Origin of the sequence: Streptococcus suis, from assembly GCF_024509555.1 — a bacterium.
GTDB classification, from domain to species: Bacteria; Bacillota; Bacilli; order Lactobacillales; family Streptococcaceae; genus Streptococcus; species Streptococcus suis_AD.
The window spans coordinates 1-57,671 of the sequence record NZ_JAMWEL010000011.1; the positions used below are offsets into that span (position 1 = coordinate 1).

The following is a 57,671-nucleotide window of genomic DNA, read 5'->3' on the forward strand; positions in this document are numbered from 1 at the left end:
ATATGAGTCTTTCTAAAATGATAGTTTGAGCACTTTTCATTATAGGTCATATGGGACTTTTTTTCTATACTCAAAAAGGCTCCATAATTTCCATGGTGGATTTACCCACTACAGAAATTATAGAGCCGATATATATGACAACCTTTATTGGAAAACCGGTGACCTTGGTAGGTCCGCAGTTACGAGTGGGAGATACGGCTCCTGACTTTGTCCTCATGGCCAATGACCTGAGCTTGAAAAGCCTGAAAGACTTTGGCAAGCAGACTAAGGTCATCAGTGTTGTGCCTTCTATTGACACAGGGATTTGCGATACCCAAACTCGTCGCTTTAATCAGGAGTTAGCTGACCGTGACAATACGGTTGTCATCACTGTATCAGCTGACCTGCCCTTTGCCCAGAAACGCTGGTGTGGCGCCGTAGGTTTGGAAGATGCCATCACCCTATCTGATTACTATGACCATGCCTTTGGTAAATCCTACGGTGTGCTCATGCGGGAGTGGAATTTGCTGGCGCGTGCGGTCTTTGTCCTCAATGCCGACAATGAAATCACCTATGTAGAATATCTGGACAACGTCAACGAACATCCAGACTATGATGCGGCTTTGGAGGCTGTTAAATAAAAGAATATGACGATGTCTGAATAGGCATCGTTTTTTTTGCCAGCAAAAAACCACCATTTTTGAGGTGGCTTATTTTCGTTTGTATGTTTGTAGGACTTTAGCAGTTGCTAATCGAATAAAGGTCAGATAGAAACCTGTCACACCAGCCATTTCCAGCAAGAGTTTCTGCAACTGCTTCCCTACTGTTATGGTAGACTGAGGATTTGTGCCGACTAGTAGAGGATAATCTTCTTGGAAGGTAAATTGGAACTGATGTGCCAATAGAAGTAGCATGAACAGGATGAGAGCATAGATAGCAACTTGGAGGAGAAGAGCAAGTAAGGTCAAGCTAGTGGCATACTGGCTAGGAGTTAGTCCGTTGATAAAGAGGAGACCACGATGTTTGGAAAGGTCAGTCATGAGGAGCCAAGCTAAGAGACAGCAGATGACGAGAGGTATCATATAGATACTAGCTGGAAGAACTTGTAACAAGTTCAGATAAACATCCTTGGGAGCAGTAGAGTAGTGAAAAGTAAGGGTTTGCTCTAGCACTTTTTTATAGACTGTGATACGTTCTGCCAGTTCGCTGCTCGTAAAATGATTGACTCTATTTCCCTTTGCCTCCCAGTTCTGCAAGGTCTGGTAGAGTTCTAACTCTGTTTCCAATACCTCCTGACTTTTTCCTTGGATATGTTCCTTTTCTAAGTAGGCGGTCGCCAGTTCCAATAGTTTTTTATAATAATCCATGCTTTCCTGGTCTAAGGCTTGGGCTTCCTTATCGTCAGAGTACAAGGCCATTTCAGCTTCTTTTTTGACTTGTATGATACGGGCTCGATCCTCAAATCGCAGGTTTTCGGACTCTAGGACATTCCGATAGGACAGGGCAAGTGGGATAAGGGCGATAGCGGTTATCAGGGATAGAAAAATAGCATTGCGTCTCAGTCGTAGTATGAAAAGGGACAGTAGCTTCATGGTCAGGCCTCCCTATTCAAATAGTTCTTTATAAATCTCTTCGGACTGGTGTTCCTGAAGTGTAATATCCAGAATTTCCACCTGACACGTCATGACTTGGTCTAGGTAGAAATGCAGACTATGAACACTGGTATCTACCTGAATGCTATCATTGACCAAAGTCAATCCATTTACTGGTCTAAGTTTCTGATAAACTGTCTGATTGTCACTAGTCTGAACGGCATATTGTCGCCCAACCTGTTCCAGTTTTCGCTCGATGATTTTTCCTTGTTTGAGAAAGAGCAGTTGGTCGGTTAGCTGGTCCACTTCGTTTAATTGGTGGGAAGACACGATAATGGTTGACCCATTCTTGGCTAGCTTCTGGAGCAATTTTCGGGTCTGGATGTAGCTGGTCGGGTCCAAGCCGTTCAAGGGTTCATCCAAGAGCATAACCTGGGGCTTGTTCATAATACCGATAGCCAGCAGGAGATGTTGCTTCATTCCCAGGGAATAATTTTTGACAGGGATCTTCACATAATCACGGATGCCGATTTCTTCAATGACTTCCTCAATCCGCTCTTTTGGTAAATCTTGGATAGTTTGGACCAATCGCAAATGCTCCAGCCCTGTTAATTCAGGGTAGAGGACACGGTTGTCCTGCAGGTAGGCAAAGGTTCGATAGATAGTTGGATTATCGTGCTTTTTGCCATTTATTGAAATCTCTCCCGAATCAAAGGTTTGCAGGTTAGCAATACAGTCTAGGAGGGTGGTCTTTCCAGCTCCATTTGGTCCAATCAAGGCCCAGATTCCAGGCTCCATTAGTTCTAGGTTTAGCTGGTCTAGTATGTTCTTTTTCCCGTAGGATTTGCACAAATTGTGAATAGATAATCGCATGGTTAGACCTCACTTTTTCTTGTCAGGAGATAGAATTGCAGGCAATAGATGAGCAGGTTACTGATGAGAAGAACCGTAAAGACTTTTGGAATGCTGTAGCCAGTTAATTGATGGTAGATGATAGCGCTTCCGTCTGCCAGATTGCCTGCATTCCAAAGGCTGAATGGATTGAAGATATGGGGATAGAAGTTGGCACTGATAGCTATGCCTAGTGTGACAACCAGTCCAGCCAGTCCATTTTTTAAGACTCTAGCCAAGGTCTGTGCCACTCCCAGCAAAAATAGAAGGTAGAGATAGTGCATGCCACAGGCTAGCAAGATGACCTGGTAAATAGGTTTGATAGCTGTTTGGATCAGGCTGGAATCAATTCTCTTACTAATATAGGTGGTGACGGGATAAATCCAGCTACTATTGCCATTTAGTAAAAAAGCGATGAGCAAATGGCTCAGATAGAGGGTTAGAAAGAGGGCAGTATAGAGTGTTAGGAAGGCTAGGTATTTATTGGTTGTAATTCGGATTCTAGTCAGCCCTAGGGTCTGTAAAAGGCGAATCTGCCGGCTAGTTCCCTGCTGGTCTTTGATGAAAAAATTGGTGAAAGTTAAGAGAAAGAGAGGAAGAGTGATGACCAGGCCTAGCTGTTTTTGACCCTGCCAGATTTCATGACTGGTTCCTTTTAAGGCCTGCTGCCCCAGGCTCTTGACGATTTCTCTATCTGTTGGTGTTTTGGGATTCTCAAAGGCTGTCAGGTAAAGCTCAGTTGGAAAGGCAGAGGGTATCTCCTTTTCTAACAGATACTTGGACATCAAGAAGGTATTTTCGATGGTTTGTGGGGTAAAATCATAGCTTTGGTAGGAAAGGCTGATGTATTGGCCATCCTGCTGATAGTGCTGGATATTTTTCTCATAAAAATAGGTCCAGTCCTCCTTCTTGACCGCCTCAATCTCCTTTTGGAAGTTGGCGATATAGTTTGTAAAGAATGTTTTTTCAGCCTGGTAATCCTCTTCACTGAGAGTTTGAGTCTGATACTGTGTTTCTAAATCTTGTATGATATTTTCAAAATTTTGGATGGTCTGTTCATGGTTCTGGATGACCTTTAACTTGGCCTGGCGATTGTGGTAGCCTGCTAGAAGGGAACTAGCTAGAATCGTCATCAACAAGACCAAGATAGCGACTAAGTTTTTCTTGCTACGGAAAAATAGCTTACCTTCAATTTGAAACATAGATACCTCCAAAAGAGAAGAGATTGTAGAGACAGGAATTAATTTTTATCTAGAGATAGTTCCTGCATAGTAGGCTAAGTAATAACCGTCACTAGTTTTTTGATAATCGGTTAAGCGTAAATAACCAGAGTACTTTACACCATTTCGAAACTCTTCGTAGTATTTGGTTTGAGTTAGATTACTAACTACAAAAAATTTTCTGTTAATGTAATAGGAACGAGGGAGTGCTGCACTCTTAGCGAGGTTTCAGCATTTACAGATAGAGTTGTAGTTGTTACTATTGGGCTAATGATAGATAGTAGCAAGGCTGAACGCAAAACAATATTTTTTATGTTATATTCTCCATTCTTTTGTAGAAAACCTCTTTTATGTATACTATTATATTAATATTTTTGAATGCAGTCAATATAAAATGAAAATTTTAATATAAAAATGAATAAATTCATTTTGAAATAGTGTATAATATTATTAAATAAATTTGGAGTATGTTATGAATAGTATAAGTGGTAGTCGTTTTAAGCAACGAAGAAAAGAACTTGGACTGACTCAGAGTGCCTTAGCCAAGGATATTTGTGAGCAGAGTTTGATTAGTAGAATTGAAAATACAAACCTTTCTCCCTCATCGGAAATTCTTTTCCTATTGTCTAATAGGCTGGGTGTGACCATGAATTATTTTTTTGAGGAATTTGTTCAAGAAAGTAGACATAGTATAGGGAAAATACGAACTATTTTCTCCCAACAATTGCTTCTCAGAAATTATGAAATTGTAGAGCAATTGTATGTGAAAGAGGTGGAAAGCAGGCACTTATTGAATGAGGAAGATAAGGCTTATTTAGATTATATTTTTATCTTGGTTCGATTTTACTTATACAATGAAAGGGATTTTGCGACAAAAGAGTTTGATAGACTAAGTGCCATTATCGCTCCTCATTACTATTTTTATTTAGATTTTTTGAACAGCTACGCCAGTTTTCTAGGTGAAGTTGGTGAAGATGACAAATATATGGAGTTAATCAGCAATGTAAAATCAGAGGTGAATAAGCTTGATTTATCAATCAATTCTGACTTTCAAGCCTATATAAAGATTGGTTACAATTATGCTAGATTTCTTCTAAAACGAAAACAGACGAACTTAGCTTTAGATGAAGTGACAGAACTGATTAACCAATTGAATGCTTATAATAGTAGTTTTTTATTGCCAGATTTACTATGTTTGTTGGGGAATATCAGCAAAGGCTTATTGAGAGAAGATGAAGTTTTAGATCTGTATGAGCAGGCACTAGTTTTATACAAGTTACAAGGAAATAAAAAGTTATATTTGTCATTGAAGAATTTTTTAGTAACAATGGGTAAGGAAATATATTGAAAAATTAGTTATATCAAAAAGGAGGTATGTATGAAACGGATAATTCAATTCGTGTGTCTGTTTCTCGTAATCGCAATGGTAATTTTTCCTGTAAAACGGATTGTAACGAGAACTTCTGATGGATTTGATCCTGGGGTCATCAATATTATGAAAAAATAAATAACTTGAATATCTTTGTCTAATTTGATATACTAAATTCATCAAAAAAAGGAGGGTCTTTTATGGAAAAGACACAGATTATTCAAGACGTTTTGGCCCTCATTCAAGACTTGAATCGGGCCTTCCAAGCAGATAAACGAGGAACAGCTGATGAACAGCGATTGCAACATAATCTGACAGAGATGACACGCATATTGTCGGAGGCCAAGTCGGTCACCAATACAGAACTGATTGCGATTGAGAAATTTTATCGTTCGACTAGTTTTTTGGTTGGACTGGGCGATTTGCGATTGAGTGAAACCAGCAGGCAGGCTTGGCGGGCATTTGACCGATATTACTACGAAACGATCAGAGAAGAACTCAAACTCTATGGCGGCTCTGCTATTGCCCAAGTATAAAAGATGAAGGAGAGGGTGAAAACCCTCTTTTGTGCTATAATAAGTAGTAAGAATACAGTTGTTAGGAAGAGAAAAAGCGAGGTGTGCCATGTCCTACATCCAAGTAAAGAATTCGTCGAAATACTACCAAATGGGGGATGCGACCATTGTGGCCAATGACGGTGTGTCCTTTGAGATTGAACAGGGGGAGCTGGTCATCATTCTTGGTTCATCTGGAGCGGGCAAATCTACTCTGCTCAATATCTTAGGTGGCATGGATAGCAATGACGAGGGGGAGGTTTGGATTGACGGTGTGGATATCGCCAAGCTGTCAAGTCATGAACTGACCAATTATCGTAGAGATGATGTAGGTTTTGTATTTCAATTTTATAACTTGGTTGCCAATCTGACTGCCAAGGAAAATGTGGAATTAGCTGCAGAAATCGTCAAGGATGCCTTGGATGCCGAGGAAGTCCTGGAACAGGTCGGACTCGGTCACCGAATCAATAATTTCCCTGCTCAGCTTTCAGGTGGAGAGCAGCAACGGGTTGCCATTGCCCGTGCCGTTGCCAAAAAGCCTAAAATTTTGCTTTGCGATGAACCAACTGGCGCCCTGGATTATCAAACAGGTAAGCAAGTCTTGCAAATCCTGCAAGATATGTCCCGCAAGCAGGGGGCGACCGTGATTATTGTCACCCACAATAGCTCTCTGGCACCTATTGCAGACAGGGTCATTCGGATGCGGGATGCCCGTGTGCATTCTGTTGAGCTGAATGCAAATCCGCAGGATATAGCTAGTCTAGAATATTAGTGGGTGAAACTATGAAAAAGAAAATCTACTGGAAGGATATGAGGCAATCTTTGCTTTCTTCCAAGGGACGTTTTTTATCCATTTTTAGCCTGATGATGCTAGGAGCACTAGCATTGACAGGTTTGAAAGTAACAGCTCCAAATATGGAAAAAACTGCCCAAAGCTATATCGCTGACCATAGGACAATGGATTTGGCTGTCATTTCAGGTCTGGGAATCAGCCAGACTGACCTGGACGAATTGGCATCCATTAAAGGTGCGACAGTAGAGGCCGGCCATTTTAAGGATGTAGTAGCCAAGAAACATCAGACTGCCATTCGGCTATTTTCAGCGCCAAAATTTATTTCTACCTATAAATTATTAGAAGGTAAACTCCCGAGCAAGAAGGACCAGATAGCACTCTCTCCTTCCCTACAAGCAAGTTACAAATTGGGTGACACCTTTCAGGTGACTGAGCCAGATAAGGATGGGACTGTTTTGACCCAAACTACCTTTACAGTTGTTGGTTTTGTGGCTTCGTCAGAAATTTGGGACAATGAAACCATGGGACTGGCCGCAAGTGGAAATGGACAACTGGCTGGCTATGGGGTGGTGAGCAAGGACAGCTTCCAATCAGAAGTCTACACAATCGCACGGCTTGCTTATGATGATTTGAAAGACCTGCCCTATTATAGCCAGGCCTATCAGGAGGAACTGGACCAACATCAAGAAGACCTAGAAAAGCTATTAGCAAACAACGATGAACAACGCTTGTCTAGTATTCAATCTGAAGGGCAAGCGGAAATTTCCCAAGGAGAAAAAGACATTGCCCAAGCCCAATCTCAGCTTGACCAAGCAGCAGAAGACTTGGCGACTGGTCAGGAACAAGTCGCAAGTGGTCGCAGTGAGTTTGCGCGTGGCAGGGCCAAACTAGTTCAATCGGAAATGGAATTGCGAACCATCCTGGCCCAATTGTTGCAAACCAAATTTCAATTAGAAGAAAGCAAAAAAGAACTGGATAGCCAGAAGGCTAAACTAGACCAAACCAAATCCTTCTTGGACGGAAGTCATACCGAACTACTTCAAAGGGTGCAACAATTGGAGAGCGCAAAACAAGAACTAGATACGCAGAATACCCAACTCAGTCAATCTGCCTCAGAAATATCAACCGGTCGTTCCAATTGGTACCAAGGACAAGAAGCACTCAACCAGCAAATTGCTAGTCAGGTCCAGGCAGGACAGACCTTATCTGACTATTCAGATTTACTGGCTAGACAGGAAGCTTTGGATACTGAAAAAGCTCGTCTAGACCAACTTGAAGCTGACTATGAGCAAGCTCACCAATCCTATATCAATAACTATGACTACTATCAATCCAAGGTTATAGAATATGAAAATAGTTTAGCTGATTATCAAACCTGGAACCAGGAATACCAAACTGGACTAGCTCAGTACCAAGCTGGTTTTGCTCAATATGAGCAAGGATTGGCGGCCTATCATAAGGGAGTATCGGATTATGAATGGGGTGTCAGCCAACTGGAATCTTCTGACTTGACCTTACGTCAAGAAGAACTCCGCTTGGATGAAGCTGACAAGGAATTGACTCAAGCTCAATCCCAATTGTCCGAAAAACAGACAGAAGCCAACCAAGAAATTAGTCAGGCCCAAACAGAGATTGCCCAGGCCAAGTCCGACCTGAGCAAGCTAGAAAAATCACCTTATCAAATTTACACCAGATCCAGCCTACCTGGTGGTGATGGCTACACAACTTATAGCAATGCGACCAAGTCCATCGCAGCAGTAGGCAATGTCTTTCCAGTAGTTCTCTACCTAGTCGCAGCTCTTGTCACCTTTACAACCATGGCTCGTTTTGTCGATGAGGAGCGGACCCAGTCAGGCATTTTCAAGGCCCTTGGCTATACCAATAGGCAAATCATGGCCAAGTTCCTTCTATATGGCCTAGCAGCTGGCCTAGTTGGTACTCTTGTCGGCATCCTTGCGGGAAATCTTGTCCTATCACCTATCATTTCGAGCATTATCACGCAGACGACGGTGATCGGACCTGCCAAGCTCCACTTTTATCCACTTTGGACAGGCCTAGCCCTATTGCTTTCTTTGATTTCCTCCGTTTTGCCTGCCTATTTGGTGGCCCAGAGAGAATTGACCGAGAAACCTGCTCAGTTGCTCCTTCCCAAACCTCCAGCTGCAGGCTCTAGCATTTGGCTAGAAAAATGGCCAGCTATCTGGTCCCGCTTGAGCTTTACCCACAAGGTGACTGCCCGCAATATCTTTCGTTACAAGCTCCGCATGCTCATGACCATCTTCGGTGTGGCAGGCACGGTCGCCCTCCTTTTCGGCGGCTTAGGCATTCGCTCCTCCATTTCAGGAGTAGTCCAACGGCAGTTTGGGGAACTCATTCATTATGATCTGTTGGTGGTGGAAAATAGCAGAGCAGATGAGGAGGACTTAGACAAATTAACAGCCTTTCTCCAGTCGGATCAGGTTGGTCAATCCTTGCCAGTGGCTTTTGAACAGCTCAGTCAAACAGTGGAAACTAGTGGCCAGAGAAAAAATATTTCCATTGGACTGTATATTTCAGACCGTCAGGACTTGGGAAATCTAGTCAGTCTTGAAAATTCTTCTGGCAAAGCTATCCAGCTGAGTGGCAGGGGCATTGTCCTCACGGAAAAACTAGCCCAAATCTACGGTGTCAGTGTCGGGGATAAAATAGGACTTACTCTGGAAGATAAGGAAGTGCAAGTCAGGGTCGCAGCTGTGGCGGATATGTATGCCGGGCACTTCATCTATATGACTAGAGGTTACTACGAGCAAGTGACCGGCAAGCAAAAGACAGCCAATGCCTATCTGGTGCAACTGAAAAATGATAAGACAGGTCATGTTCAGAAACTGGCTAGCCAGCTTTTAGCCATGCCAGCAGTCAAAAGTCTGGTGCAAAATACCTCGCTTATGGCTATGCTCACTACCATTGCAGGTTCACTTCAGACTATTATGACCATTCTGGTCCTTCTGTCAATCTTGCTTGGCTTGGTTATTCTTTACAACCTTACAATTATCAATATGTCTGAGCGGATTCGAGAACTGTCTACTATAAAAGTCTTAGGCTTCCATAATCGGGAGGTGACCATGTATATCTATCGGGAAACCATTGTCTTGTCTATAATCGGAATTGTGGTCGGACTAGTAGGTGGGATATATCTGCACAGGTTGCTCCTTGAAATGATTGGGTCTGATAGCATTCGATTTAATCCCACTGTCGGACTGGAAGTGTATATCATTCCAGTAGTGGCTATTATCGGAATTCTGGCAGCCCTTGGCATCTATGTCAACCACCATCTGAGAAAAGTGGACATGCTGGAAGCCTTGAAGTCGGTTGATTAGGGAGTGGGAAAGACATCCATGATGGCTCCGCCCTCACCCACAGAATAATGAAAACGAACATAAAGCCCTCACTAGGTGTATAATCTTAGTGAGGGCTTTGTGGTTGACGAGTTAATGATGTTAGTCATCGCGGGAAAAACTAACCCACTCTACTGACGAGCACCCCAAAATATGCGATAGGCATGAGTATAAAAATACGACTAAAATTCGGTAGATAAGCTCTCTAATTTTTAGAAGGAGGGAATTATCATGGATGTTCTCTATCAATCTTGTGCAGGTATTGATGTCCATCAAGCCAATATTGTTGTCTGTATCCTACACGGACCACTCACCTCAACTCGTCCAAAGCGTGAGATGGCTACGTTTGATACAACGACTAAAGGCCTACGTGCTTGCCACGATTTTCTCAGTCAATTTCATGTGGAAGCTGTTGGTATGGAAAGCACAGGTGTTTATTGGCGACCTGTCTGGCATGCTCTATGTGATGACTTCAAGTTGATACTCGCTCAACCAGCCCACATGAAGGCTATTCCAGGTCAGAAAACCGACAAGAAGGATGCTCACTGGATAGCCAAATTAACACGGATTGGTCTGCTTCCTCGGAGTTTCGTTCCCGATGAAACCATTCAAGAATTGAGGGAGTTGACCAGACAACGAAAACATTATGTGGAAAGTCGCAATCGAGAAACCAACCGTATCCATAAAATTCTTCAGTCAGGTGGCATCAAGCTAACAACCTATATCGAAGATATTATGGGGCTATCTGGTCGCAATCTCCTTCAGCTACTGGTTGATGGGACGCCTATTACACCTCGTATTGTCCATCAATCAGTTTACACCAGCTTGAAGAAGAAAGTGCCGCAGCTTCTGGAAGCCTTGGATGGCTATTTTTCTGACCATCACCGCTTCATGTTAAAGCAGTCCTTAGAGATTTATGATTTTTATCAGAAGCAGATTGAGTTGTTGGAAGAGCGAATGAATGTCTATCTATCACAATATGAAAACCATGTAGAAATATTGGATTCCATCCCAGGCATTGATGTCATTACAGCTTCTGTTATTATTTCTGAGGTTGGTGTTGACATGAGTCAGTTTCCCACTGCTGGACATTTAGCTTCTTGGGCTGGACTTTGTCCAGGTAATAATGAGAGTGCTGGTAAAAAACGAAGTACTAAGATTCGACACGGAAATTCTTATTTGAAGAAATGTTTATGCCAAGCCGCTTTCGCTGTCAAAAAACAAAAAGGAAGTCCTCTAGCAGACCGATTTTATCAGATTCAAAGTCGGCGTGGTTCACAAAAAGCAACAATTGCACTCGCACATCAATTATTAAAAATAGCTTATATCCTCTTAAAAGAGCAGATAACGTATCCTGAATTTTTAGCACAGAAAAAGACTACTAGGGACGAGCTAGTAGCCTAACATAAAAATTTTTTTCGCTTTGATTATATCATAGGGAGGGAGTTTTTGCATTCTTTTGAGTTTTCGTATAAGAACTCAAGTGGTCTAAAAAGAGTTCGTCTTCCCACCCCCGCACAGTTGATTAGGTTGGATTTGGAGTGTAAAACACGAACAAATCCGCCAATCAACCACTGCGCTGAGATGTTGACACGAACTCTAAGAAGTGGCTTTGGACTTTTTGCCCAGCCTCTAACCCAAGCCAGAAAACACGAAAGCGAGGACGGTCTGTATAGATAACTAATTTGAAATATGAGAAACACAGCTATAAAGCAAAAAAATCCTAGTGTATCTAGGATTTTTTTGCAAATATAAGTCTAGAAATATGCTATAATCATTTCATGAAAAAAATAAGTGAATTAGGACTAACTGGCAGAAAGTTAGTTGGTGAAGGTCTTATTTTAGTTCTTGTTGGACTTGGATTTTTAATTGCTGGCTGGCAATTTCCGGGTTTAATTCTTCGGTTCATTCATGCAGGTCTATTCTTTTTAGCTTTATATGAATTGAGCATGACATTTTTCAGAAAGAAGAAATCGAGTGAAAGTGTCATTGCGCTAGTTGGGAAAGCTGTTCTTTTCGGGATTCTAGCCAGTCTCGATTTAGCTGTTCAAATTCCCCTCTATTTCGCGGCTATTTTTGTTGGGATTTACCAACTTTTTACAGCTCTTATCAATTTCATCACTTTTTACCTATATCGAAAAGATGGGGTACAGCCACGGATTCGCTATTTAATAGATGGAATTTGGTTATCCTTACTAGGTTCAGCTTCCCTATTTGTGTCAGGCACACAGCTGGTTGTTCAAACCATTGTTATCGGAGGTTATCTGATCTTGTATGGACTCACCAATTTACGTGATGGCTTCCTGTTTGAAGAAGCAATCGAGCAACAGAGTCTAAAGCGACATGTCCGCCTAACCTTCCCCTTGTTCCTTGCAGCCCTCGTACCACGGATGACCCTAGAAAAAGTCAATAATTATTTAGCTGACAATAAGGATCAGACGGCTCAATCAGTTTACAATAGTCAAAAAAATATTACAAAAACACCTATTTTAGAAATATTTGTGCATGTAGGTGAAGAGGGTTTTGGAGCTGTTGGACATGTTGATTTGAGTTACAAAGGACAGGTTTATGGTTATGGTTCATACGATGTCCTGTCTGAGCGTTTGGGTGGTGCGATTGGTGATGGAGTCTTGTTCAAAGCAGAGCGCCAAGCCTATGTTGACTTCTGCAATCAAGAAGGAATGACCATGTTGGGTTACCAGTTGAGCTTAAGTCCAGAGCAAGAAGAGGCAATAGAAACTCGATTGGCTGAAATTGATAATCTACTCCTTCCTTGGAATCCAAGTCCTGAAAAAGTATCGAAAACGGCAGATGGACAGCCGATTGAAATGTATGCCTATCGATTGAAAGAGGCAATACATGCGGAATTATTCAAATTTAGAAAGTCTAAATTTAAAACCTATTTCGTCCTATCTACTAATTGCGTTCTTCTGGCTGATTCTGTGATTGGACAGGCTGGAACCGACATACTTGGTATGCGTGGATTTATCGCACCCGGAACCTACCAATCTTACTTGGATCAGGAATATGAGAAGCCACATAGTTTAGTGGTTGCGAAGAATATTTATTATCGTAAAGAAAAATCCTAGTCTCGGCTAGGATTTTTACTATCTTTCGTTCAATAAAATGGGAAGCTTATTGGCATCTTTGTTTCCAATGGAACAAAGATAATGAATTTATCAATCATTGATTGTTTCAAGTAATAGTCGGATAGCTTGTAATACTTTAGTTTGTTTTTCTTGAGGAAGCTGAGTAATCACTTCAAAGACTTCACGAGCTTCTGGACTGGCTTCGGAAATCTGAAAATTAAAGAATTGATCGGGAGTGACGGACAAGGCTTCCATTATTTTTTCTAAGGTTTCAACTTTAATATTGGAAGACTTTTTCTCCACGTTATGGATATAGTTGGTTCCGAGTTCTGCTTTTTCGCTGAGTTGTTCTTGACTTAGCTTTTTTTCTTGGCGAAGATATCGAATACGATTTGTAATATGTTCTTGTAATGGGTATTGTTTCATGAAATTCCTCCGAAAACTACCAATTGAAAACAAACCACCGTTTTTTGTGGTAAATGATAAAAAATCACTTTACAGAGTGATAAGGATATGGTAGTATTATGGATATAGTATATAAAAATTATAGAGAAAAAATTCTCTTTTGTCCATAAAAAGAAAGGATAGGCTATGTTTGGTGCAATTGTTGGGGATGTCATTGGGTCCCGGTTTGAGGGTAGAAATAACAAGTCAAAAGAATTTGACTTATTCCACCCAACTTGTCGATTTACAGATGATAGTGTCATGACAGCTGCAGTTGCGGCTAGTTTCTTGGGTTTGAATGAACCATTTGATGATTTAGAAGAAGCTTTAGTCTTGAATATGAAAGATTTTGGTAAGCTGTATCCTAGAGCTGGTTACGGTCCTCAGTTTAAAAAATGGATTGAGAGCAAGGATTCAGAACCTTACAATAGTTTTGGGAATGGATCTGCCATGCGTGTCTCAGCCTGTGGCCATGTAGGAAAATCATTAGAAGAGACATTAGATTTGGCTGAACGAGTTGCTTTTGTAACCCATAATCATACAGAAGGAATCAAGGGAGCTCAAGCAGTAGCTGGTGCAATCTTTTTGGCTCGTACAGGAAAAAGTAAAGAAGAAATCCGCCAGTTTGTAACTGACAATTTCTACAATCTTGATTTTACGCTGGATGCTATCCGTCCCTCATATCAATTTGATAGTAGTTGTCAAGGAAGTGTTCCTCAAGCCATCGTAGCATTTTTAGAAGCAGAAGATTTTGAAGATGCGATTCGTAATGCAGTGTCTCTTGGTGGAGACAGTGACACCCTGGCTGCTATAGCTGGCAGTATCGCTGAACCATTTTTTGGCATTCCAGAAGAAATAGTCTATCGAACTACTGATTACCTACCTAGTTTAATTATGGAAGTTTCGTATTATTTCGAGCAAGATTATCCAAGTAAAGGTCTTAGATGTTCTCACATGAACGAAGGACAATTTGAAATGGTTAGCCTTTTCCAGTTAATAGATGATTGTGTTGGTAGAATCATTCCTAAAGGTGCACCGGTTGAAATATTAGAAGAATATCCGAATGGTGCAATCAAAGTACAACCTGATGAGCAATTTATTCAGTTAGATTTTTCGTCGTTTGATAAAAATTTAGTGGATAAAGCAAGGAAGAATAAGGAGCATGCCCCATTTGATGTTGTAGTAGAGGGTGTGCAGTACGTTGTTGACAACTCTTTGGATATATTAGGTCAGCTCGGCAATGAGCTAGGAAAAGGACTAGGTGTCGTAGGAAATGAGGCTGGTAAAGTTGTTCAAGGCTCAGCAGATTTCGTAGGTCAGCTCGGCAATGAGCTAGGAAAAGGACTAGGTGTCGTAGGAAATGAGGCTGGTAAAGTTGTTCAAGGTTCAGCAGATTTCGTAGGTCAGATCGGCAATGAGCTAGGAAAAGGACTAGGTGTCGTAGGAAATGAGGCTGGTAAAGTTGTTCAAGGCTCAGCAGATTTCGTAGGTCAAATTGGCGCTGATTTAGGAAAAGGTTGGAATCATTTATGGAAATCGGCAAATAAGACGACTCAAACCAGGGACAAAACAAATCAAAAATCTGCTGAAATGTCTGGTGTAAAAAAAGAACCAGCTAAGAAAATGCATTTTGATTCTATGGAATCATTACAAAGTGTAGTTCATATCGTAAATGAAGCAAATTTATCAATTCTGAATCCAAATCGTATCATTGCTGATAGTCCTCTAAAAGATGTGTTGGCTATGGGGTTAGGAGCAGGCTTAGGCGGTGTTGTTTCTTACGGTGCTTTGTATGCCCTAGGGACTGCAGGTCTTTCAGCAGCAGGAATTACTTCAGGTTTGGCAGCTGCTGGTGCTCTAATTGGTGGTGGTATGGTCGCAGGATTCTTTGTTTTAGCAGCTCCTGTAGCTATCTTAGCGGGTGGAGGTTTAGCGATTGCCAATATTCTCAATCAACAACATCTCCAACAAGAGAAAAAACGCCTTTACAAGGTTGCACTACAAAAACATCAAGCTATCATTGAGGCTTTAAAGACTGAAAATCAGGAAAACAAAGAGCGAATTGACTATTTGACCAGTCTCAATATACTGTTGCAAAAAGCTATCAAAGAACTAAAAGAAGATTTAGGTACGCAAGATGAAACCGAACAAGCAGAGCCGATATAAATATAGCCAAGGCGAAAAGGAAGTATTGAAAGTTCTAAAATACCAGCAACAGGAATTGGTAGGATTGGAAAAACAAAGTCAGGCGGATACTAAACGACTTGATCAGCGAATCTCGACAAGTGAGGAACTTCTGATTTCTCTGGGTTATCAACTTCCAAATAAAGTTACGACTGTAGAAACAAAAACAGCTCAATATATTCCCAAGAAAGAGATTTCCCTGCTTTCTTGGGAGCAATTAGTAGAAAAGGCTAATCAGCAAGTTCAGGACGAAATCATTTTTGAAGATATATTGACTGCTGATGAGATAAATGAAAATCGCGAAGTACTGAAAGCCCTTACTGCTGAATACAAGGCTATCTATAGTCTCGATACATTTGATATTTTGCTTGGTGTGGGCAGTGGGATTCTAGCTTCACTCGTTGATATTCTTTTGATTGGAATGCCTACAAAGTCGGCCGATGCTGGGCCACTTGCCAACTATGTCAGAGATCGATTTAAAGCAGTATTTCCACCAGGAGAAATGGAAAATTTGGAATTTGCTAAAGTTCCGTTTGACGCTCAGGATAATCGAAATACTGAACGTATTGTAAATGGACTATCTCCACAATATCATCGACTCTATTCCTTGGGACATGATCCATTACTGGGATTCATCATTGGAGTCTTGGATATCATGAATGGGCAGATGACTACAATTGATAAATTTGGCAAAATTGTAGTCCAAGATATGCCAAACTACCAAGATCGCAAAGAAGAAAATATCTTTTTTGCAATAGCTAAGCTATTGGTCCATTTTAAATCTGATATCACAACATCAATGGGTTTACCGGCTCCTCTGATGGGGCTATTTAATCTCTTACAGTTTGGAGAAATTGGCAAAGAGGAAGAAACCATTGCTCAAATCGTTCAGGGAATGTATCAAGATGGATATGATTTTATTCACTTTGCTACTATGTCCATTCCAGTGATGTTGATCGAAGTTTTGGTTAGATTAGGCTATGCTTGTCGCCGTTTGTCACAGGGAGCTAGCCTTTCAGATGCTGTTGCTTTTTCTATTAATAGGAAAAAATATCCAAAGTTGGGAACCATACTCTTTACTGCTCATTCAGTCAGTACAGCTGTTAATCTCGGCAAAATCATTATTACCGAAAATCCCCTTACCATAAACTATCCACAATGGTTAGCATTTTTCAAATACTCTTATCAAGAAGTACATTATCAACTGTTTATAGAGCCGGAACAAAAACGTGGATTCTTTGAAGAGCATGACTGCTTACAATACGACCGGTTATATACAGACATTGATACATTGTTTGAAGAGGTTCTTTTAGACTATCAATTGCTAATTTAATATTTTTATAAGTTGGAGGGGATGTTTGATTGGCAGTTTCAAGAGTTATCAATCACTAAACTCAAATCATTCGAAATATCCACATGAAATTTGGAAACAGTGGCAACAGTGCTACTGTTTTTTGCTGAAATCAGAAAAAGGATTTTACACGGGTACCCTAATTTATGGTACAATATTTTTATGATTATTCTAAGTGGAAACAAGATTGAACGCTCTTTTGCGGGCGAAGTTTTATTTAACAATATCAACATTCAGGTCGACGAGCGGGATCGGATTGCCCTTGTCGGAAAAAATGGGGCAGGCAAGTCTACTCTGCTCAAAATCCTTGTCGGAGAAGAAGCAGCGACCAGCGGTGACATTTCAACCAAGCGTGATTTGTCCCTTTCTTACCTGGCACAGGACAGCCGTTTTGAGTCAGAAAATACCATTTACGATGAAATGCTCCATGTCTTTGATAATCTGCGGATGACGGAGAAACGCCTGCGGTCTATGGAAGAGCAAATGGGTAGCTTGTCTGGTAGTGAACTCGACCAGCTCATGAAAACCTACGATAGTCTGTCGGAGGAATTTCGTCTGGCAGGTGGTTTTAGTTATGAGGCAGACATCCGTGCCATTTTGAATGGTTTCAAGTTTGACCAAACCATGTGGGACATGAAGATCTCCGAACTCTCCGGCGGTCAAAATACCCGATTGGCACTGGCAAAGATGCTTCTTGAAAGCCCAGAATTATTGGTGCTGGATGAGCCGACTAACCACCTGGACATTGACACGATTGCTTGGTTAGAAAACTACCTAGTGCATTACAAGGGAGCCTTGATTATCGTCAGCCATGACCGGTATTTCTTGGACAAGGTAGCGACTCTGACACTGGATTTAACCAAGCACTCCTTGGATCGTTATGTGGGCAATTATTCTCAGTTTGTCGAGCTCAAAGAGCAGAAGTTGCAAACGGAATTGCAAAACTATGAAAAGCAACAGAAGGAAATTGCTAAGTTAGAAGACTTTGTTCAGAAAAATATTGTCCGTGCGTCGACCACCAAGCGTGCCCAGGCTAGACGCAAGCAGTTGGAAAAGATGGAGCGACTGGACAAGCCAACAACTGGTCAGAAGTCTGCCAACATGACCTTCCAGTCGGACAAGACTTCTGGCAATATCGTCTTGACAGTGGAAAATGCTGCGGTGGGCTACGATGGAAACATTCTTTCCCAGCCTATTTCCATTGACCAACGAAAGCTAGATGCCATTGCCATTGTCGGACCAAATGGTATCGGAAAAACAACCCTGCTCAAATCCATCATCGGAGCTCTGCCATTTATCAAAGGGGAAGCCAAGCTCGGTGCCAATGTGGAAGTGGGCTACTACGACCAGACCCAGTCTGCCCTAACGCCTTCCAACACAGTCTTGGAGGAGCTCTGGTCAGCCTTTCCGACCACGCCTGAAGTGGAAATCCGCAACCGTCTGGGAGCCTTTCTCTTCTCGGGTGACGATGTCAAAAAGTCCGTTTCCATGCTATCGGGTGGGGAAAAAGCCCGCCTGCTCCTGGCCAAGCTGTCCATGGAAAACAACAACTTCCTCATCCTTGACGAGCCGACCAACCACCTGGACATCGACAGCAAGGAAGTGCTGGAAAATGCCCTCATCGACTTTGACGGCACTCTGCTCTTTGTCAGCCACGACCGCTATTTCATCAACCGCGTCGCCACCAAGGTGCTGGAAATCTCGGAAACTGGCTCCACGCTCTACTTGGGCGACTATGACTATTATTTGGAGAAAAAGGCAGAGCAGGAAGCAGAAGCCCAGCCTGACCAGCTAGAAAGTACTAGCCAATCAGCCGGAGCCATGGACTACCAAGCTCAAAAGGAAAACCAAAAAGAGCAACGCAAACTAGCCCGCCGAATCGAGCAAATCGAGGCAGAAATCGAGACCATCGAAAACCGCCTGAACGAGCTCAACCAAGCCATGCTAGAAACCAACGACATCGGTCAGCTAACCGATTACCAGAAAGAAATCGATCAATTGACTGCCCAACAAGAAAACCTCATGGAAGAATGGGAAGAATTATCTGAGCAGATGGGCTAGGTTGACAGGAAGTTGACAAGAGGCTCAAACCCTTGATAGAACAAGCTTGCAAGCCAGCCTTGCGGAGTTAGCAAGACCACCTTTCGCTAAAAAAGTCCAGAGCAAGCCAGCCTTTCTTGGCAAACATTGACCAACAAGCTAAGATAAAATCAGGACCTGCCAGACAGGTTCCTGAAAGGAGAAAGAAATGAACTTTGGACAGCAAATCAAAGACTTACGAAAAAAGAAAGGTTTGACTCAGGAGCAGTTTGCCCTCAAACTCAATGTGACTAGGCAGGCCGTATCCAACTGGGAAAATGACAAAAACCTACCTGATTTGGAGCTCTTGATTCTCATGTCCTCTGTCTTTTCGATCTCCTTAGATCAACTTATCTTAGGAGGAACTGACATGAACAACATGACAGAAAAACTTGTAAAAGACGGTCGTGAGGGCCGCCGAACCCAGATGCACCTGACCATTACCATTATTGGTAGTTTTCTCATGCTTCTCGGCTTCGTCTGCTTTGTCATCAAGGTAAACTCGGTCGAATATGTCGATGCCAAGGGCATTCTGCATGAAAATTTTTATCTCATTCCAGTCGGCTACTTGCTGGTCTTTACAGGAGCCCTTGCTACGCTCCTATCAGGACTAGCCCTGCACAACTTTAGAAAAGAAAATAAGTAAGATGACCAAACACCAACGTTTTGCCAATAGCGACCAATTTTTCGCCTGTCCACATTGTGGGCAGGCTCTTGGTCTTGACCAGAGCAGTCTTCGCTGCCCCAACCGCCACACTTTTGACATCGCCAAGCAGGGCTATGTCAACCTATCGCCCCATGTCAAGCAGTCCGCCAACTACCACAAGTCTAGCTTTGAAAACCGCCAGGCCTTTTTAGAGGCGGGCTATTACGATCATCTCTACGAGGCTTTGGAGGGAAAAATAGCAGAGCTGGGCTTGCGGTCTGTCTTGGACATCGGCTGTGGAGAGGGCTTTTATTCCCGCAAATTAGCCGAGAAAATGGACTTGGACATTCTTGCTTTTGATATTTCTAAGGATTCCATTCTCTTGGCAGCCAAATCTGACAGGACCAAGTCGGTCAAATGGTTCGTCAGTGACTTGACCAAGTTACCCATTCAAGACAAGACCATTGACGGTATCTTGGACATCTTTTCTCCAGCTAATTATCAGGAGTTTGCCAGAGTGCTGAAAGCTGGTGGGGCTATTCTCAAGCTGGTCCCAGGGCCAAATCATCTCAAGGAGCTCCGCCATTTAGCCAAAGACCAACTCCGCAAGGAATCCTATGATAACCAGGATATTGTGGACCATTTCAAGTCTTACCTGGGACAGGTGGAGCAAGTGCTAGTCAGTCGGACCCTGCCGATTGGTATAGAGCAGGCTCGTATTTTGGCAGACATGACCCCCCTCTTTTTCCAAGTGGACCAGTCCAAGCTGGATTTGAGTCAATTGACGGAGATAACGGTGGAGGGCTTACTTTTGATTGGAAGTATATAAAATAAAACCGCCTCTGGATATCAGAAGCGGTTTTGCTTTATTTCTCATACTCTTCGAAAATCAAAGTCAGACCTTGTTGACTTGATTTGATGAGTGGAAAGCTCCAGCGGAGGTTTCCAGCCTGTCACTTGACAATAATAAAGTGACAGAGTTCTATCTGCGCCATATAGACACGAACTTCGTTCGCTTTATTTCCAAGCACCAAAGGTTCCCCAAACCTTTAGTGCTAGTCTGATTCTGATTTTCATTGAGTATCAAATTCTGCCTTGCTTTTTACATCGCCGTATTCTTCAGCGACTTCTTTGCTGAGGATGTCGGCGTAGCTGGCAAGTTGGATGTCTTGTCCGTATTTTTTACGGAGGGCAGTTGTGACCAGGCGGTAGGCTAGGTTGGCATTGCGGGATAAGATTGGTCCGTGGAAGTAGCTGCCGAAGGTATTTTTGTAGTGCAGGCCTTCGCCACCGTCTTCCTTGTTATTGCCATTACCATAGACAACCTTGCCCAGCGGTTTTTGGTTGTCAGCTAGGAAGGTACGGCCTTGGTGGTTTTCAAAACCGTAGTAGGTTTCATTGAACTCCTCATTGTGAATTTTGATGTCACCGATATAGCGGTTATTGGTCTGGTTGAGGGTGTAGTGACCCATGATTCCTAGACCGTCAATCTTGCGACCGCCAGCTTCGATGTAGTATTGACCGAGCAATTGGAAGCCACCGCAGATGGCCAGCATGACGCCATCGTTTTCGATAAAGTCTGCTAGGCTGTCTTTTTTTGTCGGTAAATCCTTGGCTAGAATAGACTGCTCGTAGTCTTGACCACCACCGAAAAAGGCGATGTCGTAGAAATCCTTGTCAAATTCATCTGTCAGGGAAACGATGTCCACCTGGACACGAGCCCCCAGCTTTTCAGCTACATACTTGAGCATGAGGATATTGCCATTGTCCCCGTAGGTGTTCATCAAATCACCGTAGAGATGGGCGATGTGGAGATCGTAGTGATAGTCTTTTTCAGGACTTTTTAATGAAGTATAGACCATTATTTCATCTCCTTTCCAACGGCTTGGCGTTGAGACAGCAGGTCACGGAATTCTAGCATAGCCGTATAGGTTGCGAGGATATAGGCGTGTTGGCTACTGGACTGCTCAATCAAGGTCATGATGTCTTCTAGTTTAGGCGTTTCAGTAATCTGGTCCTCAGGATAGCCAGTCACACGGAGGCGACGGGCGATTTCAGACGAGCGGACACCACCTGCAAAGACTTGAGGAATGTCCATTTGGGTGATTTGTTCAAAGTCAGCGTCCCAAATCCAGCTGGTATCAATCCCGTCAGCGTAGTTGGCATTGAGAAGAACAGATAGGCTAAAATCGTAAGGAGCCAGTTTCATCATTTCAATGGCCTGAGTAGCACCAACTGGGTTTTTAATGAGGACCAAGGTACAGTCCTTGTCACCCAGTTTAAAGGTTTCTTGGCGACCGAAAACTGCCTTGGACTTGTCAAAACCAGCCTTGATTTTCTCAGGAGATACGCCGAAAAATTCTGCCACGCTGACAGCTGCCAGGGCATTGTAGATATTGTAAAGCCCACCGATGTTGATTTTGTAATCCTGACCGTCAATGGCAAAGGTAGAAGAAGTATTGGTGATTTCTTTTAACTCTGTCAACTTGTAATCCAGCTCAGGTCGGCTAAAGCCACAGTTGTTACAGATATAGCTACCCAAATTAGCGTAGGTATTGAGCTTGTACTGGATAATCTGGTGGCAATGCGGACAGAGAACGCCTTCGGTATTGTAATGGGCCAGACGTGGCTCATGCTCGTCCGTCGCAAAACCGTAGTATTTTACTGGATTGATAACGGAGGTCGAATTGAAAAGCGGGCTGTCACCATTGGCCAGAATAGTTGCCTGCGGAGCTTTTGCAGCCCCGTCCAAAATCATCTGGTAGGTGGTATAAATCTCACCATAACGGTCCATTTGGTCGCGGAAAATATTGGTAAAGACAATCAAGCTAGGCTTGATAAAGTCGGTCACACGGGCCAGACTGGCTTCGTCAATCTCCAAGACGGCAATCTTCTTGCCGTTTTTGTTTTTCTTAGCAGATAAAAAGGTGGCTGTAATCCCTGTAATCATATTGGCACCGCTGGTATTGGTCGTGATTTCTCCAAATGCTTCTTGGAGAATACCGACTGTAAGTGCGGTGGTAAGTGTCTTACCGTTGGTTCCGGTGATAACAACGACTTCATAATCCTTAGCTAAACTATCCAAAATATGTTTATCGAATTTGAGGGCAATTTTCCCTGGCAGTGTGGTTCCTCGGCCCAGTTTGTTGAGGACAAACTGGCTGGTCTTTCCTGCGGCAATCCCTAATAATGTATTTATTTTCATGGGACTATTTTATCACAAAGGTTGTGGATTTTCTAGAATGTAGTATATGGAATCGTGATATATGGCTGAAGTGTCTCTGTAATATTTTTAACAGGAAGGTCATGGATTTCTAAATTATTAAGGAAAAAATATGGTATAATAAGTACATTACGATGTGCGAGTTAGAAAGTATGAAAGATTTATGTTAAACTTAAACCAGTTGCTCGATGCTGGTTACTGGTCAAGTCTGATTGCTAGTCCTTGGGTAGCTATCCTACACTTGATTGACATCAGTATCGTTGTTTATTTAATTTTTAATTTTAGTAAGGCCATTGCCGGAACGAAGATTATGACCCTCATTCGCGGAGTCTTTCTCTTCATTATTGCACAACTTCTTGCTAGTTTATTCGGGTTGCAGACCATTGCTTGGTTGATTAATCAGGTTATCACCTATGGAGTGATTGCTGCAGTTGTGATTTTTGCTCCGGAATTACGGGCTATGCTTGAGAGGTTAGGGAGGACAACTCAGATTTTTACGTCCAATACCTTGTCTAAAGAAGATAAGATTGTAGATGCTTTTATCAAGTCTGTAGCCTATATGTCCCCGAGGAAAATTGGTGCCTTAGTAGCAGTAGAACAAGCCCAAACTCTTCAAGAGTATAGGGCTACTGGAATAAAATTAGATGCGGATATTTCCCATGAACTACTGATTAATATCTTTATTCCAAATACACCTCTACATGATGGCGCCGTCATTATTAAGGAGGATAAGGTAGCTGTTTCTTGTGCCTATCTCCCCTTATCTGAAAGCGCAGGTATTTCAAAAGAATTCGGTACTCGGCATAGGGCAGCGATTGGATTATCAGAAGTATCAGATGCTTTTATCTTTATTGTTTCTGAAGAAACTGGAAACATCTCAGTAGCTTATAATGGAAATTTTAAGCATGATTTGAGTTTGGAGGATTTTGAACTTGAATTAAGAAAAATTTTCAGTTCGGAAAATCAAGAGAAGAGTACATTCTTGAATCGCTTGAGAGGGGGCAAACATGCAAGATAAATTTAAAACTGTAGGACATTTAGCCCTGTCCATCTGTCTCGCACTTTTGCTCTTTTTCTATGCAACTACAACAAATTATAAAACATCAGAAACTGCTGCTCAGAATTCAGAAACAGAAACCTATGTACACACGTTAAACAACGTTCCGATTGATATTGATTATAATAATAGTGAACAGTTTATTTCTGGTTTTTCCTCGACAGTGACAGTTGAATTAAGAGGATCCAATCGAGTACTCTTACAAAGGGAATCTGATGAAGCAACAAGGACTTTTCAGGTTGTTGCTGATTTAACAGAATTGGAAAATGGCACGCATACAGTCAAACTTCAGCTTGTCAATTTACCAGCAGGAGTGACAGCTACCTTGGCTCCAGATGCTATTACGGTTAAAATAGGTAAACGAATGAGCAAGGCTCTACCTGTTGAAGCTAGAGTCTATAGTAATCAGCTGGCAGATGGTTTTAGCCTTTCCAAAGTATCTGTTAATGTAGATACTGTGAAGGTAACTACAGATGAAGAAACAATGGCTAAGATTGATCGAATTGAAGCGGTGGCAATAGATGTAAGTAATCTATCAACAAATTATAGCGGAACAGCTAAATTACAAGCTGTTGATAGTGACGGTAATGTGTTGCCGGTTGTACTTTCACAAACAGAAGCGAATATGCAAATTACATTAACAAAAACGAAATAAGAGGTAAATTTTAAAATGGGTAAATATTTTGGTACGGACGGTGTCCGTGGTGAAGCAAACTTAGAATTGACGCCAGAATTGGCATTTAAACTAGGTCGTTTTGGTGGTTATGTTCTCAGTCAACATGAGACGGATGTACCACGTGTCTTTGTGGCACGTGACACCCGTATCTCAGGTCAGATGTTGGAAGCCGCCTTGGTTGCTGGCCTTTTATCAGCTGGAATTCACGTCTATAAACTAGGTGTCCTTGCAACTCCCGGTGTAGCTCACTTGGTGAAAACAGAAAAAGCTAGCGCTGGTGTAATGATTTCAGCCAGTCATAACCCTGCTCAAGATAATGGGATTAAGTTTTTTGCAGGTGACGGCTTCAAGTTGGATGATGCCTTGGAGGCAGAGATTGAAGCTCTCTTGGATGCTGAAGAAGATATACTTCCTCGTCCATCTGCACAGGGCTTGGGTGATGTGGTCGATTATCCCGAAGGTTTACGTAAATACGAATCCTTCCTTGTATCGACTGGTACCCAATTGGAAGGCATGAAAGTTGCCTTGGATACTGCCAATGGCGCTGCCTCAACCTCTGCTCGTCAAATTTTTGCGGATTTGGGAGCTGATTTGACCGTTATGGCTGAACATCCAGACGGATTGAATATCAATGAAGGCGTTGGTTCAACCCACCCAGAAAAATTGCAGGAATTGGTGAAAGAAACAGGTAGTCAAATTGGACTTGCCTTTGACGGAGACAGTGACCGCCTGATTGCCGTTGATGAAAATGGTGACTTGGTTGACGGCGACCGTATCATGTACATCGTTGGTAAGTATTTGGCAGACAAGGGCTTACTTGCTAAAAATACCATTGTGACAACTGTTATGTCTAACCTTGGTTTCCATAAGGCCTTGGACCGTGAAGGTATTGAAAAAGCAGTGACCGCAGTTGGTGACCGTTATGTGGTTGAGGAGATGCGCAAAGGTGGCTATAATGTTGGAGGGGAGCAGTCAGGACATGTGATTCTGATGGATTATAACACCACAGGCGACGGCCAGTTGACCGCTGTGCAATTGACCAAAATCATGAAAGAAACTGGTAAGAAGTTGTCAGAATTGGCCGCAGAAGTGACCATTTACCCACAAAAATTGGTCAATATTCGTGTGGAAAATAGCATGAAGGACAAGGCAATGGAAGTGACTGCTATTGCAGCTATCATTGAAAAAATGGAAGCAGAAATGGCTGGCAACGGTCGTATCTTGGTTCGCCCAAGTGGTACTGAGCCACTCTTGCGTGTCATGGCAGAAGCACCAACGGATGCTGAAGTCGATTACTATGTGGACACCATTGCCGATGTGGTCCGTGCGGAAATCGGTTTAGATTAAGAAAAAGTAAACAGAGACTGGAAGGATTTCCAGCCTCTTTTGTGAGGAAATTATGAGTATTTTAGAAGTAAAGAATTTAAGTCATGGGTTTGGTGATCGTGCCATTTTTGAGAATGTCTCCTTCCGTCTTTTAAAAGGGGAGCATATTGGCCTTGTTGGTGCCAATGGTGAAGGGAAATCGACCTTCATGTCCATCGTGACAGGTCAATTGCAGCCAGATGAAGGTAAGGTTGAATGGTCACGTTATGTAACGGCAGGTTATTTAGATCAGCATGCTAAATTAGAAAAAGGTCAATCAGTCCGTGATGTCTTGCGGACAGCATTCGATGAACTCTTCAAGACAGAAGCTCGTATCAATGACATTTACATGTCTATGGCAGAAGAGGGTGCCGATATGGATGCCCTTATGGAAGAGGTTGGTGAGCTGCAGGATCGTCTGGAAAGCCGTGATTTCTATACACTTGATGCCAAGATTGACGAAGTAGCGCGTGCGCTTGGTGTTATGGATTATGGCATGGACAAGGACGTGACGGAGTTATCAGGGGGACAACGGACTAAGGTTCTTTTGGCAAAATTGCTCTTGGAAAAGCCTGACATCTTGCTTCTGGATGAGCCGACCAACTACTTGGATGCAGAGCATATCGACTGGCTCAAACGCTACTTACAGAACTATGAAAATGCCTTTGTCTTGATTTCGCACGATATTCCATTCTTGAATGATGTGATAAACATTGTCTACCATGTGGAAAATCAGCTTTTGACTCGTTACACAGGCGACTATTACCAATTCCAAGAAGTCCATGCTATGAAGCGGGCTCAGTTGGAGGCGGCCTACGAACGCCAGCAGAAGGAAATCGCAGACTTGCAGGACTTCGTTAACCGTAACAAGGCCCGCGTTGCGACTCGAAACATGGCCATGTCCCGTCAGAAGAAGTTGGATAAGATGGAGATTATTGAGCTTCAAGCAGAGAAACCAAAGCCGTCATTTGATTTCAAAATGGCTCGAACTCCAAGCCGCTTTATCTTCCAAACGACTGATTTGGAAATTGGTTATGACCGTGTATTGACACGTAAACCGCTCAATCTGACCTTTGAACGCAACCAGAAGATTGCCATTGTTGGTGCCAACGGTATCGGTAAATCTACTCTTCTTAAAAGTTTGCTGGGTATTATTCCACCGCTCGGTGGTTCTGTGGAGCGTGGGGAGTATCTGGAACTAGGCTATTTTGAGCAAGAAGTAGCTGGTGGCAATCGTCAGACTCCGCTTGAAGCCGTTTGGGATGCTTTTCCTGCTCTTAATCAGGCGGAAGTTCGGGCAGCCTTGGCTCGTTGCGGTCTGACTTCCAAACATATCGAAAGCCAGATTCAAGTTCTTTCAGGTGGTGAGCAGGCAAAAGTTCGCTTCTGTTTGCTTATGAACCGTGAAAACAATGTCTTGGTTCTTGACGAGCCGACCAACCACTTGGATGTGGATGCCAAGGATGAACTCAAACGTGCCCTTCAAGCTTATAAGGGCTCAATTCTCATGGTTTGCCACGAGCCTGATTTCTATGAAGGCTGGGTGGACGATGTATGGGACTTTAATGAATTGACATAAGAAGCAAGCTATCGAAAGGTAGCTTTTTCTTTGTGCTTATACTATAATAGAATTAGCATGGTAAAGGAGGTAAAAAATGAAAAGAACAGAACGAGGTCATATTGGCTAGGCCTCAAGCGAGGAAAGAAAAATGACAGATTATGTAAACTACAATCAAGAACGTTGGAATCGGGTTTCAGCTAGACAGGGAAATGCCTATACAGTTCCGCTCAGTCATGAGGAATTTCTTGTTGCCAAAGACAAGCCCTTATCCGTTTCTTTGACGGTTGGAAAGACCGTTCCACTTGACTGGTTTGAAAAAGCCCAAGGTAAGAAATTGCTGGGTTTGGCCTGTGGTGGTGGTCAACAGGGACCAATTTTTGCGGCTCATGGCTATGAGACAACTATTTTGGACTTCTCCAAGGAACAGTTGGACAAGGATATGCTGGTTGCTGAGCGAGAAAATCTGAATTTGCAGACGGTGCAGGCAGATATGACACAGCCTTTTCCTTTTGAAGACGAGACTTTTGACATCATTTTTTGCCCGGTTTCAAATGTTTATATCGAGGATTTGACCAATATGTGGCAGGAGTCTTATCGGGTTTTGAAAAAGGGAGGGTTGCTCATGGTTGGCTACATGAACCCTTGGATTTATGTCTTTGATGCTGATGATGTTTGGGAGCATCCAGACAAAACCTTGGTTCCAAAGTACAGCCTACCTTTTAACGCACGACAATTAGAAGAAGCAGGACAAATCACGATTGATCCAGAATATGGCTATGAATTTAGCCATACCTTAGAAGAACAGATTGCAGGGCAATTACGAGCTGGTTTTGCCATGATTGATTTTTACGAATCCAGAGACAGTCGCAATCGCCTGTCCAAATTTGGTCCAGATTATCTGGCTAATTTGTCTGTAAAATTGTAGAAAACAGCTGCCGAAAGGTGGCTTTTTTTGAAAAAAGCTGTTAAAACATTAAATAAATGATATAATAATTTTGAAAAATAGAAGAAAGGTAGAGATATAATGGGTATTCTAAAAGATGTCAAAGATGTACTGGGAAGAGGGCTGAATAGTGCGATTGATGGAACTATTCACGATCAGTGGAAAGAGATTATTACAGCTGGACCTTTCGATGAACATACGGTTGTAACCCCAGGTGTGTATCAGGCTATGAATAATTGGCGAGGAGAAAATTATAAAGGCAACATAGGTGTCATTACATCTGGCTCTAAAATTTCTATCCCTGAAAATACAGCAGCCTTTATTTTTGATCATGCAGGTATTGAAGAAATCATAACAACCCCAGGAGAGTTTATCTATCAAAATGGAGAATCCTCTATTTTTAGTGGAAGCAAGGATAAAAATGCTGACATCTGGAAGCAAGTGGGCGAAAAGGCAAGCGATTTAATTGGACAGGTTGGTGATCGATTGGCCTTTGGTGGCCAAGCCTCTGCGGATAAGCGTATTGCTTTTGTGAATCTTCGTGAAATTCGTAATATTAAATTTGGAACTAGAGGTGGTATTGTTTACAATGATGCTTATTATGGTACAGATTTAGAGATTTTTGCACGGGGAAATATTTCCTTACAGGTGATTCAGCCTGAAACCTTTATACGTAATTTTCTTCCTCCGAACGTTTCGTATTATTCTTTTTCAGATAAAAAGGTTAAAGAACAAATTTTATCTGAATTCCTTCACTCTTTTGTGGTTGCGGTAACTTCTCTATCTGACCAATTTCGCATTTCCCAGCTACCCACAAAATCAATGGCAATTGCTGAAGCAATTGAAAAAGATGATTACAATGCTGGTACTTGGCTAGAACGATTTGGGCTAAAGATTGTTAAAGTAGCCATTGAAAATATAGAATTTTCACCAGATTCGAAGAAATTGGTACATGATTTTTCTGCCAACAAGATGCATCTTAGAGCCTATGATGATGCCAATCAGCGTAGTGCAGATATTGCAGCTCAACAGAAAATTGCTGACGGCGTGAATCAGCATGGTCTAGGAGATGCGGGAGGTTTACTAGTGGGAATGAATCTAGCACAGCAACTAGGTCAATCTTCCTCCAGTGCTAGTCATCAATCCCAGCTCAATCTTGATGAGCAAATAGAGGCGGTTACAAAATTAAAACAATTGTTTGATATGGGAATTTTATCAGAAGACGAATTTGCAAAAAAGAAAAAAGAAATTTTAGGTTTATAAAGGAGAAAGTCGATGTTTTATCTTGCTAAATTAAAAAGTACACGTAGAAATTACTTGATCGGTACAATTCTAACAGGTTTGACTGTTATTGGAAGTTTGATGAACATTTTTTCACCGCCGGAAACATCAACTTCTGGTCCGATTACTTACCTTATTACAGCAATAATTTTCATCGGATTGACACTCTTTTTATTCAAAAAGTACAAGACTGCTCAGCTATTGTTAACCAAGGCAGAGTCTTATCAAATTATTTTTATGGAAGCAGAGGAGATTGATTTTATAGAATTGGAGCGTTTAACTGGGGAGTCACATACCCGGGTACTTACGATATTAGAAGAGTTACTGAAACGGCAAGCTCTTACAGGGATTGGAATTGATTACCAAGACCGAAAGGTCATCAATAATGTAAAGAAAGAGTCTAGGAACAAAGCGCGTCAGAATAAAGCGGCCACTTCAAAAAGGAACTATAAGAAAGTCAGTAAAGAAGAAAAGGTAGAGGCTACAAGCCAAACAACCTCCAAATGCTCTCAATGTGGTGCAACCAATACAATTGTACTGGGGCAAGAAAATTACTGTGAATACTGCTCTTCGATAATATAGAAAACAGCTGCCGAAAGGTGGCTTTTTCTTATCAGGTCTCTAAGTTTTGTCTGAAAATTATAATGTTTATAAAAAAGCTTGACAAGTTTTTAAAAAGGAGTATAATTAGAATTGTTCTAAAGAAAGTTTAGAATGATTATAATTTAGAGGTAAACAATTATGACTACAAAAGATTATGGAAAAGCTCCATTTGTAACCAATATTGAAACAGCAACGCTTGAAAATACCAACTACCGCACGGCCCTTTGGACTGGGGAACTCTTGCAAGTTACCCTCATGTCTATCCCGGTCGGTGGTGACATCGGTGCAGAAGTCCATAATGAAAACGATCAATTCCTCCGCATTGAGCAAGGTCACGGCCGTGTTATCATGGGTGAATCAGCTGATAAGATTACGCTTGATACGGAAGTTGGACCAGAAGATGCTATTTTAATTCCAAACGGAACCTACCATAATGTCATCAACATCGGTCAAGAAGACCTAAAAATCTACTCTATTTATGGACCAGCCCACCACGCTCATGGGACAGTTCATGAAACCCAAGCCATCGCTATCGCTGCTGAAGAAGCAGAAGAGCATGGACATTAAGATGAACATTTTTCAACTTCAATCGGTCGGCTTATCGGACAAAGATAAGTCGATTTTAACTGACATTAGCTTTACCGTTGCAGCAGGCGAGCGATTGACCTTGGTTGGACCTTCAGGTAGCGGCAAAAGCTCTATCTTAAAACTCTTGGCAGGCCTGACTTCTGCGACCAGTGGGACTATTTTCTTTCAGGGGCGGGACATAGCAGAGCTGGATATGCCGAATTACAGGAGAGAGGTTTCCTATTGTTTTCAACAGCCAGTTCTCTTTGGCCAGACCGTCCAAGATAATCTCCAGTTTCCATTTACCATTCGTCAGCTGGCATTTGACCAGACCAAAGCCCTCAAGGCCCTAGAATCTGTTCATCTAGCACCAGAATTTTTAAGCAAGAAAATCATAGAACTATCTGGTGGAGAAAAGCAGCGAGTTGCCCTCATCCGCAATCTACTCTTCGAGCCCAAAGTCTTACTCTTGGACGAAATCTCTGCAGGCTTGGACGCCGAAACCAAGGCCATTGTCAATAAGCTCTTGGCAGACTACCAAGCCGCAGGAAATACCCTGATTGAAGTCACTCATGACCAGTCAGAGATTGATGCAGCCCAAAAAATTCTGAGAATAGAAGGAGGTCGGGTCCAAGTATGAACGTTTCAGTAGATAACCTGTCCCTAGCCCTTGTGTTCGGGCTGGTCTTGGTGGCAATTAGCATCAGCCAAAAGGAAAAACTGGGCTTGACCAAGGATATTTTCATGGCCGTTGTCAGAACTGTCCTTCAGCTGATTTTTGTCGGCTACATTCTCAAGTTTATCTTCCAAGCCTCCAATGTCTTTCTCAGCTTGGCAATGGTTTTGATTATTCTCTACAATGCCAGTGTCCAAGCCAACAAACGCAATCCCAATAGCAAGAAATCCCTGCTTCATCCCTTTCTAGCCCTGCTTGCTTCGACTGGTTTGACTCTGACAATCCTGATTTTATCAGGGGCAATTCAGTTTATTCCTTCGCAGGTCATTCCCATTTCAGGGATGTTGGCTAGTAATGCTATGACGGCCATCGGCCTGTCCTATCGGGCTATGTACAAGTCTTTCACAGACAACCGCCAACAAGTCTTGGAAAAATTAAGTCTGGGAGCAACTGTCAAATTGGCTTCACAGGATATTTTGCGAGAGGCTATCAAAACAGGTATGCAGCCCACCATTGACTCAGCCAAGACAGTCGGTCTGGTCAGCCTACCTGGAATGATGTCTGGTCTGATTTTTGCAGGAGTAGATCCGGTCCATGCCATTCGTTATCAGATTATGGTCATGTTCATGTTGCTGTCTGCGACCAGTCTGGCTTCTGTGATTGCCTCCTACGCTGCCTACAAAACTTATTTTACCGACAAGGCCCAGTTGGAGTTTGAATAAGAATACCTTGTAAACTGCATGTGGAGTGACCACATGTAGTTTTTATATCTTAGAACGGTACTCACAAGTGAAGTGCTTTAATATATGAAGTAGTTTTTTGAGGGAATAATGACTGTATGTTGAAAAAACTCTCAGCCCATACTCGTTTTTTATTCTATTGACCAACGTTCGTTTTTCTGCTAATATGGAAAAATGTTTGTTTGGAGGGAATTGTTTGAAAAATATAATTTCTATTTGGAAAAAGATGAGTTTAATTCGGAAAATCAGTATTGGGGTCTTTTTAGGATTAGTCTTGGGATTGAGTGTGCCTCAGTTTACGATGATTTCTCTCTTAGGAAGTCTCTTTGTTGGAGCTTTAAAAGCTATTGCCCCACTTTTGGTATTGACACTGGTTGCCCACGCCCTGTCTCAGGCACCAGAAGGTCAGAAAAATAATATTCGGACTATTCTCTTCCTATACTTAATTGGTACTTTTGCAGCAGCAAGCGTTGCGGTTATTGCCAGTTATCTGTTTCCATTAACATTGGTTCTTACCGAGGCAGCTGCGACAGAAATTTCGCCACCACAGGGGATTTCAGAAGTATTTCAAGACTTATTATTGAACATTGTTGACAATCCAATCAGTGCGCTAGCAAACGCTAACTATATTGGAGTATTATCTTGGGCAGCTATTTTTGGTCTTGCCTTTCGGAACGCTAGTCAACACACCAAGGATTTATTGCAATCAACAGCAGAAGTGACTTCTAAAGTCGTCAGTTGGATTATTGGACTAGCACCTTTCGGTATCTTGGGCTTAGTTTTTGATACAATTGCAAATAATGGATTGGCAGCACTAAAAAACTACGGTCTGCTGCTATTGGTGCTGGTAGGTTGTATGATTTTTGTAGCACTTGTTGTTAATCCCTTGATTGCCTTTCTTGTTATGAAGAAAAATCCGTACCCTCTCATATTAGAATGTCTTCGCGTTAGCGGTGTAACAGCATTTTTCACAAGAAGTTCGGCTGCCAATATTCCAGTCAATATGCAGCTGGCTAAACGATTAGGAGTTGACTCAGATACTTATTCCGTATCCATTCCCTTGGGTGCGACAGTGAACATGGCAGGAGCCGCCATTACCATCAATATTTTGACAATGGCTGCGGTAAATACACTTGGTATCACAGTTGATTTCAGTTCGGCCCTTCTTTTATCTGTTGTCGCATCTCTATCAGCTGCAGGTGCATCAGGTGTAGCAGGAGGCTCGCTTCTCCTCATTCCAGTAGCATGTAGCCTATTTGGTATTCCAAATGAAATCGCCATGCAGGTTGTTGGAGTAGGATTTGTAGTCGGAGTGATTCAAGATTCTTGTGAAACAGCCCTCAACTCATCAACCGATGTCTTGTTTACAGTTGTAGCAGAACGATCTGCTTGGAAAAAATAAAAAGAAGTTGGGAGACCAACTTTTTTTCTTCGCTTTACTTCTGAAATCTCTTTCATTTTATGATAAAATAGACTTACTTTGATACTGAAAAGGAGAACATATGACAGTAGATTTTAGAGCAGAGTTTGACAAACGCAAAGATGAGTTTCTAGCGGACCTCTTTGACCTTCTCCGCATCAATTCTGAGCGTGACGACAGCCAGGCAGATGCCCAGCACCCATTTGGGCCAGGACCAGTACGTGCCTTGGACAAGTTTCTAGAAATTGCTCAGCGTGATGGCTATCCGACTAAAAATGTTGATAACTACGCAGGTCACTTTGAATTTGGCGAGGGTGACGAAGTCCTTGGTATTTTCGGTCACTTGGACGTGGTGCCAGCAGGTAGCGGTTGGAACACCGACCCATACGAGCCGCAAATCATCGACGGTAAGCTCTTTGCCCGCGGATCCTCTGACGACAAAGGACCGACCATGGCTTGCTACTACGGCTTGAAAATCATCAAGGAGTTGGGCCTTCCGACCTCTAAAAAAGTCCGCTTCATCGTCGGTACTGATGAGGAGTCAGGCTGGGCGGACATGGATTACTACTTTGAGCACGTCGGCCTACCATTGCCAGACTTCGGTTTCTCGCCTGATGCTGAGTTCCCGATTATCAACGGAGAAAAGGGCAATATCACAGCTTATCTTCATTTTGCGGGGGAAAATAGCGGAGCTGCTAAACTGCATTCCTTCACAGGCGGTTTGCGTGAGAATATGGTGCCTGAGTCTGCGACAGCTATCATTTCTGGCGACCTAGTAGACCTGGACAGCAAGTTGGCAGATTTCACAGCAGCCTATGGTCTAAAAGCTGACGCGAAAACCCTTGAAAACGGTCAAGTTCAAGTCACCGTCATCGGAAAATCAGCCCACGGTTCAACCCCAGAAGAAGGTGTCAACGGAGCAACCTATTTGGCAAAATTCCTCAGCCAATTCGCCTTTGAGGGAGCTGCCAAAACCTATCTTGACTTGACAGGACAAGTCCTTCTGGAAGACCACGATGCCCAAAAACTCGGCGTAGCCATCTACGATGAGCAGATGGGTGCCCTTTCTATGAACGCAGGTGTCTTTAAGTTTGAAGAAACTTCATCTAACAACACCATTGCCCTCAACTTCCGTTATCCAAAAAATACCAACCCAGAAACCATTAAGGCTGGTTTGGAAAAACTTGGCGTGGAAGCTGTCAGCTTATCTGAACATGGTCATACCCCACATTATTGCCCAATCGATGACCCAATGGTCGCAACCCTTCTGTCTGTTTATGAAAAACATACAGGTTTGAAAGGCCACGAACAAGTAATCGGTGGTGGTACATTCGGCCGCTTGCTCAAACGTGGTGTAGCTTACGGAGCGATGTTCCCAGGCGATGTCAATACCATGCACCAAGCCAACGAATTTATCGAAGTTGAGCAACTCTACCGTGCCGCTGCTATTTACGCAGAAGCTATCTACGAACTCATTAAGTAATACATGAAGACGGGTACGCCCGTCTTTTTTAGGAGGAATTATGGAACTGAAAGAACTTTGTTTTTCAGACATGGAGATGGTTAAAGAATTATTTTTATCTGTTTTCAGCCAAGAACCTTGGAATGATGATTGGTCAGATGAGGAACAATTAGATTGCTACATAGGCGATTTACTGGGACACTCAAGAGCACTCTGTTTTGGCTTGTTTGACCAGGAAAAATTGATAGGTCTGTCACTTGGTTACATTCGCTATTGGTATGAGGGAACAGAGTATCGAATTGAAGAGTTCTGCATTTCCCGTGATTACCAAGGACAAGGACACGGTGTTAGATTATTAGCTGATATTGAGAAGCAGTTAGCTGATAGAAAAATTGTTCATATTCTTCTGCAAACCGAACGCAACCTTCCGGCCTATTCTTTCTACAAAAAATGCGGTTTCCGAGCCTTAGAAGAAGATGTGACCATGGTCAAGAAAGTAGGACATCATGGAACTTGCTGAGATTCGTCAAGCCATCATTGAGGATGTTGCGAACCGAGACTTTACGAACAAGGGAATAGCTCCCCTTTTCCAAGCCCCTTCAACCGCAAAAATTCTTATTATTGGACAGGCACCTGGCTTGAAAACCCAGGAAAAAGGGCGTTTATTTGACGACGCCAGTGGTGATAACCTCCGTCAATGGTTGGGCGTGGATCGACAGACTTTTTATAAATCGGGTCATTTTGCTATTCTTCCTATGGATTTCTATTATCCAGGAAAGGGGAGGTCTGGGGATTTGCCGCCTCGCAAGGATTTTGCGCCCAAATGGCACCCACTTATTCTGGACCAACTGCCAGAGCTTGAGCTGACCATATTGGTAGGCAATTATGCTCAAGAATATTATTTAGAAAAATCCCAAAGGAACCTGACGGAGAGAGTGAAGCATGCAGATGATTACCTTCCCACCTATTTTCCTTTGCCCCATCCGTCACCTAGAAACAATATCTGGCAGGCAAAGAATCCCTGGTTTCAAGCGGAAATCATTCCAAACTTACAAAATATACTTATGCAAATACTTGAAAAATAAGGTAAAAATGATACAATAATATAAAGAAACTGTTTCTACCTTCAGAGGAGGTGCCGTATGAAAAAGTATCTGTTCTATTTATTAGGTTTCTTGCTTTTATTGTTCAGTCTAGGTCAGGCTAGTCTGGTAGGAGCTGAGGGAATTCCGGCCCGTCCAATTGATACGACGGTGGTTGATGAAACCCAGCTTCTTTCCAGTGAAACAATTGCCAACATTGACCAGCTCAATCAGACCTGGGCAGCTAGCGAGCAACAACTGCAGGTTGGGGTCTATGTGACCGAAAGTCTTTCTACTGATATTGAAAGTCTAGCCAACGCAACCTTCCGTGACTGGCAGGTTGGCTTTGCAGGAACGGACAACGGTATTCTCTTGGTGATTACCATAGCCGACAGGGAATTTCGGATAGAAACCTCTGACAATGCTGCAACGGTGTTGACAGATGTGGAAGCCAAGGATATTCTGGAAAATGCTAGGGAGTTTTTCCGTCAGGAAGATTATGATGGAGGGGTAACCTATATTGTCCAATCCATCGGAGATCGCTTCTACGGGACTAGTCTAGGTCAGGAACAGCTGGCTGCCATGGAAGAAAGGACCAGTGCGGAAAGTGATAGTTTTGTATTGTTTTTAATTCTAATACTAATCTTTATAATTTTTGGAATTATTGATAAGGCTAGCCGTGGTCGAGGCGGTGGTCCAGGTAATCTGCTCTGGATGTTGGTAGATGACTACCATCATTACCACAACAATCATTCTTCCCATTCTTCATCATCCTATAGTGGAGGTGGATGGTCTGGAGGCGGTGGAGGAGGCGGTGGAGCCTCATCTGGTTGGTAAGAAAAGAAAGGAAAGTATATGAAAAAGAAATGGTTAGCCATACTAATTCCAGTTTTCGCTCTGCTATTTTTAGGAATGGGAGTAGTCGGTCAATACAATGGGCTGGTCGATAGCCATGCAGAAGTGGAAAATGCCCAGGCCAATGTGGACACCCAGCTCCAACGGCGCTATGATCTGATACCGAATGTCGTGGCAGCAGTCAAGGGAGCCATGGAGCATGAGGAAGAGATTTTTACTGCCATAGCGGATGCGCGTGCGAAAATTGGCTCCAGCCAAGTGGGAACCAGCGACTACAATCAGGCACAAAGTCAGCTGGATTCGGCAGTGTCTCGCTTGCTGATGGTGACAGAAAATTATCCGCAATTAACAGCCAATCAACAGGTATCTGACCTCATTACCGAGCTAGAGGGGACTGAAAATCGGATTTTGGTTGCCCGCAAGGATTATAATGCGGTGGCAACGGCCTACAATAAAAAAATCAAACGATTTCCGACATCTATCTATGCCAACCTGTTTGGCTATGAAAAAGTCGACCTGTTCCAAGCTAGTACAGATGCGGCGACAACCGTGCCAAGTGTGGATTTACAAGATGAAGAATAAAGAACTCGGCTAACTGAGCCGAGTTCTTTATTTTATGGATTGATCCAAACTCCAGAAACGTAGTCTTCTGACAGAGTGGTCTGGCTGATAATTTTTTGACTCTTCATATCATAGATAAGGAGTTGATTTGCCAAAATAATCATTAAGCGCTTATCATCGATTTGACGGATATGGTCAATGTAGTGAGGACGGGGATTTAAGTCCTTCAAAGTATGGTAGGAATGCTCGCCAGTTTGGGTATTGTAAATAGTAAAGGAAAGTGGGCTAAACATACCATTTTGATGTTCGATGAGGAGAAGCTTCTGGTCTTTGAGAGCATGGAGTGTGCTTGGTGAGGGGTGTTCTAAAGTTATTGACGAAAATGTTCTTGTTTTTGTATCAAAGGTTAGGAGTTCGGATGACTGTTCAATGTTCTCATACTCACTTGTTTTTTTTCCTAAATTTGGGAGATAGATGGTTCCATTGAGCAAAAGCCCTTCTCCAGTTGCTATGGTATTGTCATACTTGAATACCTCTTGTTTTGAAAAATCTTTCTTATCAAATACAATCAAGACATTTTCTTCGGGTCCTTCTTGGGTAAAATCTTTCACAAAGCCAGTTAAATAGACTGACGTTTGGTCTGTCATGACTGGAGCATTTGGAATGAAGTCATCGTTTAATACGTGGGTTTGAACTGTTTCAAATTGCTTATCAAATTGCGCCAAAGTATGAAAGGGCCCTGCTGTATAAAAGTCTTGTCCATCTGTTCCACTGATATAGCTACTATACTGACTCGGCTTTCGCAAGACAGTGCCAGTATTGAAATCGATGGATATCAGATTGTCGTTAATGAATTTTTGCTGATCGTTGGCAAAGACTAGATACCGATTGTCTATGACATAATTTTCACCAGAGCCAAAATAGCCTTCTGAATTCATTTTTTGGGTATGTAGCAGCTCTGGTTCTTGACCATTTAGCTGAAAGGTTTCGACCTTACCGGGATAAACCAAGTAAAAATCAGCATTCTCAGTTAAGCTTATTTTGTTGTGCTGGTAGGCGTAGAGTTTCCAACTGATAAAGGGAAAAACAAGGCAGGATAGAAGTGCAATACAGATGATGATTTTTTTCATGGGAAGACCTCCTTTAACTATTTAGTATAGCATATTTGGTAAATCTATACAATAAATAATATATCAATGGATTAAATTTTGGTGATTTCTATATACCGAAGCTGAAGATTGAATGGACGGCTTGACTACAAAATGGTTCTGCTCTATATTGGCGGCCTAGGTCTATATTTTCTTGATTGTCATTATATGAGTTTGGCTACATGGATATATTATTGAACAGTATAGATTTTTGAATAAATCTACATCTACTATACGTTCTGCCATCTGTAACCGTGATTACTTCTTTTTATTCTGATAATAGAAAATAGATAATCGGTCATCAACCAATTATATGCTATAATAGTTGGTATGAAAAAACGACCGACATCCGCCTATATCCACATTCCATTTTGCACCCAGATTTGTTACTACTGTGACTTTTCCAAGGTCTTTATCAAGAATCAGCCAGTTGACGAGTATTTGGAAGCCCTCATGGAAGAGGTCAAGTTTTACGACCTGCCAACCCTCCGCACACTTTATATCGGAGGCGGAACACCATCGGCTCTTTCGGCAGACCAGCTAGATTATCTCCTGACCAATCTAGAGGACTTGCTGGACTTGTCACAGCTGGAAGAATTCACTATTGAGGCCAATCCAGGTGACTTGACGGCGGATAAGATTGCGGTTCTGAAAAAATCAAAGTGCAATCGAGTGTCGCTTGGCGTTCAGACCTTTGACGACCGTATGTTGAAAAAAATCGGTCGCAGTCACAACCAAGCCCAGATTTATGAAACCATTGCAGCTCTCAAGGAAGCAGGTTTTCACAACATTTCCATTGACCTGATTTATGCCCTACCTGGTCAGACTATGGAGCAGGTGGTCGATAATGTCGCCAAGGCCTTGGAGCTGGACATTCCCCACATGAGCCTATATAGCTTGATTTTGGAGAACCACACGGTCTTCATGAACCGCCAGCGTCGTGGCAACCTCCATCTACCCAACGAAGATGTGGAGTCCGATATGTTCGACTACATCCTGCAAGAGTTGGAGAAAAACGGCTTTGAGCACTACGAGATTTCCAACTTCACCAAGCCTGGCTTTGAAAGTCGCCATAATCTCATGTACTGGGACAACTCGGAATACTATGGTCTAGGAGCTGGAGCTTCAGGCTACATCGACGGCATGCGTTATCGCAACCGCGGCCCCATCCAGCACTACCTCAAGTCCATCCGCGAAAAAGGCCATTCTCGCTTACACGAAGAATTCCTCAGCAAGACCGAGCAAATGGAAGAAGAGATGTTTTTAGGGCTACGGAAGAAAACTGGCGTGTCCATCGAGCGATTTGAGGAGAAGTTTGGTATTTCTTTTGAAGACCGCTATGGTCAGGTGGTCAGAGACTTGAAAAATGAAGGTCTCTTGCAAGAAGAAGACCGTTGGCTTCGGATGACTAAAAAGGGATTGTTTCTGGGCGATACAGTTGCTGAACGATTTATTATTACAGATTAGAAAAGAGCAAAAAAGATGGGCTTAACCTACCAAGAAAACTTCACCATTCCTTTTGATATGGTGGATGTCAAACAAGAAATCAAACTGCCTGACTTTATTTCCTACTGTCTTGGTGTGTCAGGTCGGCAGTCGGAAGAACTGGGTCGCAGTGACCTCTATGTTTTTCAGGAATTTGGCTTGATTTGGGTCGTGACAGACTATGAGCTGACTATTCAACGCCTGCCCAAGTACAATGAAACCATTACCATTAAGACAGAAGCGGTTGTCTATAACAAGTTTTTCTGCCATCGGATGTTCTACATCTACGATGCAGCAGGCAATCTTTTGTTGGATATTCTCTGCTATTTTGTCCTGATTGATTTTGAAACTCGCAAGGTGGCGCCTGTGCCAGAAGATTTGATTGCTCCATATCAGTCTGAGCAGGTCAAGAAATTGCCTCGGGCTCCCAAGTATCAGCTCTTGGAAAATCCGTCTGTTCAAGAATTTCCTGTTCGCTATTTTGATTTGGATATGAATGGGCATGTCAATAATGGCAAGTACCTGGAATGGATGTATGAAGCACTGGGCTATGATTTTCTGCTCTGCCATGTCCCTAAAAAAATCCAACTCAAGTATCTTAAGGAGGTAGAGGCAACTAGCTTAGTGAGTTCGCGTATGTTGGCAGAAGCTGGTATCAGTCAGCATGAGATTGTGGTTGACGGGCATATCCATGCTCAAGCTGTCATAGAATGGAGGGAAAGTCATGTCGCAGGATAAGTGGTTGGAATGGGCCGTACGTTTACAAGCCTTGGCTCAGACAGGTTTAGCCTATGGAAAAGATGTTTATGACATAGAACGTTTCGAAGAAATCAGACAGATTGCGGCGGAAATGTTGGTAGAGCCGTCTGGACAGCCCTTGGAAGTGGTGAATGACCTGTTTTGCAATGAGTCAGGCTATCAGACACCCAAGCTGGATACCCGCGCAGCTATTTTCCAAGAGGATAAAATCCTACTGGTCCAGGAAAACGATGGGCTCTGGTCCTTACCAGGTGGTTGGTGCGATGTGGATCAATCTGTCAAGAACAATGTAGTCAAGGAAGTAAAGGAAGAAGCGGGGCTGGATGTGGAGGCTCAACGTGTAGTGGCTATTTTGGACAAGCACAAGAACAATCCTGCCAAGTCAGCTCACCGCGTGACCAAGGTCTTCATTTTATGTCGTCTCCTTGGCGGGGAGTTTCAGCCCAATTCGGAAACAGTCGCCAGTGGCTTTTTCAGTCTAGATGACTTGCCTCCGCTCTCGCTTGGGAAAAATACTCCTGAGCAGTTAGCACTTTGCTTGGAAGCCAGTCGATCTGAGCATTGGGAAACACGATTTGATTAAGGAGAAAGTATGACCTATCAAGGCTATTTGATTGATTTAGATGGAACGATCTATGAAGGGAAAAAGCGGATTCCTGCTGGTGAACGGTTTATTCATGGCTTGCAAGAACGTCAGATTCCCTATTTATTCGTGACCAACAATACCACCCGCCGTCCTGAGATGGTGCAGGCTATGTTGGCGGAGAATTTTAATATCGAAACACCGCTTGAAACCATCTATACGGCCAGTCTGGCTACTGTGGACTACATGAATGACTTAGGTCGGGAAAAGACAGTCTATGTTATTGGAGAAGACGGGCTCAAGTCTGCCATTTTTGAGGCTGGTTATGTGGAAGATACGGAAAATCCAGCCTATGTTGTTGTCGGTTTGGATACTCAGTTGACCTATGAAAAACTGACTATTGCTACCCTGGCTATTCAAAAGGGAGCGACTTTTATTGGTACCAATCCTGACCTCAATATTCCGACGGAGCGTGGTCACTTGCCAGGTGCAGGTTCACTGATTGCACTCTTGAAAGCTACTACCCGAGTAGAGCCGACCTTTATCGGTAAGCCTGAAGCCATTATCATGGACAAGGCTCTGGAGATTTTAGGGACGGAGCGTAGCCAAACGGTTATGGTCGGGGATAACTACCTGACGGATATTCGGGCAGGGATTGACAATGGTTTTCCAACTCTTTTAGTCTTGACTGGCTTCACTAAGCCAGAAGAAGTAGCAGACTTACCCCTTGCTCCGACCTATGTCCTCAACAGCCTGGATGAATGGAGTTTTGATGAGAACTAAGTTACAGATTATCGGAACGATTTTATTTGTCTTGTCGGCAGCAGTTCTAGGAACCATCTACCTAGCTTGGATAGTTTATCCGATAGAAATTTCCTACCTAGGCTTGGAAAATCTTGTCTACATGAAAGCGTCGGATATTTCCTACAATTTCAATATCCTGATGAACTATCTGACCAATCCATTTGCAAGTGTTTTAGATATGCCAAATTTTTCCTCTTCAGCTGATGGTCTGAAACATTTTGCGGATGTGAAAGGCCTCTTTCATCTGGCACAGGTTATTTTCCTGATTAGTTTGTCTGCGGTTTTCTATTTTTGGAAAGAAGTGGTGCGAAAAGGATATGGAAAACTCTATCGAACTGTTTTTATGTGGATGGCTCTTGCTCCTATGATGATTGCAGTGATGGGCATGCTGATTGGTTTTGATAGTTTCTTTGTCCTCTTCCATCATCTGCTTTTTCCAGGTGATTCGACCTGGCTCTTTGACCCGCTGAAAGATCCGGTCATTTATATACTTCCACAGGAATTTTTCCTCCATTGCTTTATCTTGTTTTTCGTTCTCTACGAGCTCTTTTCTTTGGCAATGCTGGCGTGGACAGTGAAATCTACCAGGAAAACTAACTAGGATAATTTTTCAGATTTATCATGAAAAATCATTGACAAAGATAGTTTTTAGTAGTAAAATAGTTAGGACTTTGAAATTGAGGGGAGTGAAAAAAATGTCAAAAACAGTAGTACGCAAGAACGAATCACTTGATGATGCTCTTCGTCGTTTCAAACGTGCGGTTACTAAAGCTGGTACTCTTCAAGAAACACGTAAACGTGAATTCTACGAAAAACCATCTGTAAAACGTAAACGTAAATCAGAAGCAGCTCGCAAGCGTAAAAAATTCTAATTGAATTTCAGACAGCCTTCGGGCTGTTTTTTTGTTTACTTTTCAGCCTGTCTAACTTATAATAGGTATATAAAATATTGTCCAAGTGAAAAGGAGTTCTATATGAGTATCTTGGTTACTGGCGGCGCTGGCTATATTGGTAGTCATACCGTTGTGGAGTTGTTGAAGTTGGGAAAAGACGTTGTCATCGTAGATAATCTCTCTAACTCAAGTATTTTGGTTTTGGATCGCATTGAAACCATCACTGGCAAACGTCCAACTTTCTATGAATTGGATGTAGCAAATAAGGTTGCCTTGCGTGAGGTTTTTGAAAAAGAAAGTATTGAGGCAGCTATTCATTTTGCTGGCTACAAGGCAGTTGGTGAATCTGTTGAAAAACCAGTCATGTATTATGAAAATAATATCATGTCTACTTTGTCTTTGGTGGAAGTCATGGCAGAATTTGGTGTTAAGAAGATTGTCTTCTCATCCAGCGCAACGGTTTATGGCCTTAACAACCCATCACCTTTAGTTGAAACCATGCCAACTAGCGCAACTAACCCTTATGGTTACACAAAAGTCATGTTGGAACAAATCCTGCGTGATGTAGAAGTGGCAGACAAGGAATGGAGCATTGCTCTTCTCCGTTATTTCAACCCAATCGGTGCTCATGAATCAGGTCTAATAGGTGAAGATCCAGCGGGAATTCCAAACAACCTTATGCCGTTTGTGGCTCAAGTAGCTGTTGGTAAACGCCCAGAACTTAGCGTCTTTGGTAATGACTATGATACAGTGGATGGAACAGGTGTTCGAGATTATATCCACGTTATTGACTTGGCTATTGGTCATATCAAGGCTTTGGAAAAAATTTCAACGACAGAAGGTGTCCATACTTATAACCTTGGTTCTGGTCAAGGAACCAGTGTTTTAGAACTGGTTCAGGCATTTGAAAAAGTGAACGGTGTACCGGTACCTTATAAAATCGTTGACCGTCGACCGGGTGATGTGGCAACCTGCTATGCTAACGCCGATAAGGCTTTGGAAGAACTCAATTGGAAAACAGAGAAAACGATTGAGGATATGTGCCGTGACACATGGAACTGGCAGTCTAAAAATCCAAATGGATACAATGGATAAGAAAAGATGTGAGTTTTGGCTCACATCTTATTTTTTAATAGTGCAAAAGAAAAACAGGCATGAAGCCTGTTTCACTATCTTATTGATTATTTTTTCAACAAGTCGCGGATTTCTGCAAGCAATTCTTCTTGAGTTGGTCCAGCAGGAGCTGCTTCTTTCTTAGGCATTGCTTTCTCAGCTGCTTTAACAACGAAGAACATTGAAGTTCCGATAATCAAGAAGTTGATAACAGCGCTTAAGAAGCTACCGTATTTAACACCGTTCCAAGCAAGATCAGCGATGTTTTGAACGTTTGCAGCTTTCAAAGCAGGGTTTAAGATCAACGGAGTGATGATGTCATCAACAAAAGAAGTGATGATAGCGCCAAACGCACCACCAATTACAACCGCTACTGCAAGGTCAACAATGTTCCCGCGGAACAAGAAATTTTTCAATTCTTTCAACATATCCTAAATATGTCCTTTCATAAATATTTTACTCTATATATTATAACCATTAAAAAATATTTTACAAGTAATTTGTTTCAGAAATTTTACATTTTCCTAATTTTAGTTTAAAATAGTGTATGCTAGACTAAGGGGAGAGTGTCCACTTTTTAGTTTTCTGAAACGATAAGGAGGGAGTATGCTGTCAAAAGATAAAATAACAGAAATCAAACAAGCCCTCAATATTGTGGATGTAATTGGTGAAACTATTGAACTGACAAAAGCTGGACGAAACTATATCGGCCTTTGTCCTTTTCATGGCGAAAAGACACCTTCTTTTAACGTTGTCGAGGACAAGCAATTCTATCATTGTTTTGGATGTGGGAAGTCTGGAGATGTATTTAAGTTTGTAGAGGAAACGCGTGGAATTCCTTTTGCAGAAGCTGTCGCTGTTTTAGCAGAAAAAGCTGGATTTCAGGTTCAACCTCAATCGGCAAATCATTTTCAGCCCAAAAGGGAGAATCCCCATCAAGCTCTTTATGATATCCATCTAGATGCAACCAAGTTTTACCATGCCTTGTTGATGACGACAAAAATGGGGGAAGAAGCTAGAAAATACCTTCATCAGCGTGGTTTGACGGATGAGGTTATTAAGAATTTTCAGCTAGGGCTGGCACCTGATGGGCAAAATATTCTTTATCAGAAACTTTCCCAGAACTACGATGAAGAAAGTCTGCTTAATTCGGGTCTTTTCAATCCCAGTGAGCAGAATATGATTTTTGATGCTTTTCAAGGGCGGATTATGTTTCCGCTAACGGATGAATATGGTCGAGTGATTGCCTTTTCGGGTCGAATTTGGACAGAAAAAGACTTACAGAATAAGCAGTTAGCCAAGTATAAAAATTCTCGTGGCACAGCTATTTTTAATAAAAGTTACGAATTATATCATTTGGATAAGGCCAAGGCGGTAATCAAAAAGCAGCGGGAAGTTTACCTGATGGAGGGATTTCTAGATGTTATTGCGGCTCATCGGGCTGGTATTGACAATGCGGTAGCTTCTATGGGGACGGCTCTGACTCGCGAGCATGTTGGTCATTTGGCCAAGTTTTGTAAGAAAGTCATTCTGACCTACGATGGAGACAAAGCTGGTCAAACTGCTACTATGAAGGCTTTGGATGAATTGCGAGATTTTCAGGTTGAGATTGTTAGCCTGCCTGACAATATGGACCCTGATGAATTTCTACAAAAAAATTCAGAAGAGGCCTTACGCCAAGTCCTTACTAAGTCACGGATTAGCGATGTAGAATTTTTGATTGACTATCTAAAGCCAGAAAATCCTGATAATTTGCAGATGCAGATTGAATTTGTGGAGAAGATTGCTCCTATTATTGCAAGGGTTTCGTCGATTACTGCACAAAACACTTATATTTTTAAAGTAGCAGATTTCCTATCCGATTTTGACTATGGTCAAGTGGAGCAGGCTGTCAATGCAGTTCGATTAAATCAACGACAACAAAGAAGTCAGCAGATGACTTCGCAACACGTTGAGCAGATTCAATTGCCATCCGTTCAGCCTATTACTAGACTTACTAGTTTGATTCGAACGGAGAATCATTTGTTATACCGTATGGTTGAACACCCTTATATATTGAATGAATTTCGTTTGCGAGAAGAGTTTTACTTTGCAACACCTGAATTACAAGTTCTCTATGATTTGTTAAAAGTACACGGTGAGATTAGTAGCTTTGAACTCTCCCAATTAGAAGACAGTGTCCAACAAGCTTGGTATCGAGTTTTAGAAGAACGTTTGCCAAGCGAAGTTGCTCAAAATGAGATTGAAGATTTAGAATTTCGCCGTGATAAGGAATTGTTGCGTAAAGAAAATCACCACCTAACGCGGAAAATCCGTGAACATTCCCATGTTGGAAATGCAGATATTGCCCTTGATGAGTTGACTCAACTCCTTGAGAGAAGAAAACAGATGGAGTAAATATGACAAGTAAAAAAGACAAAAAGACAGAAGTAACAACATTTGATGTACAAGTTGCCGAATTTATTCGTAACCATAAAAAACAAGGTTCAGCGACCGATGATGAAATCAATAATCAACTGGTTATTCCGTTTACACTTGATGCTGATGGGATCGATGATTTGCTCCAACGTATTCAGGATGCAGGGATTTCGATTGTTGATAAGGATGGTAATCCTTCTGCGCGTGCGTTGCAAGTTGAAGAAGAACCAGAATTATCTGACGAAGAGTTACTCGGTAGCACATCTGCAAAGGTTAATGACCCTGTCCGTATGTACTTGAAAGAAATTGGGGTTGTGCCTCTTTTGACCAACGAAGAAGAGCAAGAATTGGCATTGGCGGTTGAAGCAGGTGACCCAGAAGCCAAACAACGTTTGGCTGAAGCCAATTTGCGTTTGGTTGTTTCCATTGCCAAACGTTATGTGGGGCGTGGTATGCAGTTCCTTGATCTTATCCAAGAAGGAAACATGGGCTTGATGAAGGCCGTTGACAAGTTTGACTACTCAAAAGGTTTCAAATTTTCGACATACGCGACTTGGTGGATTCGTCAGGCTATTACACGTGCTATTGCTGATCAGGCTCGTACGATTCGTATCCCAGTTCACATGGTAGAAACCATTAACAAATTGGTCCGTGAACAACGCAATCTCTTGCAGGAATTGGGCCAAGATCCAACTCCTGAGCAAATCGCTGAGCGTATGGATATGACGCCTGAGAAAGTTCGTGAAATCCTCAAGATTGCACAAGAGCCAGTGTCTTTGGAAACTCCAATCGGTGAAGAAGATGATAGCCATTTGGGAGATTTCATTGAAGATGAAGTAATTGAGAACCCAGTTGACTATACCACCCGTGTTGTCCTTCGTGAGCAATTGGATGAAGTTTTGGATACATTGACAGACCGTGAAGAAAATGTTCTCCGCCTCCGCTTTGGTTTGGACGATGGAAAAATGCGTACCCTAGAAGATGTAGGTAAAGTCTTCAACGTAACCCGCGAACGTATCCGCCAGATCGAAGCCAAAGCCCTTCGCAAACTCCGCCACCCATCCCGTAGCAAACCACTCAGAGATTTTATAGAGGATTAAAAATCTCCGGGGGAGATTTTTAACCGCTCGCTGAAAATAAGAAACGAGCGTACTTAATACCTGCTAAGAATTGAGAATGCATGCTAACCCAGTAGTGTTTTAACCCGAGCCTAGAAATAGGAAAACGAGGCATAAGCCTACGGATAGGCTTTCTCAACGTCCGCCTAGAAATCCGAAAGCGTACAAAGTCCGGTGGCACTTATCAGGTCGCTTGCAAAAAATTTGAAACAAGCGAGAGTTCGGGGGACTACAAGGATCCTGACTTCTAACAGTTCTATTTCCCACCTTCAACAGTCTCCTAGATTGTTGAAGCCTGCCCAAAAATATGAAAGTATGCTAACCTAGTGGTGTTTTAACCCTAGCCTAGAAATAGGAAAGTGAGGCATAAGCCTACGGATAGGCTTTCTCACCGTCCCCCTAGAAATCCGAAAGCGGACAAAGTTCGGTGGCACTTATCGGGTCGCTTACTAAAAATTTGAAACAATCGAGGGTTTGGGGGAGGTTTTGACAGAAACTTCGCTTGTTTCATCTCCAACCTCCAACAGTCCACCAGACTGTTGAAGCCTGCCTAGAAATAGGAAGGTAGGGCTATAAGGAGCTTGACCGCAGTCTCAGCTTCCACTCCATTTCTAACAGTCTCTTGGACTATTGAAGGTCGCTAGAACTGCGGTTATTTTTAGCATTGAACTTGTGAAAAAGAAAGAGAGAAAAATGGCGTATATAGAAGAACAGGTAAAAGAAATTCAAGAGCGTATTTTTCATGCACTAGAAGATGTGATTGACCCTGAGCTAGGTATTGATATTATCAATTTAGGGCTAATTTATGAAATCCGATTTATTGAGGGCAAGGCTGAAATTGATATGACCTTGACGACCATGGGCTGTCCATTAGCTGATTTAATTACCGATCAAATTCATGATGTACTGAAGGATGTTCCAGAAGTAACAGAAGTAGATGTGAGACTGGTTTGGTCACCAGCTTGGACCGTTCAAAAAATGAGTCGTTATGCTCGAATTGCATTAGGAATTAAATAAAAAAACAAAATGGTTTCGAACGTTTGAAGCCATTTTTTTATTAATGTTTGGATTTTTGTAAAAAATATTAAAAATTATACTTGTCAAAGACAAATTTCCGTGTTAAAATAAACGTGCCTAGGAAAAGTTATTATACCTATTCTAGCAAATATCAGACCTATATGGGATGAGTAGCTCTGCTATTGATCATAACCAAAGCCTACGGACAGGCGGGTCGAATGCCGAAGCGTGGCGTAAGCCACATTATTGATAGGGTTAAAAGCCTACATTTTATAAGTTGATGTTGGGAAGTTTTTCCTAATTTCTAATTTTGTCAGTGTGGTGAAAGCACACGTCATCTTGTGAAACGGTCAATAAAGTACGTATATATTTGCACTGGAGAGTAGGAAACGGTAGGCACATAAACTCAAGAGAAGAATAAAAAACGTCAATTTGGATTGTAGAGCAGGATGAACCCTGCTCTTTTTGCTTTTTTAAAAAAGGGTAGGAGTCCATCAAGCAAAGGAGTTTTTCAATATGAAAAATCAACACCAAGCCCCTATTTATCAGGGATTGGTACAGTTACGCCGGAAACGGATTGTTCCCTTTGATGTCCCAGGACACAAACGGGGTCGGGGAAATCCCGAATTAGTAGAACTACTTGGCGAAAAATGCGTGGGCATTGATGTTAATTCCATGAAGCCTTTGGATAATCTAGGGCATCCCGTCTCCATTATCCGAGAGGCGGAGGAGTTGGCGGCAGAGGCCTTTGGCGCCAGCCATGCCTTTCTCATGGTTGGAGGGACAACCTCTTCCGTCCAGACCATGATTCTGGCGACCTGTAAGGCGGGCGATAAAATCATCCTCCCTCGAAATGTCCACAAGTCAGCCCTCAATGCCCTTGTTCTCTGTGGTGCCATCCCTGTTTATGTGGATATGAGTGTTGAGCCACGGATTGGTATTGCATTGGCTTTGGAAAACGAAGCTTTTGAACGAGCTATTACAGAGCATCCAGATGCGGTTGCTGTCTTGATTAACAATCCGACCTATTATGGCATTTGCTCGGACCTGCGTACCTTGACTGAGAAAGCTCACGCAGCGGGCATGAAAGTTTTAGTTGACGAGGCTCATGGAGCTCATTTGCATTTTTCGGAAAAATTGCCAGAGGCGGCTATGGATGTGGGGGCTGATATGGCAGCTGTTTCCATGCATAAGTCAGGTGGTAGTCTGACCCAGAGTTCGCTCCTATTGGTCGGTCCAGATATGAATGTGGAATATGTCCGCCAGATTATCAATCTGACCCAGTCTACATCCGCTTCCTATCTCTTGCTGGCTAGTCTGGATATTTCACGTAGAAATCTGGCCCTTCGTGGGAAAGAGTCTTTTGAAAAGGTTATTGAAATGTCGGAATATGCTCGTCGTGAAATCAACGCTATCGGTGGCTACTATGCCTATTCAAAAGAATTGATCGACGGTAAAAAGGTGCATGATTTTGATGTAACTAAGCTCTCAATCTATACACAGGGCATTGGTCTGACAGGGATTGAGGTCTATGATTTGCTGCGGGATGAGTACGACATCCAGATTGAATTTGGCGACATTGGCAATATCTTGGCCTATATTTCAATCGGTGACCGCTTGCAGGACATTGAGCGGCTGGTGGGGGCACTGGCTGATATCAAGCGTCTTTACTCACGAGATGGTTCGGATTTGATTTCGGGAGAATACATCCAGCCGCAGCTGGTTTTGTCACCGCAGGAAGCCTTTTTTGCAGAGCGGGAAAGTCGTTCCCTGCAAGAAGCAGTTGGTCAGGTCTGCGGAGAATTTGTCATGTGCTATCCGCCAGGTATTCCTCTTTTGGCCCCTGGAGAACGAGTGACCCAAGAAATTGTTGACTACATCCTCTTTGCCAAGGAGCGCGGTTGCTCCGTCCAAGGTACGGAAGATCCAGATGTCAACTACATCAACGTTATAAAGGAGGGCTAAAGATGGAAATGTGGTTTTCAGAAGTTCAAACGCCAGATGTCAAGTTATCCATTCGGACCAGCCAGCAACTCTATGCTGGCAAGAGTGAATTTCAGGACATTGCTGTGTTGGACTCGCCAGCCTTTGGTAAGATTTTGACCCTTAACGGTCGGGTTCTCTTTTCAGATGCGGACGACTTTGTTTACAACGAAATGGCCGTCCATGTGCCAATGGCGGTCCATCCAAATCCCAAGAAAATCTTGATTTTGGGTGGCGGAGATGGCGGGGTTGCCCAGGTTCTTAGCATGTATCCTGAAATCGAACGTATTGACGTTGTAGAGCCAGATGAACTCCTTGTGGAAGTTTGTCGTCAGTATTTCCCAGACTATGCAACTGGCTTAGAAGATGAGCGGGTCGAGGTATATTTGCAGGATGGCCTGCGTTTCTTGCGCAACTGTGAAAATGAGTATGACATCATCATCAATGATGCGACAGATCCATTTGGACATACAGAAGGGCTCTTTACTAAGGAGTTTTACGGTAATGCATACCGGGCTTTGAAGGAAGATGGGATTATGGTTTACCAACATGGTTCGCCATTTTATGACGAAGATGAGTCTGCCTTTCGTTCCATGCATCGGAAGGCGACCCAATCCTTCCCTATCAGCCGTGTTTATCAGGCCCATATTCCGACATCTGCGGCGGGCTATTGGTTATTTGGCTTTGCCTCTAAAAAATACCATCCTATAGAAGATTTTGACAAGGAAAAATGGAAAGCGCGCCAGCTTTTCACAGAATACTATACCGCTAACCTCCACATCGGAGCATTTCTCTTGCCCCGTTATGTCGAAGATATTTTAGAAGAAGAGGAGAAAAAATAATGAGTCGTTTGTTAGTTATTGGTTGTGGCGGAGTTGCCCAAGTTGCCATCAGCAAGATTTGTCAGGCGGAAGATACCTTCAAGGAAGTCATGATTGCCAGCCGTACCAAGTCCAAATGTGATGACTTGAAAGCTGTTTTGGAAGGCAAAACGTCTGTAAAAATAGAAACTGCCCAAGTGGATGCGGACAAGGTAGAAGAAGTGATTGCCTTGATTGAAAGCTACCAGCCAAAAGTTGTCTTGAACGTTGCCCTGCCTTACCAAGACTTGACCATCATGGATGCCTGCTTGGCGACAGGTGTGGACTACATCGACACAGCAAACTACGAGTGCGAGGACACCGAGGATCCAGAATGGAGGGCTATTTACGAAAAACGCTGTGCAGAAGAAGGATTTACGGCTTACTTTGACTACTCATGGCAGTGGGCTTACAAGGAGCGTTTTGAAAAAGCAGGGCTGACAGCACTTTTGGGATCCGGATTTGATCCAGGGGTGACCAGCGTATTTTCAGCCTACGCATTGAAACATTATTTCGATGAAATTCATTACATCGACATCCTAGATTGTAACGGTGGAGACCACGGCTATCCATTTGCGACCAACTTTAACCCTGAAATCAACTTGCGTGAAGTTTCTGCCCCAGGTTCCTACTGGGAAAATGGCAAATGGGTAGAAGTTGAAGCCATGTCTATCAAGCGAGAATATGACTTCCCAGAAGTGGGGCATAAGGATATGTACCTCCTCCACCACGAAGAAATCGAATCGCTGGCTAAAAACATTCCAGGTGTCAAACGCATTCGTTTCTTCATGACCTTCGGCCAGTCTTACTTGACCCACATGAAGTGCTTGGAAAATGTTGGTCTCTTGCGGACTGACCCAATCAACTTTAATGGACAAGAAGTAGTGCCTATCCAATTCCTCAAAGCCCTCTTGCCTGATCCAGCCAGCCTTGGTCCACGTACCGTCGGGAAAACCAATATTGGTTGTATTTTCACAGGTGTCAAAGACGGTGTGGAGAAGACCATATACATCTACAATGTATGTGACCACCAGGAATGTTACAAGGAAGTGGGTTCACAGGCTATTTCTTACACAACTGGTGTTCCTGCTATGATTGGAACCAAGCTTGTCATGGATGGAACTTGGAAGAAACCAGGCGTCTACAACTTGGAAGAATTGGATCCAGATCCATTCATGGACTTACTCAATCAATACGGATTGCCTTGGCAGGTAGTAGAAAATCCTGTTTTGGTGGACTAGATGAGAATAGAAGAAGTCCCAACACCAGCCTATGTCATTGACGAAGCCAAGCTGGTCAACAATTTAGAAATTCTCAAGTCGGTCCAAGAGCGCACAGGCTGTAAGGTACTTTTGGCCCAAAAAGCCTTTTCCATGTATGCCACCTATCCACTAATTAGCCAATATTTGGCTGGAACCACCGCATCTGGACTTTATGAAGCTAGACTCGGTCGTGAGGAATTTGGTGGTGAAGTCCATGTCTTTGCCCCCGCCTTTAAGGATGCAGATTTGGATGAAATCTTGGAAATTGCTGACCACATTGTCTTCAATTCAGAACGCCAACTCCGCAAGCATGCGGACAAATGTAGAGTAGCAGGAGTTAGTATTGGTTTGCGGATTAATCCAGAGTGTTCCACACAAGACGAGCATGCTCTTTACGACCCCTGTGCCCCAGGTTCTCGTTTTGGAGTGACCATTGACAAATTCAGCCCAGATTTGATTGACATGGTGGACGGTCTGCATTTTCATACCCTTTGCGAGCAGGATGCGGATGATTTGAAAATAACTTTGGCAGCAGTCGAGGAGAAATTCGGTCCCTATCTTCACAAGCTTAAATGGCTCAATATGGGTGGTGGCCATCATGTGACCCGTGAGGGCTACCAGTTGGAAATCTTGATTGATTGTATCCAGCACATCCAAACCACCTACGGTCTGGAAGTTTATATCGAGCCAGGTGAGGCTATTGCTCTCAACGCAGGTTATCTGGTTACTGAAGTGCTGGATATTGTGGAAAATGGTATTGAAACCTTGGTCTTGGATGCCTCTGCGACCTGTCACATGCCAGACGTTTTGGAAATGCCTTATCGTCCACCGCTTCGCCATGGCTTTGAGGCTGGTGAAAAGGCCTATACTTACCGACTGTCTTCCAATACCTGTCTGACGGGCGACATCATCGGCGACTATGCCTTTGAAAAGCCTGTGGAGATTGGTGACAAACTCTATTTTGAGGACATGGCCATCTATTCTTTTGTTAAAAATAATACCTTCAACGGCATCGGTCTGCCAAGTCTGGTCTTGATGGATCAGACTGGTGACTGCCGTATTATAAAGGAATTTGGCTATGAAGATTTCAAAGAGAGGTTATCATGAAACGTTACTTCAAAATTAGTGAGACTCCATTGAAATTAGTGCGTTATGTAAATGGATTGACAGAGCAATTTACTGAGAATGAAGGATGGTTTGAACAAGAACCATGGTATCATAGAATATTTTTTAGTGATTTTATGGATTATGAAGAAATCACAGAAGAGGAATGTTTACGACTGACTTTACCAAAGAAATTGGGTTATAGTATGCCTGCTGAGTATGAGCCCCATCATGGCACGCTCATGGTGTGGCCGACTCGTCCAGGGTCCTGGCCCTTTGATGGTCAGGGGGCAAAAAAAGCCTTCAGCCAGGTCATCAAAACTATCGCTGAAAGTGAGCAGGTCTATCTTTTGGTGGACGAGGCACATCGTGAGGAGGCCCAATCCATGCTGGGTGATGGTGTTACCTATCTGGACATCCCCACCAACGACGCTTGGGCGCGTGATACAGGTCCGACGGTTTTGGTCCATGAAAATGGCAGAGCTTTGTCTGTTGATTGGGCCTTTAACGCTTGGGGCGGAAGCTATGATGGTCTTTATCAGGACTATGAGGCAGATGATCAGGTGGCTAGTCGCTTTAGTCAGGTCATCGGTCTACCAGTCCATGATGCCCATCCCTTTGTTCTAGAAGGAGGGGCTATTCATAGCGACGGTGAAGGAACCATCTTGGTGACTGAATCTTGCCTGCTCAGTCCAGGCCGCAATCCCCATTTGACCAAGGACCAGATTGAGCAAGTGCTTCTAGATACTCTCGGAGCTGAAAAGGTCCTCTGGTTGCCTTATGGTATCTTCAATGATGAAACCAATGAACACGTAGACAATGTTGCGGCCTTTGTTGGCCCAGCTGAGATAGTTTTAGCCTGGACAGATGATGAGTCAGATCCCCAATATGCCATGTCCAAGGCTGATTTGGACTACTTGGAAAAGCAAGTGGATGCAAAGGGTAGAAAGTTGACCGTCCACAAACTGCCTATTCCCAAACATCCTATTTTGGTGACAGAAGAGGATTTGCCAGGCTATGTTTATGAAGCGGGGGAAGAAGAACGAACAGCAGGCGAACGCTTGGCGGCTTCCTATGTGAATTTTTACGTCAGCAACGGCGCGGTTCTGGTACCTCAGTTTGATGACGAGCATGATGCGCAGGCACTTAATCTTCTAGCGCAGCTTTTTCCTACTAGAAAAGTCGTCGGCATACCAGCCCGTGACATCCTGCTTGGGGGTGGGAATATTCACTGTATCACCCAGCAGATTCCCCGATTTAGAAAGGAAAACAAATGAGAAATGTTACTGTAGCAGCTGTCCAGATGCAATGCAGTCATGTTTTAGCTGAAAATCTGGCAACTGCAGAGCATTTGGTCAGACAGGCTGCTGGTCAGGGAGCGCAGATTATTCTCCTGCCTGAACTCTTTGAGCGTCCTTATTTTTGTCAGGAACGCCAATATGATTACTATAACTATGCCAAATCAGTAGAAGAGAATGATGCTATTCAGCACTTTATTCCTATAGCCAAAGAGTTGCAGGTGGTCTTGCCTATTTCCTTCTATGAAAAAGATGGAAATAGCCTGTATAACTCGATTGCAGTTATTGATGCGGATGGGACAGTTTTGGGAGTTTACCGCAAGACCCATATTCCTGACGACCATTATTATCAGGAGAAGTTTTACTTCACACCTGGCAACACTGGTTTCAAGGTTTGGGAGACTCGTTATGCCAAGATTGGGATTGGCATCTGTTGGGACCAATGGTTCCCAGAAACTGCTCGTTGTCTAGCTCTGAATGGGGCAGAATTGCTCTTTTATCCAACCGCCATTGGTTCAGAACCGATTTTGGATACAGATAGCCAAGGACATTGGCAACGAACTATGCAGGGCCATGCGGCAGCCAATATTACCCCGGTCATTGCAGCCAATCGGATTGGCTTGGAAGAAGTACAACCTTCCGTTGAAAATGGAGGACAGTCTTCTAGTCTGCGTTTTTATGGTTCATCCTTTATGACAGATGAAACAGGTGAAGTGATTGAAAAAGCGGGACGCGAAGATGAAGCAGTCTTGCTAGCTACTTATGACTTGGATAAGGGTGCACGTGAACGCCTAAACTGGGGACTCTTTAGGGATCGTCGACCGTATATGTATCAGAAAATTTCGGAATAAACAAAACAACCTTGTCAGAAGATAAGGTTGTTTGTACTATTATTTGAGGAATTGTTGTAAAAATTGACTTCCATAGATCCAAAAGAAACTATAGGCAACGATGGAAAATGGACGACAGAGAAGTGTAATGGTGATAAATTTTCGATAACTCATGCTAGTTAATCCTGTAATCATGACAACAATATCAGCAGGAGATATAGGTGAGAGCATGCAAAGTATGAAGAAAATTTCATAACCACGTTTATTATCTATTTTACTCTCATATTTGAAAAAAGTTTCTTCACTCATAAACAGTAAACAGAATTTTTTTCCATAACGACGAGCCAACCAGAAGAGAATAATACTACCGACGGATATGCCAACATAATTCAAGAAAAATCCCCACCAGAAATTGAAAACAAGAAATCCAACGACGGTAGTGACCCCGCCTGGTATGATTGGGAAAATAACTTGAATAATTTGTAGGATTAGGAAAAACAAGCTACCAAAGGCACCTTGATGTTTAATCCAATCGGACAAGACATTCTGATCGTTTAAAATGCCAATCTTATATAACCAAAATAGAAAAATAAATGTCCCTATCAGTGTAATAATACTCAATACTTGAATTGCTTTTTGCCAGAATTTATACATAATTATATTGTACCATATTTCAAAAAATTTTAAAATTGTAAGGAAATTGTAAAAAATAGTTTTGCTTTTTGTGAAAAAATCTGCTATAATAATTTTCGTATCAAACCTAAGGGGTTGTTACGGATTCGACAGGCATTATGAGGCTTGTTCTGCAACTCATCGGCAGATGTAAAAATGCCAGTTAAATATAACTGCAAAAAATACAAACACTTACGCATTAGCAGCTTAATAACCTGCCTGCGTGACCATTCGCGAATTGCTTGTGTTTGCTGATTGGTCTTAAAATAGCAAGCTACGTTGGGATTGAGTCAGGCAGTTCCAAAAGAGATTTACTGACTCGCTTGGTCTAGGTTTGAGTTATGTATCGATTTCAAGTTAAAGCAAGACATAACCTATGGTTGTAGACGAATAAGTTAGCAGGTGTTTGGACGTGGGTTCGACTCCCACCAGCTCCATATATGGAAGATTACTCAAGAGGCTCAAGAGGCCGTGTTGGAAACGCGGTAGGCGTGTAACAGCGTGCGTGGGTTCGAATCCCATGTCTTCCGTATTGCAAGAACGATGAAAATCGTTCTTTTTTTCTTGCGTAAAAGAATAATGGATAGTTGATAAAGTTCATTTTCTGTCAAAAATATCTTGTGTTTTGTCTAAAATGTGGTATGATAGTTAACAATATACTTACGAAAGAGGGATTGTTAATGTTGA

The 57,671-nt window shown here is 42.7% G+C and carries 53 protein-coding genes, 1 tRNA gene, 1 other RNA gene and 1 pseudogene (1 of these 56 running past the window's edge); 47 read left to right on the forward strand and 9 right to left on the reverse strand.

Annotated elements, in window-relative coordinates; translation table 11 throughout:
• Positions 1-134 precede the first annotated feature (134 nt).
• Complete coding sequence (gene tpx, locus NF418_RS05960; RefSeq protein WP_256778830.1) at positions 135-620, forward strand: thiol peroxidase; 486 nt, start codon at positions 135-137, stop codon at positions 618-620.
• A gap of 69 nt (positions 621-689) precedes the next feature.
• Here tpx and NF418_RS05965 read toward each other — a convergent pair whose 3' ends face one another.
• Genes NF418_RS05965 through NF418_RS05975 form a run of 3 tightly spaced genes read right to left on the reverse strand, consistent with a single transcriptional unit; the run spans position 690 to position 3,664 of the window.
• On the reverse strand, positions 690-1,571 hold the full coding sequence (locus NF418_RS05965) for a hypothetical protein (protein ID WP_256778831.1): 882 nt from the start codon (positions 1,569-1,571) through the stop codon (positions 690-692).
• A gap of 12 nt (positions 1,572-1,583) precedes the next feature.
• A complete protein-coding gene (locus NF418_RS05970; protein WP_256778832.1) occupies positions 1,584-2,444 on the reverse strand; it encodes an ABC transporter ATP-binding protein in 861 nt (286 codons plus the stop codon).
• A gap of 2 nt (positions 2,445-2,446) precedes the next feature.
• Entirely contained in the window at positions 2,447-3,664 is a 1,218-nt protein-coding gene (locus NF418_RS05975) for a hypothetical protein (RefSeq protein ID WP_256778833.1), read from the reverse strand.
• Between the two features lie 490 nt (positions 3,665-4,154).
• Between NF418_RS05975 and NF418_RS05980 the strand changes: the two genes are divergently transcribed.
• The 6 genes from NF418_RS05980 (at position 4,155) to NF418_RS06005 (ending at position 12,861) form a co-directional block, all read left to right on the forward strand.
• Entirely contained in the window at positions 4,155-5,030 is an 876-nt protein-coding gene (locus NF418_RS05980; RefSeq protein ID WP_256778834.1) for a helix-turn-helix domain-containing protein, read from the forward strand.
• 221 nt (positions 5,031-5,251) lie between these two features.
• Positions 5,252-5,587, forward strand: coding sequence for a helicase BlpT (locus NF418_RS05985; RefSeq protein WP_256778835.1), 336 nt, complete (start codon positions 5,252-5,254; stop codon positions 5,585-5,587).
• Between the two features lie 88 nt (positions 5,588-5,675).
• The gene (locus tag NF418_RS05990; protein WP_172028152.1) at positions 5,676-6,377 is read left to right on the forward strand and encodes an ABC transporter ATP-binding protein; all 702 of its coding nucleotides are present in this window, start codon (positions 5,676-5,678) and stop codon (positions 6,375-6,377) included.
• An 11-nt stretch (positions 6,378-6,388) separates the two neighbouring features.
• Positions 6,389-9,754 (forward strand): FtsX-like permease family protein, encoded by a 3,366-nt coding sequence (locus NF418_RS05995; protein WP_256778836.1) that lies wholly within the window; start codon positions 6,389-6,391, stop codon positions 9,752-9,754.
• 249 nt (positions 9,755-10,003) lie between these two features.
• Positions 10,004-11,176: an IS110 family transposase gene (locus NF418_RS06000; protein ID WP_256778837.1), complete on the forward strand. Its 1,173-nt coding sequence runs from the start codon at positions 10,004-10,006 to the stop codon at positions 11,174-11,176.
• A gap of 377 nt (positions 11,177-11,553) precedes the next feature.
• Positions 11,554-12,861: a hypothetical protein gene (locus tag NF418_RS06005; RefSeq protein ID WP_256778838.1), complete on the forward strand. Its 1,308-nt coding sequence runs from the start codon at positions 11,554-11,556 to the stop codon at positions 12,859-12,861.
• A 90-nt stretch (positions 12,862-12,951) separates the two neighbouring features.
• On the opposite strand, the gene NF418_RS06010 is transcribed toward NF418_RS06005, so the two are convergent.
• Positions 12,952-13,287 (reverse strand): helix-turn-helix domain-containing protein, encoded by a 336-nt coding sequence (locus tag NF418_RS06010; protein WP_172083138.1) that lies wholly within the window; start codon positions 13,285-13,287, stop codon positions 12,952-12,954.
• A gap of 165 nt (positions 13,288-13,452) precedes the next feature.
• On the opposite strand from NF418_RS06010, the pseudogene NF418_RS10690 reads away from it, so the two are divergent.
• The 5 genes and pseudogenes from NF418_RS10690 to NF418_RS06035 form a co-directional block, all read left to right on the forward strand.
• Positions 13,453-14,229 (forward strand): annotated as a pseudogene (locus NF418_RS10690) (ADP-ribosylglycohydrolase family protein); the annotation flags it as partial.
• 1,306 nt (positions 14,230-15,535) lie between these two features.
• Positions 15,536-16,822 (forward strand): hypothetical protein, encoded by a 1,287-nt coding sequence (locus tag NF418_RS06020; protein WP_256778840.1) that lies wholly within the window; start codon positions 15,536-15,538, stop codon positions 16,820-16,822.
• Positions 16,823-17,002: 180 nt separating this feature from the next.
• The gene (locus tag NF418_RS06025) at positions 17,003-18,901 is read left to right on the forward strand and encodes an ABC-F family ATP-binding cassette domain-containing protein (protein ID WP_256778841.1); all 1,899 of its coding nucleotides are present in this window, start codon (positions 17,003-17,005) and stop codon (positions 18,899-18,901) included.
• Between the two features lie 187 nt (positions 18,902-19,088).
• Complete coding sequence (locus NF418_RS06030; RefSeq protein ID WP_256778842.1) at positions 19,089-19,565, forward strand: helix-turn-helix domain-containing protein; 477 nt, start codon at positions 19,089-19,091, stop codon at positions 19,563-19,565.
• Position 19,566: 1 nt separating this feature from the next.
• Positions 19,567-20,394, forward strand: a complete 828-nt coding sequence (locus tag NF418_RS06035) for a putative RNA methyltransferase (RefSeq protein WP_256778843.1) — start codon at positions 19,567-19,569, stop codon at positions 20,392-20,394.
• Positions 20,395-20,638: 244 nt separating this feature from the next.
• Here the strand turns inward: NF418_RS06035 and gatD are convergent, their stop codons facing one another.
• Both gatD and murT read right to left on the reverse strand, forming a co-directional pair.
• The gene (gene gatD, locus NF418_RS06040; RefSeq protein ID WP_256778844.1) at positions 20,639-21,427 is read right to left on the reverse strand and encodes a lipid II isoglutaminyl synthase subunit GatD; all 789 of its coding nucleotides are present in this window, start codon (positions 21,425-21,427) and stop codon (positions 20,639-20,641) included.
• A complete protein-coding gene (murT, locus tag NF418_RS06045; protein WP_256778845.1) occupies positions 21,427-22,770 on the reverse strand; it encodes a lipid II isoglutaminyl synthase subunit MurT in 1,344 nt (447 codons plus the stop codon). The genes gatD and murT overlap by 1 nt, the downstream gene beginning before the upstream one ends.
• A 181-nt stretch (positions 22,771-22,951) precedes the next feature.
• On the opposite strand from murT, the gene cdaA reads away from it, so the two are divergent.
• From cdaA to NF418_RS06125, 16 genes are all read left to right on the forward strand, one after another.
• Positions 22,952-23,806, forward strand: coding sequence for a diadenylate cyclase CdaA (gene cdaA / locus NF418_RS06050; protein ID WP_256778846.1), 855 nt, complete (start codon positions 22,952-22,954; stop codon positions 23,804-23,806).
• The gene (locus NF418_RS06055) at positions 23,796-24,500 is read left to right on the forward strand and encodes a CdaR family protein (protein ID WP_256778847.1); all 705 of its coding nucleotides are present in this window, start codon (positions 23,796-23,798) and stop codon (positions 24,498-24,500) included. The genes cdaA and NF418_RS06055 overlap by 11 nt, the downstream gene beginning before the upstream one ends.
• A 15-nt stretch (positions 24,501-24,515) precedes the next feature.
• Positions 24,516-25,868 (forward strand): phosphoglucosamine mutase, encoded by a 1,353-nt coding sequence (gene glmM / locus NF418_RS06060; RefSeq protein WP_256778848.1) that lies wholly within the window; start codon positions 24,516-24,518, stop codon positions 25,866-25,868.
• A gap of 52 nt (positions 25,869-25,920) precedes the next feature.
• A complete protein-coding gene (locus NF418_RS06065) occupies positions 25,921-27,465 on the forward strand; it encodes an ABC-F family ATP-binding cassette domain-containing protein (RefSeq protein WP_009910410.1) in 1,545 nt (514 codons plus the stop codon).
• A 130-nt stretch (positions 27,466-27,595) separates the two neighbouring features.
• Entirely contained in the window at positions 27,596-28,372 is a 777-nt protein-coding gene (locus tag NF418_RS06070) for a class I SAM-dependent methyltransferase (RefSeq protein WP_256778849.1), read from the forward strand.
• Between the two features lie 99 nt (positions 28,373-28,471).
• Positions 28,472-29,653: an SPFH domain-containing protein gene (locus tag NF418_RS06075; RefSeq protein WP_172099677.1), complete on the forward strand. Its 1,182-nt coding sequence runs from the start codon at positions 28,472-28,474 to the stop codon at positions 29,651-29,653.
• A gap of 12 nt (positions 29,654-29,665) precedes the next feature.
• Entirely contained in the window at positions 29,666-30,253 is a 588-nt protein-coding gene (locus NF418_RS06080) for a hypothetical protein (protein WP_172099676.1), read from the forward strand.
• A gap of 159 nt (positions 30,254-30,412) precedes the next feature.
• A complete protein-coding gene (locus NF418_RS06085) occupies positions 30,413-30,841 on the forward strand; it encodes a cupin domain-containing protein (protein WP_024380613.1) in 429 nt (142 codons plus the stop codon).
• Position 30,842: 1 nt separating this feature from the next.
• Complete coding sequence (locus NF418_RS06090) at positions 30,843-31,481, forward strand: ABC transporter ATP-binding protein (protein ID WP_105108429.1); 639 nt, start codon at positions 30,843-30,845, stop codon at positions 31,479-31,481.
• The gene (locus NF418_RS06095) at positions 31,478-32,239 is read left to right on the forward strand and encodes an ABC transporter permease (RefSeq protein ID WP_105106784.1); all 762 of its coding nucleotides are present in this window, start codon (positions 31,478-31,480) and stop codon (positions 32,237-32,239) included. The genes NF418_RS06090 and NF418_RS06095 overlap by 4 nt, the downstream gene beginning before the upstream one ends.
• 214 nt (positions 32,240-32,453) lie before the next feature.
• Positions 32,454-33,659: a serine/threonine transporter SstT gene (sstT, locus tag NF418_RS06100; protein WP_256778850.1), complete on the forward strand. Its 1,206-nt coding sequence runs from the start codon at positions 32,454-32,456 to the stop codon at positions 33,657-33,659.
• A 100-nt stretch (positions 33,660-33,759) separates the two neighbouring features.
• Positions 33,760-35,160: a dipeptidase PepV gene (gene pepV, locus NF418_RS06105; RefSeq protein ID WP_256778851.1), complete on the forward strand. Its 1,401-nt coding sequence runs from the start codon at positions 33,760-33,762 to the stop codon at positions 35,158-35,160.
• Between the two features lie 40 nt (positions 35,161-35,200).
• Positions 35,201-35,659, forward strand: coding sequence for a GNAT family N-acetyltransferase (locus NF418_RS06110; protein WP_256778852.1), 459 nt, complete (start codon positions 35,201-35,203; stop codon positions 35,657-35,659).
• Entirely contained in the window at positions 35,646-36,224 is a 579-nt protein-coding gene (locus NF418_RS06115; RefSeq protein WP_256778853.1) for a uracil-DNA glycosylase family protein, read from the forward strand. Before NF418_RS06110 ends, NF418_RS06115 begins: the two co-directional genes overlap by 14 nt.
• Before the next feature lie 57 nt (positions 36,225-36,281).
• Entirely contained in the window at positions 36,282-37,058 is a 777-nt protein-coding gene (locus NF418_RS06120) for a TPM domain-containing protein (RefSeq protein ID WP_256778854.1), read from the forward strand.
• 18 nt (positions 37,059-37,076) lie between these two features.
• Positions 37,077-37,658, forward strand: coding sequence for a LemA family protein (locus tag NF418_RS06125; protein ID WP_256778855.1), 582 nt, complete (start codon positions 37,077-37,079; stop codon positions 37,656-37,658).
• A 32-nt stretch (positions 37,659-37,690) separates the two neighbouring features.
• Here the strand turns inward: NF418_RS06125 and NF418_RS06130 are convergent, their stop codons facing one another.
• Positions 37,691-38,767, reverse strand: coding sequence for a hypothetical protein (locus tag NF418_RS06130; protein WP_256778856.1), 1,077 nt, complete (start codon positions 38,765-38,767; stop codon positions 37,691-37,693).
• A gap of 348 nt (positions 38,768-39,115) precedes the next feature.
• On the opposite strand from NF418_RS06130, the gene hemW reads away from it, so the two are divergent.
• From hemW to galE, 7 genes are all read left to right on the forward strand, one after another.
• On the forward strand, positions 39,116-40,252 hold the full coding sequence (hemW, locus tag NF418_RS06135) for a radical SAM family heme chaperone HemW (protein WP_256778857.1): 1,137 nt from the start codon (positions 39,116-39,118) through the stop codon (positions 40,250-40,252).
• A gap of 15 nt (positions 40,253-40,267) precedes the next feature.
• The gene (locus NF418_RS06140; protein ID WP_256778858.1) at positions 40,268-41,008 is read left to right on the forward strand and encodes an acyl-ACP thioesterase domain-containing protein; all 741 of its coding nucleotides are present in this window, start codon (positions 40,268-40,270) and stop codon (positions 41,006-41,008) included.
• Positions 40,995-41,612 (forward strand): NUDIX hydrolase N-terminal domain-containing protein, encoded by a 618-nt coding sequence (locus NF418_RS06145; protein ID WP_256778859.1) that lies wholly within the window; start codon positions 40,995-40,997, stop codon positions 41,610-41,612. Before NF418_RS06140 ends, NF418_RS06145 begins: the two co-directional genes overlap by 14 nt.
• 9 nt (positions 41,613-41,621) lie before the next feature.
• Positions 41,622-42,395, forward strand: coding sequence for a TIGR01457 family HAD-type hydrolase (locus tag NF418_RS06150; protein WP_256778860.1), 774 nt, complete (start codon positions 41,622-41,624; stop codon positions 42,393-42,395).
• A complete protein-coding gene (locus NF418_RS06155) occupies positions 42,385-43,017 on the forward strand; it encodes a TIGR01906 family membrane protein (protein WP_256778861.1) in 633 nt (210 codons plus the stop codon). The genes NF418_RS06150 and NF418_RS06155 overlap by 11 nt, the downstream gene beginning before the upstream one ends.
• 94 nt (positions 43,018-43,111) lie before the next feature.
• Entirely contained in the window at positions 43,112-43,288 is a 177-nt protein-coding gene (gene rpsU, locus NF418_RS06160; RefSeq protein WP_000048054.1) for a 30S ribosomal protein S21, read from the forward strand.
• Positions 43,289-43,390: 102 nt separating this feature from the next.
• Positions 43,391-44,404: a UDP-glucose 4-epimerase GalE gene (gene galE, locus NF418_RS06165; RefSeq protein ID WP_256778862.1), complete on the forward strand. Its 1,014-nt coding sequence runs from the start codon at positions 43,391-43,393 to the stop codon at positions 44,402-44,404.
• Positions 44,405-44,490: 86 nt separating this feature from the next.
• Here galE and mscL read toward each other — a convergent pair whose 3' ends face one another.
• Complete coding sequence (gene mscL / locus NF418_RS06170; RefSeq protein ID WP_172098222.1) at positions 44,491-44,850, reverse strand: large conductance mechanosensitive channel protein MscL; 360 nt, start codon at positions 44,848-44,850, stop codon at positions 44,491-44,493.
• A 178-nt stretch (positions 44,851-45,028) separates the two neighbouring features.
• Between mscL and dnaG the strand changes: the two genes are divergently transcribed.
• The 9 genes from dnaG to aguB all read left to right on the forward strand — a co-directional run bounded on the left by dnaG (position 45,029) and on the right by aguB (position 56,333).
• The gene (gene dnaG, locus NF418_RS06175; protein WP_256778863.1) at positions 45,029-46,819 is read left to right on the forward strand and encodes a DNA primase; all 1,791 of its coding nucleotides are present in this window, start codon (positions 45,029-45,031) and stop codon (positions 46,817-46,819) included.
• 2 nt (positions 46,820-46,821) lie between these two features.
• Positions 46,822-47,940 carry an RNA polymerase sigma factor RpoD gene (gene rpoD, locus NF418_RS06180; RefSeq protein WP_105108428.1) on the forward strand — a complete coding sequence of 373 codons (1,119 nt, stop codon included), beginning with the start codon at positions 46,822-46,824 and terminating at the stop codon, positions 47,938-47,940.
• A 711-nt stretch (positions 47,941-48,651) separates the two neighbouring features.
• Complete coding sequence (locus tag NF418_RS06185; RefSeq protein ID WP_256778864.1) at positions 48,652-48,975, forward strand: metal-sulfur cluster assembly factor; 324 nt, start codon at positions 48,652-48,654, stop codon at positions 48,973-48,975.
• Positions 48,976-49,491: 516 nt separating this feature from the next.
• The gene (locus NF418_RS06190; RefSeq protein ID WP_256778865.1) at positions 49,492-50,940 is read left to right on the forward strand and encodes an aminotransferase class I/II-fold pyridoxal phosphate-dependent enzyme; all 1,449 of its coding nucleotides are present in this window, start codon (positions 49,492-49,494) and stop codon (positions 50,938-50,940) included.
• A gap of 2 nt (positions 50,941-50,942) precedes the next feature.
• Positions 50,943-51,800, forward strand: coding sequence for a polyamine aminopropyltransferase (gene speE, locus NF418_RS06195; protein WP_024385568.1), 858 nt, complete (start codon positions 50,943-50,945; stop codon positions 51,798-51,800).
• The gene (locus NF418_RS06200; RefSeq protein WP_256778866.1) at positions 51,800-53,059 is read left to right on the forward strand and encodes a saccharopine dehydrogenase family protein; all 1,260 of its coding nucleotides are present in this window, start codon (positions 51,800-51,802) and stop codon (positions 53,057-53,059) included. The genes speE and NF418_RS06200 overlap by 1 nt, the downstream gene beginning before the upstream one ends.
• Positions 53,060-54,187 (forward strand): carboxynorspermidine decarboxylase, encoded by a 1,128-nt coding sequence (gene nspC, locus NF418_RS06205; RefSeq protein ID WP_256778867.1) that lies wholly within the window; start codon positions 53,060-53,062, stop codon positions 54,185-54,187. It abuts the gene before it with no gap.
• Positions 54,188-54,321: 134 nt separating this feature from the next.
• Complete coding sequence (aguA, locus tag NF418_RS06210; RefSeq protein ID WP_256778883.1) at positions 54,322-55,461, forward strand: agmatine deiminase; 1,140 nt, start codon at positions 54,322-54,324, stop codon at positions 55,459-55,461.
• Positions 55,458-56,333: an N-carbamoylputrescine amidase gene (gene aguB / locus NF418_RS06215; protein ID WP_256778868.1), complete on the forward strand. Its 876-nt coding sequence runs from the start codon at positions 55,458-55,460 to the stop codon at positions 56,331-56,333. The genes aguA and aguB overlap by 4 nt, the downstream gene beginning before the upstream one ends.
• A gap of 39 nt (positions 56,334-56,372) precedes the next feature.
• On the opposite strand, the gene NF418_RS06220 is transcribed toward aguB, so the two are convergent.
• Positions 56,373-56,966, reverse strand: coding sequence for a TVP38/TMEM64 family protein (locus NF418_RS06220; RefSeq protein WP_172082128.1), 594 nt, complete (start codon positions 56,964-56,966; stop codon positions 56,373-56,375).
• 110 nt (positions 56,967-57,076) lie between these two features.
• Here NF418_RS06220 and ssrA point away from each other — a divergent pair.
• From ssrA to add, 3 genes are all read left to right on the forward strand, one after another.
• Positions 57,077-57,424, forward strand: a transfer-messenger RNA (tmRNA) gene (ssrA, locus tag NF418_RS06225).
• 2 nt (positions 57,425-57,426) lie between these two features.
• Positions 57,427-57,514: transfer RNA gene (locus NF418_RS06230), tRNA-Ser, on the forward strand.
• A gap of 150 nt (positions 57,515-57,664) precedes the next feature.
• Positions 57,665-57,671, forward strand: partial view of an adenosine deaminase gene (add, locus tag NF418_RS06235; protein ID WP_373325950.1) — the beginning only. 1,001 nt of this gene lie beyond the right edge of the window; the window shows 7 of its 1,008 coding nt (coding positions 1-7); it begins with the start codon at positions 57,665-57,667; its stop codon lies off the right edge, out of view.

What these genes read in the sequence shown, in the direction of transcription:
- tpx (WP_256778830.1), top strand. Translation starts at nt 135, where the DNA reads ATGACAACCTTTATTGGAAAACCGGTGACCTTGGTAGGTCCGCAGTTA.
- NF418_RS05965 (WP_256778831.1), bottom strand. Translation starts at nt 1,571, where the DNA reads ATGAAGCTACTGTCCCTTTTCATACTACGACTGAGACGCAATGCTATT.
- NF418_RS05970 (WP_256778832.1), bottom strand. Translation starts at nt 2,444, where the DNA reads ATGCGATTATCTATTCACAATTTGTGCAAATCCTACGGGAAAAAGAAC.
- NF418_RS05975 (WP_256778833.1), bottom strand. Translation starts at nt 3,664, where the DNA reads ATGTTTCAAATTGAAGGTAAGCTATTTTTCCGTAGCAAGAAAAACTTA.
- NF418_RS05980 (WP_256778834.1), top strand. Translation starts at nt 4,155, where the DNA reads ATGAATAGTATAAGTGGTAGTCGTTTTAAGCAACGAAGAAAAGAACTT.
- NF418_RS05985 (WP_256778835.1), top strand. Translation starts at nt 5,252, where the DNA reads ATGGAAAAGACACAGATTATTCAAGACGTTTTGGCCCTCATTCAAGAC.
- NF418_RS05990 (WP_172028152.1), top strand. Translation starts at nt 5,676, where the DNA reads ATGTCCTACATCCAAGTAAAGAATTCGTCGAAATACTACCAAATGGGG.
- NF418_RS05995 (WP_256778836.1), top strand. Translation starts at nt 6,389, where the DNA reads ATGAAAAAGAAAATCTACTGGAAGGATATGAGGCAATCTTTGCTTTCT.
- NF418_RS06000 (WP_256778837.1), top strand. Translation starts at nt 10,004, where the DNA reads ATGGATGTTCTCTATCAATCTTGTGCAGGTATTGATGTCCATCAAGCC.
- NF418_RS06005 (WP_256778838.1), top strand. Translation starts at nt 11,554, where the DNA reads ATGAAAAAAATAAGTGAATTAGGACTAACTGGCAGAAAGTTAGTTGGT.
- NF418_RS06010 (WP_172083138.1), bottom strand. Translation starts at nt 13,287, where the DNA reads ATGAAACAATACCCATTACAAGAACATATTACAAATCGTATTCGATAT.
- NF418_RS06025 (WP_256778841.1), top strand. Translation starts at nt 17,003, where the DNA reads ATGATTATTCTAAGTGGAAACAAGATTGAACGCTCTTTTGCGGGCGAA.
- NF418_RS06030 (WP_256778842.1), top strand. Translation starts at nt 19,089, where the DNA reads ATGAACTTTGGACAGCAAATCAAAGACTTACGAAAAAAGAAAGGTTTG.
- NF418_RS06035 (WP_256778843.1), top strand. Translation starts at nt 19,567, where the DNA reads ATGACCAAACACCAACGTTTTGCCAATAGCGACCAATTTTTCGCCTGT.
- gatD (WP_256778844.1), bottom strand. Translation starts at nt 21,427, where the DNA reads ATGGTCTATACTTCATTAAAAAGTCCTGAAAAAGACTATCACTACGAT.
- murT (WP_256778845.1), bottom strand. Translation starts at nt 22,770, where the DNA reads ATGAAAATAAATACATTATTAGGGATTGCCGCAGGAAAGACCAGCCAG.
- cdaA (WP_256778846.1), top strand. Translation starts at nt 22,952, where the DNA reads ATGTTAAACTTAAACCAGTTGCTCGATGCTGGTTACTGGTCAAGTCTG.
- NF418_RS06055 (WP_256778847.1), top strand. Translation starts at nt 23,796, where the DNA reads ATGCAAGATAAATTTAAAACTGTAGGACATTTAGCCCTGTCCATCTGT.
- glmM (WP_256778848.1), top strand. Translation starts at nt 24,516, where the DNA reads ATGGGTAAATATTTTGGTACGGACGGTGTCCGTGGTGAAGCAAACTTA.
- NF418_RS06065 (WP_009910410.1), top strand. Translation starts at nt 25,921, where the DNA reads ATGAGTATTTTAGAAGTAAAGAATTTAAGTCATGGGTTTGGTGATCGT.
- NF418_RS06070 (WP_256778849.1), top strand. Translation starts at nt 27,596, where the DNA reads ATGACAGATTATGTAAACTACAATCAAGAACGTTGGAATCGGGTTTCA.
- NF418_RS06075 (WP_172099677.1), top strand. Translation starts at nt 28,472, where the DNA reads ATGGGTATTCTAAAAGATGTCAAAGATGTACTGGGAAGAGGGCTGAAT.
- NF418_RS06080 (WP_172099676.1), top strand. Translation starts at nt 29,666, where the DNA reads ATGTTTTATCTTGCTAAATTAAAAAGTACACGTAGAAATTACTTGATC.
- NF418_RS06085 (WP_024380613.1), top strand. Translation starts at nt 30,413, where the DNA reads ATGACTACAAAAGATTATGGAAAAGCTCCATTTGTAACCAATATTGAA.
- NF418_RS06090 (WP_105108429.1), top strand. Translation starts at nt 30,843, where the DNA reads ATGAACATTTTTCAACTTCAATCGGTCGGCTTATCGGACAAAGATAAG.
- NF418_RS06095 (WP_105106784.1), top strand. Translation starts at nt 31,478, where the DNA reads ATGAACGTTTCAGTAGATAACCTGTCCCTAGCCCTTGTGTTCGGGCTG.
- pepV (WP_256778851.1), top strand. Translation starts at nt 33,760, where the DNA reads ATGACAGTAGATTTTAGAGCAGAGTTTGACAAACGCAAAGATGAGTTT.
- NF418_RS06110 (WP_256778852.1), top strand. Translation starts at nt 35,201, where the DNA reads ATGGAACTGAAAGAACTTTGTTTTTCAGACATGGAGATGGTTAAAGAA.
- NF418_RS06115 (WP_256778853.1), top strand. Translation starts at nt 35,646, where the DNA reads ATGGAACTTGCTGAGATTCGTCAAGCCATCATTGAGGATGTTGCGAAC.
- NF418_RS06120 (WP_256778854.1), top strand. Translation starts at nt 36,282, where the DNA reads ATGAAAAAGTATCTGTTCTATTTATTAGGTTTCTTGCTTTTATTGTTC.
- NF418_RS06125 (WP_256778855.1), top strand. Translation starts at nt 37,077, where the DNA reads ATGAAAAAGAAATGGTTAGCCATACTAATTCCAGTTTTCGCTCTGCTA.
- NF418_RS06130 (WP_256778856.1), bottom strand. Translation starts at nt 38,767, where the DNA reads ATGAAAAAAATCATCATCTGTATTGCACTTCTATCCTGCCTTGTTTTT.
- hemW (WP_256778857.1), top strand. Translation starts at nt 39,116, where the DNA reads ATGAAAAAACGACCGACATCCGCCTATATCCACATTCCATTTTGCACC.
- NF418_RS06140 (WP_256778858.1), top strand. Translation starts at nt 40,268, where the DNA reads ATGGGCTTAACCTACCAAGAAAACTTCACCATTCCTTTTGATATGGTG.
- NF418_RS06145 (WP_256778859.1), top strand. Translation starts at nt 40,995, where the DNA reads ATGTCGCAGGATAAGTGGTTGGAATGGGCCGTACGTTTACAAGCCTTG.
- NF418_RS06150 (WP_256778860.1), top strand. Translation starts at nt 41,622, where the DNA reads ATGACCTATCAAGGCTATTTGATTGATTTAGATGGAACGATCTATGAA.
- NF418_RS06155 (WP_256778861.1), top strand. Translation starts at nt 42,385, where the DNA reads ATGAGAACTAAGTTACAGATTATCGGAACGATTTTATTTGTCTTGTCG.
- rpsU (WP_000048054.1), top strand. Translation starts at nt 43,112, where the DNA reads ATGTCAAAAACAGTAGTACGCAAGAACGAATCACTTGATGATGCTCTT.
- galE (WP_256778862.1), top strand. Translation starts at nt 43,391, where the DNA reads ATGAGTATCTTGGTTACTGGCGGCGCTGGCTATATTGGTAGTCATACC.
- mscL (WP_172098222.1), bottom strand. Translation starts at nt 44,850, where the DNA reads ATGTTGAAAGAATTGAAAAATTTCTTGTTCCGCGGGAACATTGTTGAC.
- dnaG (WP_256778863.1), top strand. Translation starts at nt 45,029, where the DNA reads ATGCTGTCAAAAGATAAAATAACAGAAATCAAACAAGCCCTCAATATT.
- rpoD (WP_105108428.1), top strand. Translation starts at nt 46,822, where the DNA reads ATGACAAGTAAAAAAGACAAAAAGACAGAAGTAACAACATTTGATGTA.
- NF418_RS06185 (WP_256778864.1), top strand. Translation starts at nt 48,652, where the DNA reads ATGGCGTATATAGAAGAACAGGTAAAAGAAATTCAAGAGCGTATTTTT.
- NF418_RS06190 (WP_256778865.1), top strand. Translation starts at nt 49,492, where the DNA reads ATGAAAAATCAACACCAAGCCCCTATTTATCAGGGATTGGTACAGTTA.
- speE (WP_024385568.1), top strand. Translation starts at nt 50,943, where the DNA reads ATGGAAATGTGGTTTTCAGAAGTTCAAACGCCAGATGTCAAGTTATCC.
- NF418_RS06200 (WP_256778866.1), top strand. Translation starts at nt 51,800, where the DNA reads ATGAGTCGTTTGTTAGTTATTGGTTGTGGCGGAGTTGCCCAAGTTGCC.
- nspC (WP_256778867.1), top strand. Translation starts at nt 53,060, where the DNA reads ATGAGAATAGAAGAAGTCCCAACACCAGCCTATGTCATTGACGAAGCC.
- aguA (WP_256778883.1), top strand. Translation starts at nt 54,322, where the DNA reads ATGGATTATGAAGAAATCACAGAAGAGGAATGTTTACGACTGACTTTA.
- aguB (WP_256778868.1), top strand. Translation starts at nt 55,458, where the DNA reads ATGAGAAATGTTACTGTAGCAGCTGTCCAGATGCAATGCAGTCATGTT.
- NF418_RS06220 (WP_172082128.1), bottom strand. Translation starts at nt 56,966, where the DNA reads ATGTATAAATTCTGGCAAAAAGCAATTCAAGTATTGAGTATTATTACA.